The following is a 55,184-nucleotide window of genomic DNA, read 5'->3' as shown; positions in this document are numbered from 1 at the left end:
ATTGTACATCCAATGGGATGGGATGCATTTGGACTTCCGGCAGAAAACTATGCAATCAAGATGGGTGTGCATCCATCGATTTCTACTGCTGAGAATGTAAAAAATATTAAGAGACAGATCAATGAGATCGCAGCTCTCTATGACTGGGATATGGAAGTCAATACAACTGATCCAGAATTTTATAAATGGACACAATGGATCTTTGTAAAAATGTTCAAAGAAGGACTGGCATACGAGAAGGAATTCCCGATCAACTGGTGCCCTTCCTGCAAGACAGGTCTTGCGAATGAAGAAGTAGTAAATGGTAAATGTGAGCGCTGCGGAACAGAAGTGACAAAGAAAAATCTTCGTCAGTGGATGCTTCGTATCACAAAATACGCAGAGAGGCTTCTTGCAGATCTCGATAAATTAGACTGGCCGGAGAAGGTAAAGAAGATGCAGGCAGACTGGATCGGAAAATCTTACGGTGCAGAAGTTGATTTCCAGGTGGAGGGAAGAGAAGATAAGATCACTGTCTATACGACAAGACCGGATACTCTTCACGGCGCGACATTTATGGTACTTGCACCGGAGCATGCGCTTGCTAAGAGTCTTGCGACAGACGAGACAAGAGAAGCGGTAGAACAGTATATCTATGATGCTTCTATGAAGTCGAATGTAGACAGACTTCAGGATAAGGAAAAGACAGGAGTGTTTACAGGATCTTATGCGATCAACCCATTAAATGGAGCAAAGACACCAATCTGGCTCTCTGATTATGTTCTCGCAGACTATGGTACCGGAGCAATCATGTGTGTGCCGGCTCACGATGATCGTGACTTTGCATTTGCAAAGAAATTCGATCTTCCAATCGTACAGGTAATCGCAAAAGATGGAAAAGAAATTGAAAATATGACAGAGGCCTATACAGAGGCAGCAGGAACGATGATCAATTCTGGTGAGTGGAACGGAATGGAATCAGCTGTTCTGAAAAAAGAAGCGCCGCATATCATCGAAGAACGTGGATTTGGAAAGGCAACTGTCAACTATAAACTGCGTGACTGGGTATTCTCGCGTCAGCGTTACTGGGGAGAACCAATTCCGATCGTACACTGCCCGGATTGTGGAGCAGTTCCAGTACCGGAAGATCAGCTTCCTCTGACACTTCCGGAAGTAGATTCTTATGAGCCGACCGGAACAGGAGAATCTCCGCTTGCAGGAATTGAAAGCTGGGTAAATACAACTTGTCCAGTTTGTGGAAAACCTGCAAAACGTGAGACAAACACAATGCCGCAGTGGGCTGGATCTTCCTGGTATTTCCTCCGCTATGTGGACAGCCATAATTCCGAAGCACTTGTATCAAGAGAAAAAGCAGATGAGATGCTTCCGGTAGATATGTATATTGGAGGAGTAGAACACGCGGTACTTCATTTATTGTACTCTCGTTTCTATACAAAATTCCTCTGTGATATCGGGGCGATTGATTTTGATGAGCCATTCAAGAAATTATTCAATCAGGGAATGATCACTGGTAAAAACGGAATTAAGATGAGTAAATCAAAAGGAAACGTCGTATCTCCGGATGATCTTGTAAGAGATTACGGCTGCGACTCTCTGAGAATGTATGAATTATTCGTAGGTCCACCGGAATTAGATGCAGAGTGGGATGACAGAGGAATCGATGGTGTTTACCGTTTCTTAAATAAAGTATGGAATCTCGTTATGGACAGCAAAGACAAAGATGTCAGCGCAACAAAAGAGATGATCAAGATCCGCAATAAAATGGTATATGATATTACAACACGTTTGGAAAGCTTTAGCTTAAACACAGTTATTTCAGGATTTATGGAGTACAACAATAAGCTGAATGAGATTGCAAAAAAAGCAGGCGGCGTGGATAAAGAAACATTAAGCACACTGGCAGTACTGCTTGCTCCGTTTGCTCCGCATATGGCAGAAGAGTTATGGCAGCAGCTCGGACACGAAGGAACCGTATTCAATGCGGGATGGCCGACTTATGATGAAGAGGCGATGAAAGACGACGAGGTTGAAATCGCTGTACAGATCAACGGAAAAACAAGAGCTGTCGTGACACTTGCGGCAGATGTATCTAAAGAAGATGCAATTGCAAAAGGAAAAGAAGCAGTGGCAGATAAACTGACAGGAACGATTGTAAAAGAGATTTACGTTCCGGGAAGAATTATTAATATTGTGCAGAAATAGAAATCGCAAATAGAGAAAGAGATGGGCTTATCCTGTTTATAGGAATAAGGCCATCTTTTTTGGTATCTATAGGTCGTATGCCTGTCAAGCGAACGAGCTAGTCTCGTGGCTTGTATAGCACTGTTGTAGAATACTGCAAAATAGCGTAACAGGTTTGTGAAATGGATGTTACCAAAATGGAAACAAGGGAAATACATACTGGCACTTTCATTTTAGATTTTATCGTTATATGATGAGAATGAAAGAGAGGTATGGAGTATGGCGTTAAATGATAACATCAAAAAATTCAGAGAAGAAAAAAATCTTACTCAGCAACAACTTGCAGATAAGTTATATGTTTCAAGGCAGACAGTTTGTCGCTGGGAAAAAGGTTCAAGATGTCCGGATTTGATTACAGCAAAAAAACTGGCATTAGAACTAGACGTAAGTGTGGACGAACTTATATCCGATGAAGATGTAAAGGATTTTCAAGTAAATTATGGAATATGGAAATCTGAAAGAATAAAAGATAAAAAGCATTTGCAGGCATTTCAAAAAAGGATATTAGACTTTATACAAATTGTGGGAGCTGTATTTTTAGCAATCACTATTTTGCTACGAGTACAATTAGATATGAGAGTGCCTGTATGGTGTACAATCATTTGCTTTATTATTGTAGCAGGAGCATTTCTTTGTAGTTTCATAGTTTCTAAAAAGTTGAGAGAGATGTAGTGTGCATTCTTGACTTCAAACATAAAAAGTGGTATATTTATAACATAAAGTGTTAAATATACCACATATAAGGAGGTCTATTATGAAATGTAGGTATGGATTTTTAGGTTTTTTCTCTCTCATTGGCTTGCTGGGATTTTGGACAGATAATCCTATCTTTTTCCCGTTTTTATGTTTTGCCTTATTTTTTGAATATTTCTTTGTGGAAACAGATGAAATGTTTGTTCAAAATATGAGAAAAGCTGCTGCGTGGGCGTTTTTCTCTGAATTAGTAATAACGGCCATTGTCACGTTCTATTATGCAATTATAGAGCATAATTCTAATGTCGCGCTTGTAAAAGGGATTGGTTTGGGATTTGGGTTTTCCATAATTGTCTTCTGTTTTGTTACTGCTTATTTTGATTGGAAAGATAGGTGTGGTGTGTCCGATGATTAAAAACAGAATTAAAGAGTATAGAGCAAGATTTGATATGAAACAGGAAGACTTGGCTGCAAAAGTAGGTGTACGCCGAGAAACTATAGGAAACCTTGAAAAGGGAAAATACAATCCATCATTGGTTTTGGCATGGAATATCGCAAAGACATTCCATGTTACGATTGAAGAAATTTTTACAGTAGAAGAATAATTTTCTAAAATCTTTACCTACATTTAACTTGTAACAGTGATCTAAAATGGTAAAATTATCGTAATAGAAGCAGAAATCGGAGGATGGTAATATGTTCTTGATAATGATAATTAGTATGATCATTGGATTGTCCCTTTCTTTTTTTCTTGCAAGAAGATATGATATGAGCGAAAAAGTAGACAAAGGGATTGAAGTTTGTTATTGGAAATTAAGTTATAGACGAAAATTAATCAGAACATTATGGATGATACCTGTATGGATAATGATAAACATCGTAATTTATAAAGAGTTTCCGGCATATTCCTATGCAAGGATTATTGGCGTGATTCTTTTTCTGCCGGTTTTTATTCAGGCTGCGTATAATTATAAGAAGTGGAAAAACGAAACAGCGCAAGAAGAGGATGTGAAGTATTAAAAAATATGATATGCTAAAGCTGGCAAAAAGAAAAGTTTAGCAAGGGGAAAAGAGATGGCAAGACAAAAAATTTTGCTGATAAAAGCTGGTAAGAAAAATTGCAGAAACTGTGACTAACTCACAGAGTTTCTGTCAATCATGAGTATAATAAGAGATAACAAAGGAAATGGAAAAAGACCTGATGAATGTCAGGCAGACCATAAATCATTGCAGGAATAGAAAGGATGGAAGAAAAATGGCAGCAATTCAATTAACAAGCGAAACATTTCAAAAAGAAGTATTAGAGGCAAAGGAACCAGTTTTAGTAGATTTCTGGGCACCATGGTGTGGACCTTGCCAGATGGTACTGCCAATCATTGAGGAACTGGCAGAGGAAGTGACAGATGTAAAGATCTGTAAAGTCAATGTAGATGAGCAGATGAAAATTGCAAAGGAATACCGCGTAATGTCCATTCCGACATTGATTTTATTCAAAGATGGTAAGATTGCAAAACAAGAGCTCGGGGCAAAGACAAAAGAAGAGTTACTGGAAATGATCCATGCATAAGTGCTAGGAGAACGAAAGCAGAAACGATGCAAAAAATATGAGAAAGCAAGGAAATGTCTAAATAGCTGTAAAAAGCAGGACATTTCCTTTTTGTATTTTGGGAATAGTTTTATAAGTGTATGAAACACTTGATCTAGAAAAATGGTGTTTACAGGGTAAGGGAAGTCAGACCGGCGCGGTTGGTGATGTGTACATTTCCGCGAGAAAGTTCGACATATCCTTCAGAGGAGAAATATTTGAGCATCCGGGTGACAACTTCTCTGGCGCTGCCGACGAAGCGTGCAATCTGCTCGTGAGTCATGTGGATCGTATCGGATTGTTCGTTGGCGGATTCCTCCAAAAGAAAGAGGGCAAGCCGTTTATCAAAACTCATGAAAAGCACCTGCTGCATTGCCCACATGACGTCGGAGAAACTTTCGGATGCCAGCTTGTAGGCGAAGGCTTCTACATAAATATTTTCCTGCATGATCTGTGAAAAGGCACAGGAATTCGTCTGAAGAAATTCACAGTCGGAAACGGCATCAATATGGACGTCGAATGTGATTGACTGAAGAACGCAGGAAGCTGATAGAATACAGATGTCTCCGTCATACAGCCGATAAAGAGTAATTTCCCGCCCATCTTCTGAGAGGATATATACCCGGACAGAGCCTTTTTTAATGAGAAGGACACCGACACAGTCTAAGTCAGCACTGTGGATAGAATCTCCTCTTTCATAGGAGACAGCAGTCGTTCCTCCAATTAGAATATCTTTTTGATGAGGGGATAGTTTGTCCCAGAAAGTAAAATGTGATTTTAAAAGTTGAATATCGTGTTCTGTCATTTGTGTCACGCTCCTTTGCATAGTGGTATTGTACTATGAGATCGAAAAAAGGGCAAATGATTTTGCGGGAAAACTAATAAACAGAAAAAATTCTCATATATTTGATAGTACGGACAGAGCGAAAGGTTCGCTTTGCATCGAAATTTGAAATATGGGAGGAGTTATGCTAGAGAAAATAGGACAAATCAACAGTGTGGTAAATGCGTTCGTATGGGGGCGGGGGATGCTGGTCATTTTCCTTGGTGTCGGAATGCTTTTTACACTGCGAACCGGTTTCTTTCAGTTTAAGGGTTGGAAAGTCTGGATGGGGGATACACTTGGTGCATTGTTTCATGACCGGAGAGTCAGAAAGGCGCAGGATCATCAGTCTATTTCACAATTTCAATCGTTTTGTACGGCGTTAGCAGCAACGCTTGGCACGGGGAATATTACCGGAGTTGCCACAGCAATTGTGACCGGAGGCCCAGGAGCGGTCTTCTGGATGTGGGTGTCTGCGTTCCTCGGGATGATGACAATCTATGCAGAAAATGTGCTCGGGATCAAATATCGTTACAAAAACTCCGAAGGTGCATGGGTTGGGGGCGCGATGGTCTATATGGAGCGGGGACTGGGGGCGAAGTGGCTTGCAGTTTTCTTTTCTATATTTTGTCTTTGCGCCTCTTTTGGAATGGGAAATATGACACAGGCCAATGCGATTGCAAAAGGGCTGAAAGCTACATTGAAAATTCCGGAGCAATTTACAGGAATGGCATTAATGGTACTTGTGGCTGTTGTGATTCTCGGCGGTGTTCAGAGAGTCGCGATGGTAGCAGAAAAAATCGTTCCGTTTATGGCGGCATTCTATATTCTGGGAGGTCTTCTTGTCATTGTGATACATTATGAGAGAATTCCGGAAACATTTTTATGGATTTTCGGAGAAGCATTTGGGCTGCGTGCAGTTGGAGGCGGAGTGGCTGGATATGGTGTGAAGATGGCGATGAAAATGGGTATTTCCCGCGGTGTTTTTTCCAATGAGGCCGGACTTGGATCTTCGGTGATGGCACATGCGGCTTCTGATGTAAGCTGTCCGCAGATTCAGGGTATGTGGGGAATGGCAGAAGTGTTCATAGATACGATTGTTGTCTGTACAATCACAGCACTTGTAATATTGACTTCAGGCGTATATGATCCACAGAGATGCATTTCAAACATTGCAGATGGAGTCGAAAACATTGACGGCACGACGTTGACGGGAAATGCCTTTGCAACAGTATTTCCAAATGGGGACAAATTTCTTGCCATCTCCATTGCGCTGTTTGCGTTTGCGACCATCATCGGCTGGGCATATTTTGGAGAGCGGACAGCAGCATATCTTTTTGGAGAACATGCAGTTTTTCCATATAAACTGATCTACATATTGCTTCTTCTGCCGGGATCTGTTCTTGCACCGAAGCTTGTTTGGGAACTGTCTGATACTTTTAACGGGTTGATGGCAATTCCGAACCTGGCAGCGTTGATCCTTCTGCATGGAGAGGTCATTCATATGGCAAAAGAGTATAAAAGAAATCGAAAATAGCTGTAAAGCAAACACAAGAGGATAGCCGTGCCAAGAAGATAAATTTCATAAAATCTTAATAAATCATATCGCCTATCTTAAAGTTCTTTTTGTATAATAAAGTTAGTTCAAAAGAAAGTAATCAATAAGATAAATGGAAGGAATGATTTGTATGAGAAGACAAAGAAAAGGGTTTTTAACATGGATAGCTTCTTTGATCCCGGGAGCGGGAGAGCTTTATATGGGATTTGAGAAGCAGGGAGTCAGTCTAATGATTCTATTTTGGGGAAGCGTGGCACTGATTGCAATGCTTGGTATGGGCTGGCCGATTTTTTTACTGCCGGTTATATGGTTTTACAGTTTTTTTCATGTGCATAACTTAAAGACAATGAACCCGGAAGAATTTTACATGGTAGAAGACAGATATTTACTTCACATGGATGAACTGGCGAAAGAGTTTCGAAGCGATAAAAAAGGATTTTTCCAGTCTTACCGTTCCATCATTACGATTCTGATCATTCTGATCGGTGCAACTTTGCTGTGGGATGGAATTTCCTCTCTGATCTATGTCATTTTGCCGGGATTTATGTATGATGTTCTTTGGAATATTGGAAATGTATTGACAAAGGGAGTGGCAGGAGCAGCAATCATTGCAGTCGGAATTTACTTTTTCCGTTGCACAAGAAAAGAAGAAGATCAGTTCCGACAGGAGAAGATGACAAGAAATCAGGAAGAGGCACAGAATTCTGCGGCGAGAGAGTTTATGGCAGGTACTTTTGGAGCAGCCATGAATGAAACAGAAAAAGGGGAAATGTCTTTTTCGGGGAATCCGATGACCGGAGAGCAGGATTTTATGAAAAATGAGGTGCCAGTGTCACAGCCTCTTTTAGGAAACCTGCCGATAGAGGAGAAGGAAGCAGAGGAGAAGGAAGAAGCTCCGAAAGATTGTGCATCTGAGCAAGTGGAAAAGTAAATACGATAAAAAACAAACAAAAACTTCAGCAAAGAACCAGTTTGAATCTGTCGAATCTTAGAAGAAAGACAGAGCAAAAGAGTTCTTGCTGAAGTTTTTTGTTGCATCAGAAATATTTTTGAAATGAAATTAAATAATCTTCGTTGTCCATTTTGTGCAGTCCCAAACTTCATTTACCACATCCTGATAGAAGTCAGGCTCATGGCAGATCAGAAGAATGCTGCCGTTGTATTCTTGCAGAGCTCGTTTCAACTCTGCCTTGGCATCCACGTCAAGGTGATTGGTCGGCTCGTCCAAAAGTAAAATATTTGTCTCTCGGTTGATCAGTTTGCACAGACGTACTTTTGCCTGTTCTCCACCGCTTAACACACGAACCTGACTTTCAATGTGTTTTGTCGTCAAACCACATTTGGCTAGTGCGGAACGGACCTCATACTGGGTGAAAGACGGAAATTCACTCCAGATTTCTTCAATACAGGTCGTTTTATTGTCTGGTGCAGATTCCTGCTCAAAATAACCGATCATAAGATTTTCCCCAAGTTCCACAGAACCTTTCAGAGGATGGATCAGGCCAAGAATGCTTTTTAACAGAGTGGTCTTTCCAATTCCATTGGCGCCGACGAGCGCAATTTTGTGACCGCGCTCCATAGAAAGGGAGAGTGGTTTGGAAAGAGGTTCGTCATATCCGATCACGAGATCTTTCGTTTCGAAAATGTATTTTCCAGGAGTGCGTCCGACTTTGAAGCGAAATTCCGGTTTCGGTTTTTCGGCAGCAAGCTCAATGATATCCATCTTATCCAGTTTTTTCTGGCGGGACATCGCCATGTTTCTTGTGGAAACTCTTGCTTTGTTGCGGGCAACAAAGTCTTTTAGTTCACTGATTTCTTGCTGCTGACGGCGGTAGGCAGCTTCCAGCTGAGATTTTTTGACTGCGTAGACTTCCTGAAAATGATTATAGTCACCGACGTAACGATTTAACTCCTGATTTTCCATATGGTAAATGATGTTGACTACTTCGTTTAAAAATGGAATATCATGGGAAATTAAGATAAAGGCATTTTCATAGTCAAGTAAGTAGCGCTTAAGCCACACAATGTGTTCCTCGTCCAGATAGTTTGTTGGCTCGTCGAGAAGCAGGATATCAGGTTTCTCTAAAAGCAGCTTGGCAAGGAGTACTTTTGTGCGCTGTCCTCCGCTTAAATCTGTGACATCTCGCTCCAGACCGATATCAAGTAATCCGAGTGCGCGTGCAACTTCTTCTACTTTAGAGTCAATGATATAAAAGTCCTGAAGTGTCAGGGTATCCTGGATTGTCCCAAGCTCCTCCATCAGCGCTTCCATTTCTTCTGGATCTGCATCGCCGAGAGAGTCGCAGATTTGATTCATTTTCTCCTCCAGTGCAAAGAGATACTGGAATGCCGACTTTAAGACATCACGGATCGTCTGGCCCTTTTCCAGAACCGTATGTTGATCCAGATATCCAGTACGTACATTTTTCGCCCACTCAATCTTTCCTTCATCTGGCTGTAATTTTCCGGTTACAATATTCATAAAAGTGGATTTTCCTTCTCCGTTTGCACCGACAAGTCCGATATGCTCACCTTTTAACAGTCGGAAAGAAACATCTTCAAAAATCGCACGGTCCCCGAAGCCGTGAGATAAATGTTCTACATTTAAAATACTCATAAAATAGCTCCTTAATTCTTTTGTTCTTTTGTCAGTTAGATATCATTGTACAGGATAAAATATTTTTTGTCATTAAGAAAGTAAAGAATTCTTAGGATTATAAGAAAAGTTGGAGATTTTAGAAAAGAACCGTATGTATGTCCGTATCGGAGAGGTTTTCAGACACAGAAAGCCGCCTCTCCGGCTTCGGTACAGTGATGCAGCAGGGGAGGCGGCTGAAAAAATTAGTGCATTGTCGGTTGAGTCAGAATGGATTTGACATGGTTTACTTCCTGCTCCGTTGCCTTTGCGGCAGGAACATAGTAACTTTTCTGGCGTGCGACTTCATACAGTTTCTCCTGTGACATTTCACAAGAATTTCGGATCTGTTTCAGACATTGTTTTAATTCTTTATTCTCTGTCTGTGGAATCATTTCTCCAAACATTTTTAATTCTCCGTTGATACCTACCAGTGCATCTGCGACCATTGTTTTTTCGTTCATTTTGATGTCCTCCTTATAAAAATCTCATCAGTTCCTGTTTGTTTTTCATTGCACTGTCTGCAGCATCCTGGAACAATTTTTTGATTTCGGGATCGGTTGTCTGAGAAGCATAATCTGTCATTTTGCAGTGTGTTGTGTCATATCCTCCGATCAAATGACGGAGATTTTGTAAATCTAAGATAGAAATATCAGCCATTGTTAAGCCCTCCTCAAATTTTTCGTATTACGTTTCCCTGTCTAGTATGGCAGAAAGACAGAAGATTATACATCTTGGAAAAGAAGTTAAAAATATCTGTCATTGTGTTTGCAAATTGAAAAAATGTGCTATAATGTATGGTAAATGGAAGTAGAAGATGTATTTTTTAACAGAAGTCTTTACTTTTTTGCTAGAAGATGATAGAATACAAAGGCATTTAAGTAAGACAGACAATCGCAGCTGCAATCACCGAAAGGTGGCAGGTGAGGAAAGTCCGGGCTTCACAGGGCAGGATGCCGGATAACGTCCGGTGGAGGTGACTCCAAGGCTAGTGCAACAGAAATATACCGCCGGTCATATGACCGGTAAGGTTGGAAGGGCAGTGTAAGAGACTACCGCCTCTCTGGTAACAGCGAGGGCATATGTAAACCCCATCCGAAGCAAGACCGAACGAAAACAATGTGGCGGCCCGTCACGTTTTAGGTAGGTCGCTTGAGCCTTCCGGCAACGGCAGGCCTAGATAGATGATTGTCCAACGACATAACCCGGCTTATCGTCTTGCTTAATGCTTTTTGATTTTACAGGAGGGACCGACTATGGGAAAAGGTAGAATCAATTACAGAAGAATCAAAGAATCTGAGTTGTCTGTGTCACTGTTTGCTGACTTTGACCGCTATCAGGAAGTAAATCGCTGTTGGCGGAAGGAAGACGGTGAATGGGTATTGAAGGACATCGTATTTAACGAACAGTGGAGTGATAGTGACTATCGGTATCTGACGGAGTGTCTGATCCACACGATACAGACAGGAGGAGTTGTCTTCGGTGCGTTTGTGGAGGAACGCCTGAAGGGATTTGCATCGGTAGAACACGAGTTTTTCGGACAGGAGAAGCAGTATTTGGAACTGACCAGTATACATACTTCTTATGATTGCAGAAACAGAGGAATTGGACGACAGCTTTTTACAAGGTGCGTGGAAGCTGCAAGAAAGATGGGCGCAAAGAAATTATACATTTCTGCACATTCCTGTGAGGAGACACAGGCATTTTACAAAGAAATGGGATGTGTGGAGGCAGTCGAGTATAATCAGAAGAGCGTGGAGAAAGAACCGTGTGATTGCCAGTTGGAATTTGTATTATAATTGCAATTGTGAATAATAGAACAGAAAAAAGGTGCTCCTTTTCGAGCAGACAGGCAATAGATTTTTTGCCTGTCGTTCGAAGAGGAACACCTTTTTGTTACAAAGGAAATCCTTTTGCAATCCAATGCAATAAAAATATATTCAATTAGTGATTTTTTCTGTCGTATTTTTCTTCGCAGTATTTGCAGCGGTATACTTCTTTTTCCGGATCAGTCAGAACAAATACATGCTCCAATTCCTGCTCAATGGAAGTGATACAGCGAGGATTTTTACACTTGATCACATTTGTGATTTCTTTTGGGAGTTCCAGACGCTTTTTCTCAACAACTTTGTCATTCTGGATGATATTGATCGTGATATTGTGATCGATGAATCCGAGAATGTCAAGATCAATGATGTCGATCGGACACTCAATCTTCATAATATCTTTCTTTCCCATTTTGTTGCTTCTTGCATTTTTGATGATTGCGACACAGCAATCCAACTTGTCCAGGCGAAGGTAGTGATAGATATCCATGCTTTTTCCTGCCTGAATATGGTCTAATACAAATCCTTCTGAGATACTGCTGACATTTAATGTATTGTTTTCCATGATAAACTCCTTTCTGCCGTCTAAACTTCGATTTCTAAAAGTGTGAGGATCAGCGCCATGCGGACATAGACACCGTACTGTACCTGTTTGAAATAAGCGGCGCGAGGGTCTTTGTCCACTTCCACGGAAATCTCATTGACTCTAGGCAGTGGATGAAGTACAAGCATATCTTCTTTTGCCAGAGACATTTTGGCAGCATCTAAAATATAGAAATCTTTCATGCGGACATAGTCTTCCTCGTTGAAGAAACGTTCTTTCTGAACACGTGTCATGTAGAGGAGATCCAGTTCCGGCATTGCCTCTTCCAGATTGATGACTTCTTTGTAAGGGATGTTATTCTTATCTAATACATCTTTGCGGATATAGCTTGGAAGACGAAGCTCTTCCGGGGAAATCAGGACGAACCGTACATTTTCGTAGCGCACAAGGGCATGGATCAGAGAATGGACTGTTCTTCCGAATTTTAAATCACCGCAAAGTCCGATTGTAAGATTTCCAAGGCGTCCCTTTAACGAGCGGATTGTCAGAAGGTCTGTCAATGTCTGTGTTGGATGCTGGTGTCCGCCGTCCCCTGCGTTGATGACCGGGATGGAAGAGTGGCGGCATGCAACCATCGGAGCTCCTTCCTTTGGATGGCGCATTGCACAGATGTCCGCGTAGCAGGATACCATGCGGATCGTGTCGGATACACTTTCTCCCTTGGCAGCAGAGCTGGAGTCAGCGGAAGAAAATCCGAGGATGCTTCCACCGAGATTTAACATAGCTGCCTCGTGGCTTAGTCTTGTGCGGGTGCTTGGCTCATAAAAGAGTGTGGCAAGCTTCTTCCCGTCACATGCATGGGCATATTTGTCTGGATGTGCTTCAATATCATTGGCAAGATCTAATAATTTGTCTAATTCTTCTACGGTAAAGTCCAAAGGACTCATTAAGTGTCTCATAACTTCCTCCTATTTGTATGTTAATAATTCAGAAACAGTCTTTCTCTTCGGTGGTTCCGGGGAAATGTCCGGATATCCGACTGCAATCAGAGCTGCAAGCTCCTGCTCCTCAGGGATGTTGAGAAGGTTGCGGATGCCATCTTCGTCAAAAATTCCCATGATGACTGTTCCAAGTCCGGCTTCATGCGCTGCAAGACAGAAACTCTGACAGGCAATTCCTGCGTCAAACATCTGCCAGCGGTCTCCTTTTTTCGTGGAATAGGAACCGTCGCGTTCAAACCCAGAGCGCCCCTTTACCATCGTTACCGCAACTAACATGGATAACTGACTGACAATATTAGAATTGTAGGAAGGGGTATAATCATCAGCGATTTTTTTGAGAATGGAAGAGTCTTCAATCGCGATATAGCGAGTGATTTGTGTGTTCTTCCAAGATGGAGAATAAGATGCAGTTGAAATAATAGATTCTAACAAAGTGTGATCGATTGGATCGGATTTGTACTTTCGAATACTTCGTCGTGTCTGAATACATTGCGTTGTGTCCATAATAAGAGCCTCCTGCATATTGAATTATTTTATTTATCATATAATAAAATGACAAGATTTTCAAGTACAAAAAGGGAGGCTTTATGGGAACCAATGTGATCACTCTGACTTGGAAAGGAGTCTTTCAAAGAAAAGTCCGGCTCCAAACCATAGTGGGGCATAGTCGAGGCGGATCAGACCGCAGATATTCCATCTGGCATTGCTATAATCCCATGGACAGAGATCGTATTTTTTTAAAAGAGAGCCGGAACAGAACTCGCCTAGAAAAATCAGGCATGCATAAATACTGCCGCGGAGCATCACACTTTTTCCTCGCAACATCTCAAAGAGAGGTGTCAGTATGCTTGCCATTCCGTAGATTGGGAACATCCAGACGGAAGTTTTCCCTGATAATTTGTAGTCTCTGTGAAAAAGAGAATGCAGGCTTGTAAAAAGGATTTCCATGCACCAGCCTGCTGTGCCGCATAAGATAAATTTATTTTTCATAGTAACAGTATTTTCCAAAATCTAGATTTTATCCAGAAATTGTAATATAATAGGAAAAATACAAAGTGCAGGACAAAGAAGCCGGAGAGCTTTCTGCGACAGCATAGTTTGGTAAAAAAGATAATGAGGTGAAAGACAGATGATACCATTAAGTGAAATCAGAGAACAACTGGATGAAATTGACAGCCAGATTGTGAGATTATATGAGAAGCGAATGGAATTGTGCGCAGAGGTAGGACTCACAAAGATCGCATCAGGTAAGAAAGTATATGACAAGGAGAGAGAGATGCAGAAGTTGGCGACACTCTCACAGATGGCATCCAATGAATTTAATCAGAGAGGAATCACCGAACTGTATGAACAGCTGATGGCAATGAGCAGAAAACTCCAGTATCAGATTCTGACAGAGCATGGAGTGATCGGGAAGACGGCATTTATTGGGATTGATTCCCTCGATAAGAAAGGTGCCAGACTTGTATTCCAGGGTGTGGAAGGAGCATACAGTCAGGCGGCGCTCCACAGCTATTTCGGGGAGGAATGTGACAGCTTTCATGTGCAGACGTTCCGTGACGCGATGGAAACATTGGAGGATGGACTCGCGGATTATGCAGTACTTCCTATTGAAAATTCATCTGCAGGGGCTGTGAGTCAGGTATATGATTTACTTGTTGAATTTGAGAACCACATTGTAGGGGAAATTGTACTTCCAATCCGACATATGCTTGCAGGGCTTCCGGGAACAAAAATAGAAGAAATTGAGTGTGTATATTCTCATCCGCAGGGGCTGATGCAAAGTGCCAGATTTTTAGATGAGCATCGGAACTGGCAGCAGATCAGTGTGGCAAATACAGCAATCGCAGCACAGAAAGTGCTAAAGGAGCAGAAGAAGACACAGGCAGCGGTATGCAGTGAGTATGCAGCAAAGATCCATCATCTGGAGATTCTGAAAGAGGGAATCAATGATAACAGTAATAATTCTACTCGCTTTATCATTGTCTCTAATCAGAAGGTATATTTGAAACAGGCGGGAAAGATCAGTATCTGCTTTGAGATACCACATGAGAGCGGGTCTTTGTATCACATCCTTTCCCATTTTATTTACAATAATCTGAATATGACAAAGATCGAATCAAGACCGATTGAAGGACGGACATGGGAATATAGGTTCTTTGTGGACTTTGAAGGAAATCTTAACGATGCCGCTGTAAAAAATGCCATCCGTGGTATTCGGGAAGAAGCGAGAAATCTCAAGATACTTGGAAACTATTAAAGGGAGAAGGGCTCAGAGGTGATATTTCCGGTGTTGATTTCTTTGTAAGATATCAAAAAGATATAAGTGCACAAAAAAATATAAAAATGCAGCGTAAAAATATGGAAAATGCACAGTAAAAATGATATAATACCGATAAATCAACACAACGGAGGAAAGCCTATGAGAAAATGGAAAAAAGCAGGTACGATAGGATTGATTGCAGTAATGCTCTGTGTATCTGGAGCTGGATGTAAGAAGAAAGCAACCCCGGAACGTCTTTTTAAAGATATGGCCAAGAATGGTGAGACGATTGAGTCTATCTCGGGAAAGATGACTGCGAATATGGAATTTGCGGTAGAAGGTCAAAGTGTGGGGATGAAAATGGATTTTGATCTCGCATCGGTAGAAAAGTCAGAAGGATTCCAGATGGAAGGAAAGCTCTTGATGGATATTGCGGGCACAGAGGTTTCGATGGATATGTCGAATTATCAGGTAAAAGAAGATGATGGGCTGATGAGCTATACTTATGTGAATAACATGTGGACGAAATCACCTGTGGAAAGTGGAGAGGAAGAAACCACATTGAATGCGGGTATGGTGGAAGAATTGACAAAGCAGGCAAAGGCATTTACCTTATCAGAAGAACTCGTGACCGTAAATGGAAAAGAATGCTTTGAGCTTAAGGGAGATATCGGTGGTGAATTTGCAACAGATGTGTTGGGAGAAGATATGCTGGATGCTTTTGGAATGGGAGGAGCAGTATCGGAGGAAGAATTGAAAGAACTGGAGATTCCGTGTACTATCACTGTATATAAGAAAGAGATTCTTCCTGCAAGCATTTTTATTGATATGAAAGATGTACTCATGACAGCAATGGAAGAAAGCGGAGAGATGGAGATCCAGGAACTGAATCTGGAAATGACTTTTGATGAGTATAATAAAGTGAAAGAAATCAAACTTCCAAAAGAAGCAAAAGAAGAAGCCATAGATGCAGATGGAAGCATCGATGGATTGCTGGGAGGAGAGATGGGAGAAGATCTCGAAGAGGATACAGAGGAAGAGGTTGAGAAGGAAGACACTGCAGATGTGGATGAGACAGAAAAGAAGGGAACCGTTTCCTGGGAATCCTTAGAGCTGAATGTGAGCGGAAAAACAGTGACACTTCCGTGTAAGGTTTCAGAATTAGAGGCAGCAGGCTTAAAGGTTGATGCCGAAGAGGTACCGGCAGATAAGATGGTGAAACCGGGGGAAACAGAATTTCCAATGTTGAAGGACAAAAATGGAAATCAGGTAGGCGTGTATTGTGAAAATACAGGAGATAAGGATGCAAAAGTGTCAGATTGCACTTTGACAGGGTTCTATATCACAAGCCGTGATGGAGAGGGCATTGTTGATATTGCACTTCCGGGAGATGTCCGCCTTGGCATGACAGAGGCTGAATTACTTGAAAAATACGGAGAGCCGAGAGAAAAATCAGAAGACACTAAGACTGGAATTCTCACCTACAGCTGGGACGATGAATTATTTACACGTTCTTTGGGAATTGAATTTGACAAAGATTCCAAGAAGATTATTAGTATTATGATCGATATCTGGGACTATTAATTAGAACAAGAAGGAAATGAAAAAACTGTCGCATCAGAGAAAACCGATGCGGCAGTTTTGTTTTTTAAGCTTTTGAACATATGTAATTTAATCAGTCTTCCAGTTGCTTGATCTGTGAAATATCTGAGTCGATCATCAGTGAGTAGTTGGTATAATATACGACAAATCCAGGTTTTCCTCCCTTTGGTTTTTTGACATGTTTTTTTTCGATGTAATCGATCTCAATCTTTTCACTTCCGCGGTTCTTCGAATAGTACGCGGCGAGTTTTCCGGCTTCCTCGAAGGTACGGTCCGGCAGTTCTTCTCCGTTTGTCTTTACAATGACGTGCGAGCCAGGGATTCCTTTGGCATGGAACCACCAGTCATTTCCAGAGGCAAAGTGGAAAGTAAGTTCTTCATTTTGAAGATTGTTTTTGCCGACATAAATATGATAGCCATCACTGGAGAGATAATGGAAAGGCTTGCTTGTAATCTTTACTTTCTTTTTCGTAAATTTCCGGCGGATGTAGCCGGATTCGATCAATTCTTCTTTGATCTGTGTCAGATCATCTTCGCTGAGTGCGATATCGAGCGCATTGCTGACAGACTCTAGATAGGAAATATCATCTCTTGTCTCCTCGATCAGAGAAGTCAGTGCCTCGAAGGTCCGTTTTTGCTTATTGTATTTCTCAAAATATTTCAGTGCATTTTCCTGTGGCGTCTTTGTGCTGTCCAACGGAATTGTGATCATTTCGTTTGTGTAATAATTCAGCGCTTCCAGCTTTTTCGCACCAGGCTCCAGATTGTAGCCATAGGTGTGGATCAGTTCCCCGTAGACCTTGAATTTTTCACGGTTTTCTGTATCTCGGAGTTGTTTTGCCTGTAAGTCATATTTTTTGCGGTTTCGCTCCAGGGCAGTCTGCACGACACGGCGAAGGTCGACAGATTTCTGGCGGATGCGGGTCAGTGTATTCTTTTCTGCATAATAGTCTTCCAGCAGGCGTGAAATGGAGTCATATTCTTTTCTGATGTACTGGGAGAAGTGAGTCAGTGGAAGTGCACTGAATTCCTTCGGCTCTGCACCATGATAATAGATTGCCGGAGAAAAATGTCCGGCAGTCACTTCCTCAAAGTACAATGTAAACTGACGGTAAAGGTGTGTCAGGAGATCTTCGGAGAGCTCTCTTGGAGTGAGTGCAGAGTCAATTCCGGAGAGATAACAGATCTCTTCGGCGACGACAGGGCTGATGCCGGTAAAACTTGTATAGACTGCTTTGGCAAGCGGCATCGGTTTTTCGGTCAGTACCCGTTGAAATTCTGCAAAAGAGACCGAGAGAGGATCGGACTTTTCCATCGTATCCGGGATAAAATATGTGCGTCCCGGTAAAACTTCCCGGACAGAACTTATCTGGGAAGATACATGTTTGATACTGTCAATGATCGTTCCGTCCTCATTACAGAAAATGATATTGCTGTGTTTCCCCATGATCTCCACGATCAATTCTTTTTTACAGAGATCTCCAAGCTCGTCGAGATGTTCGATTTCAAAATGGATGATCCGTTCCAGTTTTGGCTGCCAGATTTTCGTAATGCGCCCGTTGTTGATATGTTTGCGAAGCAGCATACAGAAATTCGGGGCAGTCATTGGACTTGGTTTGTTTCCCTCTGTCAGATAGATTAGCGGCAGCGAAGCGCTGGCAGAGATACTGAGCCTGCGCTGTCCGCCGGGTGTCTTGATTGTCAGCAGTAATTCATCTGTCTCAGGCTGAGCGATTTTGTTGATTCTTCCATCGAGCAGATTTCTATTTAATTCGTGTACAATATTTGCGATTGTAATTCCATCAAAAGCCATATGTAATTCCTCTTTTCTTAAATGTGATCAGGTGTATGAAAACGAAAGATTCCATGGACACCGGCAGGCAGAATGGCTGCCTGGACATTTCTGTAATAGTATACCATGACTTTTGGATGAGGTAAAGAATTGCGATTGACGATAAAGAGTAAATCCATTATAATAAAGTCTAGCAAAAAAGACCGAAAGAAAAAGTAAAGAGGGCAGAAATTATGATAAAAAGTATGACGGGTTTTGGACGGTGTGAGATCGCAGAGTCAGAACGTAAATTTATTGTTGAGATGAAGGGGGTGAACCACCGGTATCTTGATGTAAATATCCGTATGCCGAAAAAGTTGAATTTCTTCGAGTCGGCAATCCGTACGCTTTTAAAGAAATATGTGCAGCGTGGGAAAGTAGATATTTTCATTACTTATGAAGATATGTCAGAAGGGCAGATTTCATTAAAATATAATGAATCTCTGGCAGCAGAATATCTGAGATATTTCCGGGAGATGTCAGAGAAGTTTTCGCTGGAAAATGATATTCGTGTATCAACACTCTCAAGATATCCGGAAGTGTTTACGATGGAAGAGCAGACCGTAGATGAAGAAGAGATCTGGAATGGGTTGAGCAAAGCATTGGAAGGAGCATGCCGCCAGTTTGTGGAGACGAGAAGTATGGAAGGGGAACATCTGAAGAAAGATTTGATTCAGAAATTAGATGGAATGCTCGAAAAAGTGACTTATATCGAAGAACATTCTCCGCAAATCGTTGCAGATTACCGTGCGAAGCTGGAAGCAAAGATGAAGGAACTGCTTACCGATACACAGATTGACGAAGGAAGAATTGCAGCAGAAGTTGTAATCTTTGCAGATAAGATTTGTACCGATGAGGAAGTTGTGCGCCTGAGAAGCCATATTGAACATATGAAGCAGACACTGGAAGAAGCCGAAGGAATCGGAAGAAAGCTGGATTTCATCGCGCAGGAGATGAACCGGGAGGCAAATACTATTCTGTCTAAGGCGAACAATCTGGAGATTTCAAATCGGGCGATCGATCTGAAGACCGAGATTGAGAAAGTAAGAGAACAGATTCAGAACATAGAGTAAAAAACAGAAGAAACAGCTATCAAATAGCGAACAAAGAATTGTGAGGAAGAACAGATGGAACAGAAGGGAATCTTAATTGTAGTTTCCGGATTTTCGGGAGCGGGCAAAGGAACATTGATGAAGGGACTTTTGGAAAAGTATGATAATTATGCACTTTCGATTTCTGCCACAACAAGAAAACCGCGCGAGGGAGAAGAGGAAGGAAAGGCGTATTTTTTCAAAGAAACTGAAGAATTTGAAAAAATGATTGCACAAGATGAACTTATAGAGTATGCTAGATATGTAAATAATTATTATGGCACACCGCGCGCATATGTCGAAGAACAGTTGTCGAAAGGGAAGGATGTCATTCTGGAAATTGAAATCCAAGGGGCATTGAAAGTGAAAGAGAAGTTCCCGGAGACACTGTTATTGTTCGTGACTCCGCCGAGTGCTGCTGTATTAAAGGAGCGGCTGGTAGGGCGCGGAACGGAGACAATGGAAGTGATCGAATCCCGCATGCAGAGAGCCGCAGAAGAAGCTGAGGGTATGGAGGCATACGACTATCTGATCGTCAATGATGATCTGGACACCTGTATCGAGGAGATGCATCAGATCATTCAGGGAGAGCACAGAAGAAGTTTTCGTAACCGACAGTTCATGGCTCAGATCAAAGAAGAATTAGATGAAAATTTGAAAGGAGAATCATAGAATGTTACATCCATCTTATACAGACTTAATGAAAGTCGTAAACCAGGACGTAGAAGAAGGGGCTACAAAGATTGTCAACAGCCGTTATTCTATTGTACTTGCAACAGCAAAGAGAGCAAGACAGATCATCGGAGGAGAGATGCCGCTTGTCCGTGCAAAAGACGGAGAGAAGCCGCTTTCTATCGCAATTGATGAGTTGAACAAAGGGAAAATCAAGATCATCGCAGAGGATGATTCTAACGAATAGAACCGCAGAGGCAGATGCATAGGTATCTGCCTTAATAAATATGTAGGAGAAAATAGCAGATGAATATATTATTTGTATCACTGGGATGTGATAAGAATCTGGTAGATACCGAGGTGATGCTGGGCATGCTGGCATCGAGAGGTTATCAGATGGTAGAAGATGAGAGTGAGGCAGACATTATCGTCATCAACACCTGCTGCTTTATTCACGATGCAAAGGAAGAGAGTATCCAGACGATTTTAGAGATGTCAGAATTGAAAAAAGAAGGCAGACTGAAGGCACTCATTGTGACCGGCTGTCTTGCTCAGCGTTACCAGCAGGAGATTATTGATGAGATTCCAGAAGTGGATGCAGTCCTTGGAACAACTTCTTACGATAAGATTTTAGATGCCGTAGATGAAGCGCTGGAAGGACATCATTATCTGAAAATGACAGATATAGATGCACTTCCGACAGTAGATAGTAAAAGGCTTGTGACAACAGGAGGACATTTCGCTTATCTGAAGATTGCAGAAGGGTGTGACAAACACTGTACATACTGTATTATCCCGAAGATCCGCGGAAATTTCCGCAGTGTTCCGATGGAACAGCTGGTTCGTGAGGCGGAAGAACTTGCGGAGCAGGGGGTAAAGGAATTGATTCTTGTGGCGCAGGAGACAACGCTTTACGGAAAGGATCTTTACGGAGAAAAATCACTTCATAAACTGTTGAAGGAATTATGTAAAATTGCGGGAATCCGTTGGATTCGTGTTTTATATTGTTATCCGGAGGAGATCACAGACGAATTGATCCAGGTAATGAAAGAGGAGAGCAAAATCTGCCATTATCTAGACCTGCCGATCCAACATGCAAGCGATGGCATTTTAAAGAGAATGGGACGCCGGACTTCCAAAGCACAGTTGATCGAGATCATTGAAAAATTAAGAAGAGAGATTCCGGATATTACACTGCGTACAACATTGATTACCGGATTTCCGGGAGAGACCGAAGAGCAGCATGAAGAATTGATGGATTTTGTAGATCAGATGGAGTTTGACAGGCTTGGCGTATTTACTTATTCTCCGGAGGAGGATACTCCGGCAGCAACGATGCCGGATCAGATTGAGGAGAGCGTCAAAGAAGACCGTCAGGCGGAACTGATGGAGCTTCAGCAGGATATCGCGTTTGAGCAGGCAGAAGATATGATCGGAAGAGAAGTGCTCGTGATGATCGAAGGAAAGATTGCCGATGAAAATGCATATGTTGGAAGAACTTACAAAGATGCACCGAATGTTGATGGATTGATCTTTGTAAATACCGATGAAGAACTGATGTCCGGGGATTTTGCAAGAGTAAAAGTGACTGGGGCACTGGAATATGATTTGATAGGAGAGATAGTATAATGAATTTACCAAATAAGCTAACGGTTGTCCGTGTATTGATGATCCCGTTTTTTGTATGGTTCATGCTTCCGTCCCTCGGTGGAGAGATGGCGGCAAGTAAGTGGATCGCACTTGCGATTTTCTGTATTGCAAGTCTGACAGATCTTTTAGATGGAAAAATTGCGCGGAAATACAACCTTGTGACAAATTTCGGAAAATTTATGGATCCGCTGGCAGACAAACTGCTTGTCGGTGCGGCAATGATCTGTCTTGTAGAGATGGGAAGACTTCCGGCGTGGATCGTCATTGTGATTATCAGCCGTGAATTTATCATCAGTGGATTCCGCCTGATCGCTTCGGACAATGGAATTGTAATCGCGGCAAGTTACTGGGGCAAGTTTAAAACCGTGTTCCAGATGGCGATGATCATTGTATTGATCGCGGCATTTGAAGGAAGTGTATTCGCAGTAGTGGAACAGATTCTCATCTGGGTGTCATTGATCCTGACAATCGTATCTCTGGTAGATTATATTAGGAAGAATAAAGAAGTGCTGACACAGGGCGGCATGTAAGAAGATGGAAAGATTGTGCTGCCAAAAGGGCGGACAATCTTTCTTTTCGATTCAGGCAAAGAAAATCTAATATTAAGGAATGCTAAAATTCCGAAAGGGCAGAAAAGCATAGTTGTTTTCAGAGAGCTCTTTGTCAGTGCAAGGTTGATGAGGATGATTAGTTGTAGAGCAGAAAGAAGGAAAATAAAATGAGTCTGGAAGAAAGAATCGTAGAAAAACTGGAAAAGAGAGGTCTGTATCTGACCACCGCAGAGTCCTGCACGGCAGGGCTTTTGGCAGGGCGCATCATGAATGTGTCGGGGGCTTCGTCAGTCTATAAAGAGGGATATATCACTTATGCCAATGAATCGAAAGAAAAACTGCTGCATGTGCGGCATGAAACTTTGGAACAATATGGGGCGGTCAGCACACAGACGGCAGAGGAGATGGCAGAGGGCGCTGCAAAGGCAGCAGGAGCGGATGCGGCGCTCAGCGTGACCGGGATTGCAGGACCACTTGGCGGAACGAAAGAAAAGCCGGTAGGACTTGTCTATATCGGTTGTTATCTATGTGGAAGAACTGTCACAAAAGAGTGCAGATTTCATGGGACAAGGCAGGAAAACAGAAATGCATCGGTGGAGGAGGCGCTCAAACTTCTGGAAAAGCAGTTGGAAGAGGAGCCTTCGACAAAATAGTGGAAAAATTATTGTGAAAAGTGACAAGGAACGACAGTTTTTTTCATCTTTCCCACATGGGAGTGTCGAAATATGAAAAAAAGTGAAAAAGATATAGACGAAATCGGAAGTTTATGAGAAAATATAACATATATGTGATGTTAAAGTTATAACAATCATCATAAGTAAAATCATACATATTTGAAAGGAGTCTTAACATGATTTATTCACATGAAGTACAAACAATGTGCCCGGTAGCTCAGGGCGTTAATCACGGACCAGCTCCAATCCCAGAAGAAGCAAAATGGGTACAGGCAAAGGAAGTAAAAGATATTTCCGGATTAACACATGGTGTGGGCTGGTGTGCACCACAGCAGGGAGCCTGTAAGCTGACATTGAATGTAAAAGACGGTATTATTCAAGAAGCATTAGTAGAGACAATCGGATGTTCAGGAATGACTCACTCAGCAGCGATGGCTTCTGAGATCCTTCCGGGAAAGACAATTTTAGAAGCACTTAACACAGACTTAGTCTGTGATGCAATCAATACAGCTATGAGAGAACTTTTCTTACAGATCGTATACGGAAGAACTCAGAGCGCATTCTCAGAAGATGGACTTCCAGTAGGTGCTGGTCTTGAAGACTTAGGAAAAGGACTTCGTTCTCAGGTTGGTACAATGTACGGTACATTAGCAAAAGGTCCTCGTTATCTTGAAATGGCAGAAGGATATGTAACAGGTATCGCTTTAGATGCTGACAATGAAATCATTGGTTACCAGTTCGTAAGCCTCGGAAAATTAACAGACTTTATCAAAAAAGGTGATGACCCTAACACAGCATGGGAAAAAGCAAAAGGACAGTATGGACGTGTGGATGATGCAGTGAAGATCATCGACCCAAGAGCTGAATAGTCTGCTTCGTTAGTAAATAGAGAAAAATCAGGAGGACGTAGAAAATGGCTTTATTTGAATCATATGAAAGACGTATTGACAAGATCAATAGCGTATTGAACAGCTATGGTATCGCTTCTATCGAAGAAGCTGAAAAAATTACAAAAGACGCTGGATTAAATGTTTACGATCAGGTAAAAGGAATTCAGCCGATCTGTTTTGAAAATGCATGCTGGGCTTACATCGTAGGTGCTGCAATCGCAATCAAAAAAGACTGCAGAAAAGCTGCTGACGCTGCTGCTGCAATCGGAGAAGGTCTTCAGGCTTTCTGTATCCCAGGTTCTGTTGCTGACCAGCGTAAAGTAGGTTTAGGACATGGTAACTTAGGAAAGATGTTACTGGAAGAAGATACAGATTGTTTCGCATTTCTTGCAGGACACGAATCTTTCGCAGCTGCTGAAGGTGCAATCGGTATCGCTGAGAAAGCAAACAAAGTTCGTAAGAAACCATTAAGAGTTATCTTAAATGGTCTTGGAAAAGATGCAGCACAGATCATCTCAAGAATCAACGGATTTACATACGTTGAGACAGAGATGGATTACCATACAGGAGAAGTAAAAGAAGTATTCAGAAAATCTTACTCTGACGGACTTCGTTCCAAAGTAAACTGCTACGGAGCAAATGACGTAACAGAAGGTGTTGCAATCATGCACAAAGAAGGTGTTGACGTATCTATTACAGGTAACTCAACAAACCCGACACGTTTCCAGCACCCAGTAGCAGGTACATACAAAAAAGAATGTATCGAACAAGGTAAGAAATATTTCTCAGTAGCTTCTGGTGGTGGTACAGGACGTACACTTCACCCAGATAACATGGCTGCTGGTCCTGCTTCTTACGGTATGACAGATACTATGGGACGTATGCACTCTGATGCTCAGTTTGCCGGATCTTCATCTGTTCCTGCACACGTAGAAATGATGGGACTGATCGGAGCAGGTAACAACCCAATGGTTGGTATGACAGTTGCTGTTGCTGTAAGCATTCAGGAAGCAGCACAGGCTGGTAAATTCTAATATTCCAATAAAAATAAGGACTTGTTACGATATGAGTAGTCGTAGCAAGTCCTGTTTTTTTGACCGTAACCAACGAGTAGGTAACAAGTAGGTAACACCCGTAGGTAACAAATTCTCCGGAGAAACCCTGTAGTAGAAGCGTTTTACGGTATTTTTTCTAAATCTTCACGCATCCACTCAATGTCTCTGTCGGTATAAGTTCCCTCTGTTATGTCCTGAATTTTATGTCCGGCCATTCTCTTAATAGCGTATTCGTCCACACCGGCACGTTTTGCCATAGTAATAAAAGTGGTTCGTGGATCGTGAGGTCTATGGTCTGGATTCATTTTGAAATGCTCCAGGATAACTGCGTTAAAACGGTATGCGTATTTATCGTAAGTCATTTTCATGCCATTTCGTGAAGTAGGGTCATTAAACAGAAATTCGCTGCCAAGAGAAACAGCTTCATCATAGTTCTTCTGCACAAGTTCTTTTATACGGCTATGAATTGGAACTGTACGTTGCTTGCCAGCGGGAGTTTTCATGCCACTCTTTATATACCAGTTATCTAAGTTCACTTCTGTTAGACGTATCTTAATAAGCTCTTGTGGTCGCCATCCCATATACATTTGTATGATAATCCAGTCTACGAATTTTACAGAATTAACATTGGTCCATAAAATTTCACGTTCGTCCGGCTTGAAAATGATATGAGAGCGTTTTTGGGCTTCTTTTTCTTCGATGATCTCATCTGATATGTCGAAGGTTCTTGCATAGTTGGTTTTCACAACTTCGTACTCCAATGCATAGTCCAGCATAAGATTAAATAAAGATTTGATTCGTGCTTTGGTTCCGGGGCTTGCCATTATTTTCTCCCCTTTGTCTTTACCACGATCTTTGATAACATATGCCGTATCCATAAGGTCTTTGATGTGGTATGCACGAAGGTCACGAACTCGTATATTGTATAGTGGCTTACAGTATTTCCAGGCTGCCATAATAGTACGGGAAGAAGAATCACTTTTTAGCTTCTCAAAGTATTTTTGAGTCCACATACAGTATAGCTGCTCTACAGTCGTACACCATTTTTTGATATCGTATGGGTCTTGATGGTATTCATCAAGTGCATGAAGTGCCTCCTCACGCTTGGCAAAAGTTCCTATACTTGGACGAAGTTGCTTAAAAGTGTCAGTTTCTTCGTTGTATTCCCAGCCAGTTGTAATGCGGGCTATAAAAGGCTTACGGCGTTTCCCTGATAATTTTGTTACGCTTCCATAGCCGTTTGGTAATTTCATAACATCAGCTCCTTTTGCGTCCGATGGATTGTCCGTAGGACGGTCACGGTGACAGTCACACTTTTTTAGATAGATTGTCACATATTTTTCACATGGACGATTGTAAAATGATAATTGCGCTTCTCTCAGAAGCAAAAGAGTAAGTAATGGACAGATATCTGGAAAATTAGATAGAACCTTATTTTTCAAGGCTTATAAAGATGTGTATAAAACGTCCGGTGGAAAGTCCTCGGACAATCCTACGGACGGTCACTAGGAAAATCCGATGTAACCAGTATCAGTACCATTACCATATATTATATATATAAACATATATAGTCCGTCCGTGGACAATCCTACGGACAGTCCAATGGACGGAAACCAATTTAAACTGTTACCCAAAACGAGATGTAAAAATCAGAACAAATGTTTGAGGGGGGGGTAACACCTAAATCCAGATCTTCGATAGCATCACTTAGGGTTTCGTATGTAGCCTTTACTGGAGAAAGTGCTAAAAGAGAATTTAAAGTAATACTTTTTTGATTTTTGCAATGCTCATTCAGAATTGACGTAGGAAGAACATAGAATTCCCACTGTTCAAGCTGAAGCGGTGTTTCATTGCGGTCTTTGCTGGCGTATAGGCAAAACACATAGAGATCAGACCAGCGTTGTGAATTTTCGCTGAAGTCATTCTCAGCGTCCCAAGAGCGTGCCGGGCGGATACTGAACTGGATCCGGGATAGGCGCTCAGTATTCCAGCTTTGTAAATATGCGGAACATTTGACTTCAATTTTCCTTCCGGAATTAGAAAGTAAATCATATGGAGTCCAATCTTGGCGTGCAACGGTTGTGTCAATCCCTATTGCAGAGGCCACAAGAAATTCTGCGAGGGCTCCACGTAAAGTGTTGTTTAGCAAATCAGAGGAATTCCAAGCCCAGAAATCATTAAGCAAGATTCCGACTGGCATTCCGTCATAAGTGAAATGCTCATTTCCTGTGAGAGTCTTCATGATTTTTACACCTCCAATCTTTGAAAAAATAAAGGCGGCAAAGTTATCTGCCGCCCGTTCTTGCAATCCCAGAGAAAGAGTGTTGATACTGTCTGGGTTAATATGTCCGTAATAGATGTGACCAATTTCATGAAATACCTGATAAAGAATATCTGTCAATGGAAGTGTGCTGTTATATGCAATTACATAAGAGTTTAGCCGATTGCTGAAAAAAGAAAATGCATTAGGGCTGAAAATCTTTTGTAATTGTACAATGCTAAGTTCCATGCATGAAGAAACAGACTGGTATGTCATAATGTGCAGATCATGCTCTATTCGTCCTCGAAGTTTTTTACGGCTTCCTGTCGAGAGTGGGAATCTTTAGCGTCCCATTTATCCTGTCCGGAAGCAGCTATTTTGTAACCAGGATTCTGATACTTTTCCAATAAGGTCCAAATCACTTTACGATCGCTCTCAGAAGCACTGGAGTAACAGTAAATCAAATCTTCCAATTCTGGAGATAAAGATTGTTTAGTAGGCACAGGGGTAAGTCCAAGAAGGTAATCTGTGCTTACATTCAATGCTTCTGCAATGGAGATAATAAGATCAACTCTTGGCAACCGTTTAGGATCTGTTAAGTACCTGGATATAGTTGCTTCAGTAGTATGAGCCATTTCAGCAAGTATTCTCTGATTTATTCCTTTTTGTTTTAATAGACTATATAAAATATTTGAAAAAGTCTGCATTTTATCACCTCCACCGTATAATACCCTACAATTACCGAACAGTAAATATCACTTTCAAAAAATATAATTTTATTATTGACAATTACCGAAGGGTAAGCTAAGATGATGACATAATCAATAAAACAAAGGAGGTGCAAGAATGGATAGCACAAGACTCCGGGAACTCCGGGCTGGAAGAAGAGTCTCGCTTGAAAAACTGGCAGAAGTAATCGGAAAGTCGATTGTATCGTACAGTAAAAAAGAAAGCGGTGAGGTCAAATTCAGACCGGACGAAGTTATTGCATTATGTAAATTTTATGGGCTTTCATACGAAGAAATGAACGCCATTTTTTACGACAATAACTTACCGAATGGTAATTTTGAAGACCTGAATAAAATTCTTTCGGGTCTTGGTATTCTTTGATTTTAGTTTAGCAGATAAGGAGTGAAATGAACATGGATTTAAGATGCGAAAATACGGGCATAAGCATCTACTTCCAGTGCAGGATTTTAGCAGCAAAAAGCAATGAACATCTGAAAAGCAGAGAAAGTGCAGCGGAGTATTTTGGAATATCAGTTTCTTCTCTTGCAAATTATGAAAGAGGGATAACGGTTCCGCCATTAGACATGGTTATGATGATGGCAGATGCATATGATGCACCGCAGTTGAAAAATCTGTATTGTTTACAGCAATGTCCATTTGGGAAAGAACAGCCTATATCGGCAGACCTGAAAACGTTGGAAGCAGTAACGGTTGGGATAGTAGCAAAGTTAGATGGAAAATGTATTGAAGAAATGCGCAGAGAACTTCTCAATATTGCAGAAGACGGGGAAATAGCTCCGGATGAAGAGGAAGATTTCCTGGAAGTAACGAGAACGTTGGACAAACTTTCAGTTTCTATCAGTGAGTTGAGATTACTGAAAGAAAAAATTTTGAGAAGGAACGGTGGATTAGATGAATAGAAAAAGGACGCACAGAAGGAGAAGGGAAAAACATATTTTGTGGGGAGAAAAAATCATGTGTTTCGGGTTCATGTTGTTTCTTGTGATGGGAGCTGCTTTAGATGGACCGGCATGGTGGAAAGCTATCATAGGTGTGATTATTTCAGGTGTAATTATGGTGGTTGGAAGGATCATAGCAATTTTGGAAGGAGAAGAGTATGTGTAGCGTATGTTTGAAAATTCCTTGCGATAGCCGTTGCCCAAATGCACCAGAACAGCAACCTGTTATGATTTGTGCTGAGTGCGAAGAAGGAATTTATGAAGGCGATGAATATTTCGAAGGCTTTGAAGGCCCTGTTTGTAAAGAATGCATGGATGAAAAGGACTTGAAAGAAATCTTGGAAATGTTCGGAGAAGAAATGAAACGGGCGGAGGGAGAATAGATGAACTTGAATGAAAAAGAATTGCCGTTCTTTCCTGAATTAAAGTTTGATGGAATACGCCATATTTACACATTGAATGGACAGATACTTCCAAGTGTAACTACGGTAATGAAGCCTTTGGATCATGAGCTTTATAGCGGGATAGACGAAAGTATTATGCAGATGGCAGCAAGCAGAGGAACGGCGGTCCACAATGCGGCAGAAAATTATGTACTATACGGAATAGAGGACATAGAACCTAAATATGCAGGGTATTTTGAGGGCTTTTTAAAATTTTGGGAGGAGCAAAAACCTGTTCCGCTTGCGACAGAAAGCAGGGTTTATCACAAAATCCTGAGATATGCAGGAACAGCAGATTTGCCATGTGTTATTGATGGAAAAAAAGTTTTGATAGATTACAAAACTTCAGCCGCAGTAAATAAGATGCTGACAGGAGTACAGCTGGAAGCATACGAAAGAGCGTTCAGTAGTCATGGATTTAATTTTGATGAAAAAGCTATTGTTCATTTGAAAAATGATGGTTCCTACCAGATGGTTAGATATAAAGCGAATGACATGGAAAGCTGGCAAGTGTTTTCTTCGCTAATGGTAGTTTGGAATCATATACAAAAATACAAGTAGGAGGTTATAGCATGGAAGAGAAGACAAGATTGTTGATAGTCGAAGACGAAAATGGAGTCAAGGCAGAAGTAAATGGCAGTCCATCAGATGTTATGTGTTTGGTAAAAGAGGCACTTAAAGCAGGAAATAAGGCATTGCAGAAATGTCCTTGCATAGATGCAAAAGATGCACAGAACTTGATTGATGAAGTCATCGAAGATTATCAGACGGAAGTAAAGTATGGAGAAGAAGTTGCAATCGTTAGGAGAATATTACAGATTGCAAAGCATATTTAGGAGGATTTATATGAGCGGGAAAGTTACGGAAGCGGTAGTAGCAAAAATTGAAACACCGACAGAGTTGGTGAAGGAAGAAGAGATTCAGCAGAATGTCAGTATGGTTGAAGTACGGGCAAAGGCAATGACCATTACAAGCAATGAGGATTATGAAAAAGCTGCTGAATTTGGACAGCAGATTAAAGCTCAGGCGAAAGTGGTAACGGATTTTTTTAAGCCTATGAAAGACAATGCATACAAGGCGCATAAGGCGGTATGCGATAGAGAAAAGACGATGCTTAAGCCTTTGCAAGAAGCAGAAAAAATATTAAAGAAGAGCATAGCTGCCTACCAAAAAGAACAGGAACAGAAAAAGCGGGAATTGGAAGAAAAAATGAGACTGGCTGCTGAAGCAGAAAAAGAGAAGAAGTTGAATGAAGCGGCTGCACTTGAAGAGGAGGGTAACCAGGAAGCGGCAGAAACAGCGTTGATGGAAGCTCAGATGGTAGAAACGGTAGCGGCTAGTGCGGCAGTGGTTATGGATACACCAAAAGCGAAAGGTGTGAGCAGCTCAAAAGATTGGGAAATTGAAAGTATAGATCATCAAAAAGTTCCGGTAATGTTTTCAGGAATGGAAATACGTCCAGTAGATGAAAAGGCAGTTATGCGGCTTATCAGAGCATCAAAAGGCAGTATTCAGATTCCTGGGATTACATACAAAGAAACTATCAAAGTGAGTATCAGGAGGTAAATGAGATGTCAGAAAATATGTTTAGTGTTGTGAAATATGATGCAGGCGGTGTAGAAATTAAGTTGGAACCAGAAACAGTCAAAAATTATCTGGTAAGAGGAAATGGAAAGGTGACGGATCAGGAAGTTCTGTTTTTTATCCGGACATGCCAGGCACAGAAATTAAACCCGCTTGTATACGGAGAGGTGTATCTGATTAAGTTTGGAAATGAACCTGCTCAGCTGGTTATTGGAAAAGAAACGTACATGAAAAGAGCGTTTAAGAATCCGAACTACAACGGAATGAAATCAGGAATTGTTGTGCAGAGAGGGGAGGAAATTGTTCAGAAAGAAGGAACGTGCCTGTACCCTTCGGAAACGCTTCTGGGAGGTTGGTGCAGAGTATACCATGAGCTGAACGGAAAAGAAACAGAAACCTTTAAAGAGGTATCTCTTCAGGAATACCAGAAATTTAAGGATGGAAAACCTATGGCAAATTGGGGAAGTAAACCTTGTACTATGATTGAAAAGGTGGCGGTATCACAGGCAGTAAGAGCTGCATTCCCAGATGATTACCAGGGATTATATACAGCAGAAGAGTTCGGTTATACAGATAGAGATGCTGAAAAAGGACAGGTGATTGATACCGGTGCAACAGGAAATGCAACACCAGAAGTCTACGAAGAAGTGGAATATATTTCTCAGGAACAAAGACAAGAGTTTTTTGATCTTGCAACAGGATTCTACGGTAAAAAGAAAGGAAATGCGGTTGTAAAGTATATCTGCACAAATATGGGCTTGGAATCAACTACGAACATGACAGTAGCGCAGTTTGAAGAAGCTATGACAACTTTGAAAAATGGCATTGAAGCAGATAAGAAGAATACAGCTCAGGAAACAGAGGAGCAAAGCGCAGAAGCGGGAAATGAGTAATATGAAATGGCGGTTGGGAATACCTGACCGCCATAATAAAGGTGGTGACGGCGGTGGCATGGATTAGTGTACATGACCATGTAGTAGGAGGAAAACTCCGGGAATTGGCAAAAGATATTGAATGTTCACAAAAAGAAGCTCTCGGAATTCTTGTATCCTTGTGGTTATGGGGGCTGAACAATGCAGACCAAACCGGCAAACTTCGGAGTTGCGATAAGATTGATGTGGCAGAAGAAGTTTTTTCAAAAGGATTAAGTGAAGGGCTGGATAAGAGGAAAATTGTAGACAGCCTTATATCTCAACGGTGGATAGATGAATCAGAAGATGGGGATTTATATTTACATGATTGGGACACATGGCAGGAACAGTGGTATAAGTTCCTGAAAAACAAGGAATATGATGCAGAGAGAAAAAGAGCAGAAAGGGCTAGGAAAAGAGAAGAAATTTTGAAAAAAGTGAGCAATTCCAGCAGTTCTACGGATAGTCCGAAAGAAAATCCTATGGACAGTCCACCGGACAGTCCTACGGACGCTATACCGGCTGAGAAGAAAAAGCCGAAAAAGGCTGCAAAAAAGAAAGTTGAAAAGAAACAATATGCAGAGTATGTATCCTTAAAAGAAGAGGAGTATAACAAGCTGGTGTATGGATACGGACAAGTAGCAACAGAGAAATTTATTGAAGAATTGAATTTGTATAAAGGCTCTACCGGGAAAACATATAAGAGTGATTATATGACAATTCTTAACTGGGTTACTGAAAAGGTTGAGAAAAAATATCCGGGATTGATACAGCGGCCGGAGGCAATCAGAACAAAGGCTGAAAAGCAGAATGAAACTCCGAAGGACGAAAATCCATTCGGGCAGTGGAAGGAGTAGGTGTAAATGATTAGCGGTGTTGCAGAAACAGCATTATCAAACATTGCAGGAAATTCAAATATAATGCCGGAAGATTTTACTGGAGAAGATGGACTTTTGTACTGCGGGAAATGCCATACAAGGAAAGAAAGAGAAATTATATGGCTTGATGGCACAGTAAAGAGGGTTCCTGTGGTTTGTAAATGCCGGGCAGAAGCGGAACGGATTAAGAAGGAACAGTTCCAAAAGCAAGAAGAAATGAGAAACATACAAAGAGCGAAAATTAGCAGTATGATGGACGATACCTTTAAAACAGCCTGCTTTGAGAATTTTCAGATCAGAAATGGCAATGAACGCCATTTGAAAATTGCTCAGAATTATTGCAGAGAGTTCCAAAAGATGTACGAACGGAATCAAGGGCTTCTCTTCTTTGGAACGGTTGGAACCGGGAAAAGTTATACGGCGGCCTGTATAGCAAATTATCTTCTGGAAAAAAACATTTCTGTGGTTATGACATCTTTCGTCCGAATTTTGCAAGAAATGCAAGGTTTTGATAGGGAGAGAGAAGAGGCTTTTACATATAAGCTGAATAGTGTGAAGCTGCTAATCATTGATGATCTGGGGGCAGAGCGTAGTACGGATTATGCATTGGAAAAGGTTTACGGAATTATAGATAACAGGTATCGGGCGAAGAAGCCGCTTATCCTTACGACAAATTTGACATTGCGGCAGATGCAGGAAGCCACAGATATAAGATATACAAGAATTTATGACCGTATCTTTGAAATGTGTTATCCGTTAGAGTTCTCTGGAGTGTCATGGAGAAAAAGAGAGGCTGCGCAAAGATACGAAGAAACCAAGAAATTATTGGAGGGATAGCATGAATAACAATGACGTAGGAAAAAACATCAAAAATATTCGTGAACAAAGAAAATTATCACAAAAGCGATTGGCAGAATTAACCGGTAGGGGAGAAAGTGCCATAAGCAATTATGAGAATGGAGTTACAGAAATTCCGTGTTCCGCATTACTGGATATCGCAAAAGCGCTGGAATGTGGACCTGAAGAATTCTTTGGAGTACAGAGTGACAATTTCAATCCGGTTGCAGAGCTGAGAATCTATACGCTGGAAGATAGACAGGAAGTGGCAGGGATTCTTGTGAAGAATGGATATACGGTGCGGCAGATCAAAGTACCAAGAGAAAAAGGGAAAAGTAATTATTTTTGCATACAGGCAAAGCTGGAGGAATCCAGTTTAGAAAGTCAGTAGGGAGGATATGATGGTTAAGTTTACTGTATATGGAGAGCCGAAAGCAAAAGGAAGACCAAGAGTTTCAGTGAGAAAATCAGCGGACGGAGAGAAAACATTTGCCAGAGCATATACACCTAAGAATACAGTAATGTATGAGAATCAGGTGAAAGCGGAATATGGGATTCAGTGTAATAACTTCAGATTTCCAGATAATGCAATGTTGGACGTTCGGATTTTTGCATTTTACGGGATTCCGAAAAGTACATCCAAGAAAAAACGGAAGGAGATGATAGAGGGAAAAATCAGACCGGTGAAGAAACCGGACTTTGATAATATTGCAAAAGTAATCTGTGATAGCCTGAATGGCATTGCTTACAGAGATGATGCAATGATTGTAGATGGAATGTTCCGAAAATATTATTCGGAGCAGCCACGAGTAGAAGTGAAAATTTTACAGGTTGGAGGAAAGCATGACACCGAATGAAGAAATTTTGATTGAAGCACTTATGCGGCACTGTTTTTCATGCCCTATGAAAGATGATGCGAACATTGATTTTGAGAAAGAATGTGTAGGATATAGGAGTCCGGGGTGTAAGGAGTGCATACAGAAACATATGGAAGATTTGAGATAGGAGAGAGAAACACATGGAAGATTGCAAAGAATTAAGGATTGAAGCAGATACTTTTGAAAAACTGAGAAGAGATGCAGACATTGTATTGCAACGTGCGCTTGGAACTATGAAGGAAAAAGAAAGCATGGAAGGGAAGGTTACTATCACTATAGATATCAAACTGGTTCCAGATTTCATTCCAAACTATGATCCACAAGTAAAAGGGGAAACACGAAAGATTCTGAAGCCTAAATTTGACCATAAAGTAACATCTGCAATTAATATCAAGAATGAAGAAAAGGGCAGTGTTAATCCGGAAATGGCGATGGTATGGGACGAACAGAAACAGGAATACGTCTTAACCTATGTCAACAACACAGAACAGAGGAGCATTTTCGATACAGATTTCCAAGAAGCAATGAATGAGCCGAAAGAGAATGAACTTCCGTTATTGGAAGGGGAAGTGGTAGATGAAACTGCTCTTCCTGGACCAGTAGAGGGAGAAGTTAAAATTGAAGATTTCCGAGAAGATGACGAACCGGAAGATGATGGATACGGATATGAAGACATTGACTAAGGCGTAGAAAAATTAAGAGGAGTACAGATGTATGAGTACGCAGACATAAAAGCATACAAGCCGGATCAGGAAGGAACTCATTTGCAGATTTTTATTCCTGACCGGCATCTGGAAGAAGCGATTTTAAAGAAAAGAATCAAAGATTGCATGGTATGGTTGGACGATGGAAGACATATTAGCGCAGAACAGAGGAAGAAAGCATATGCAACGATACGCGATATTGCGGATTTCACAGGATATGCTCCTGAAGAAATGAAAGAACGCTTAAAGCTGGAACATATCATTCGGACTGGCTGCAAAGAGTTCTCTCTTTCTGACTGCACGATGGACACAGCCAGGGAATTTATCAATACGATGCTGGATCTGGCGTTGGAAATGGGAGTTCCGCTGATGGATTTTGGAAGCAACCGGACGGACGACATAGATCATTACCTATGGGCTTGCCTGAAGAATCGCAGATGCGCTATCTGTGGGAGATACGGAGAAGTTCATCATGTGGACAGCATTGGAATGGGAAATAACCGGAAGAAGGTAAATGATTCTGACTACCGGAAGATATGCTTATGCAGAGTCCACCATACAGAGGCTCATACAGTGGGAATGGCAGAATTTGAGCGCATGTATCGGGTATATGGAATAAAATTCAAGGAGGAAACGAAAAATGAAAGCGGCAATGACGGTATACGAACTGATTCAGGAACTGTCACAGTATCCGGCGGATATGATGGTAGAAACCAATGTATATGCTGATGGGCTTGGTGTGGAAGCGGAAGTTCAGGAAGAAGCTAAGGAAGGAGATTTTGTAAGTGCTAAAGTATGTATTGACGAAGACATTGAAGAAATGGAAGTGGAAGAGTACAGAAAGTATAACGGGAAAAGAGTTATACGGCTCAATGTGGATTTAGGCGTGTAGGAGGTGCCAACGATGTCAAGAACAGACAATCCATTCGGAACTTGTAGGAAATGTGGAAAAAGAATATTGTGGGTCCGGACAGAGAAAGGAAAGAATATGCCAGTAGATCCGGGTTTAATAAATTATCAGGCAGTTCCAGGAGGGAAAGAGAGGATTGTTACCCGGCAAGGAAAAGTAGTTGCGGGAGCAAGGTGCAGACCAGAAATGGCAGATGATATTGGATATATTTCTCATTTTGCTACCTGCGGAAAATAAAAAAGGATAGCCTGTCGGTAAAGCCACCCTTAATATGTCTCGCAAACATATTGTATCAAATGGATAGTTAAATGGCAACCAGTGAAAAGGAGGATTTACCGATGGGAAAAGGAAAAACATTCAGCATCACCCAGGAAGAAATGGAACGGCTTTTGGACAGGGCGGCGGATAGAGCAGTAAGTGCTTATCAGAAGGAAATAGCAGAAGAGAAGAAGAAATCGGTATCGGAAGAAAAGGCAAAGTTCGACAGGAGATACAGGAACACAAAAATGCTGTTGGAACATTACCGGGATTTTTCGGAGTACGATGAAAAAGCGATATACAGAATCAGCAATGAACTGGACGAAGACATCGTAGATATTATTGAACTGATGGAAGGAAGGAGGATTGATAGAGATGGAAAGATAGAGAGCATTGAGAGAGGAGTAATCAGAACCAGGGTAATTATGAATCATGTAGATAGAATGTTGGAGGTTTACAGAGAAAGCTGCGAAAGTTCCCCATACCAGGAGGAAAAACGTAGATGGCGTGTAATTGAAGGGCTTTATTTGAATAATAAGGCAAAAACAGTGCAAGAAATTGCAGAAGAAGAGGTCATAAATGAGCGTACTGTCTACAAGGACGTAAAAGCAGCCTGTAGGAGATTAACGGCACTTATCTTTGGTATAGATGGCTTTGAACGGTAGAATAGAGCCACGAGGCGATAACGAGGGCAAAAAGCGGGCATTGACTATTCAATTACCGTTTGGTAAGATGTAGCTCGTAAACAATTCAAATGTCACTCCATAAAAATAAGCGGAAAACAAACGCTTCTGTTTGACACCAGACGGTAACAAGTTAGAATGAAGATGTAGAAAACTTACCAAACGGTATCGAAACAGAGGTGATAGAAATGATTCGGAAGAGTGACATAGTAAGAAGTTTAGTAGCAGAACATCAGTACAAAAAAGCATTGAAGATCGCAAAAGACTTCCGGCTTGGAATAACACCAGAACAGTCATTGAAAATGAAGAAAGCATATGAATGTATGGTGCATGAAAGATTCTATTTATCCCTGGGTGAAGACACTAAGGCAAGAATTGCTGAAGGAATTGAAACGATAGTCAGCATCTACGGAAGGGAGAATGAGAATAATGCCGAAGTTGTATACTAGCAGATTTAGTAACAAAGAACTGAACACAGGGGAGTATACGGTAGTAGGAGTTGTCCGAAGTATGCCGAGATTCCCAACGAAGTATCGGATTTCAGGTGATATCAGACAGATAGCACCACCTGGGTATCTCTGGAATGAAAATGACAGAGCAAGATTCAGAGAACCGTACTTCAAGCATTTGGAAAAAACAGGATATCCAGTTATCGGAGCAATCATTCAGGAATATTTGAATGAAGGGAAAGACGTAGTGCTTTGCTGCTATGAAGATGTCAGAAAACCCGATGAATGGTGTCATAGATTAGTCTTTGCTGAATGGTGGTACGAAAAGACGGGACAGAAGATTGAAGAACTTCCAGACCCGTCACCGAATCCAGGAGAAAAGCAAAGAAAAAAAGAGGAGAAAAAACGGGAAGAACAAGATTCTGGATATGAGCAGTTATCGTTCATGAGTGATCTGTACCGAACAACTTATCCTCACTACAATACTTAACCGCTGATAGCTTAGTGTTAAAGCACCCGGCTCTTTACCGGGAGGACGCAGTGTTTGATTCCTGCTCGGCGGACCAAAAACAATGCCTCACTCATATAGGGTGGGGCTTTTCTTATGCTTGGAACGCTTTATAGCGGAATTCAGAGGCTTTATAGTTCCAGGCAATAAAACATACATAAAAGAAGGAGGGAAAGAAAATGGCGATGTTTCAGAATCCGGGGGCGTTCTTCTTGGGAACGCTGGTTCCATCGGAACAAAAGTTCTTGAAGGTGCTTCTAGAAAATGCCAGAAAGAACGGGTACACAAGATTTGTAGAGCCGTGCGCCGGTGCTTTTGCTATGTCACATTTGGCAATCCAGTCTGGATTTAAACCCGAAGAAGTAGAAGCCTCAGATGTATCTATGTTCACGTCTATCATGGGATATGCAGTCACCGGAAAACCGTTAGATGAATTGGAAATTCATGCAAAAGGATTCAGCGATGAAGAGTTACTAGATCCGGCAGTGGCAATGTATGCATGGAAATACCTCAGCACAGTAAAAAATGCTGGGAAAGAATACTTTTACAATTTCATGTTAGATTTAGCCACGAGAAAAGAGGAACACATTGCTGATATCAGAGAACAACTGGAACGGGCAAAGGGAATCTTGAACGGTATGAATTACAGAGCCTTGGATATGTGGAAGCATATGGACGAAGTTCTGAATGATGAACACTGTATTGTTATTGCGAATCCGCCGACATATGCCGCAGGATTTGAAAAGTATTATGATACCGGTGGAATGATGACATGGAAGGAGCCGGAGTATGGAATCTTTGACCCGAAGACAGGATTACAGGAGTTTATGGATTTATGCAAAGATGCAAAATGCCTTGTGCTTTGCTATGAAGAAAATGAACCAGGAAAGACAGCAGGAGAACCGGTATTTGCCAGATATGGAGTGCGAAGCGGGGTAAATGTATATTTGACTGCTAATCGACCAGAGGAAGCGACTGCATTGGCACACGGAAAGAAAATTGCAAGACCTGGGGAAAGCAAACTGAGCAGTCTGGAATGTAGTATGCTTCCGAGAGATTATGAAATTACAGAAAAGACAAAAGTACAGCTATGTCAGATCGAAAGAGCAGAGGCGCAGTATTATCGCCAGCTTTGGACGCACAATTTTGTGGGTTCTTCGGCACCGATCAATATTGCAGTTCTTATTGATGGGAAAATAGCAGGGGTATTTGGCGTGGATAAAGCAGCGCTTACAATGGGAGCATTTGGTACACAGGTATCAGATGCCGTTTTTCTTATGTATGGAATGACCGTTCCCCATAAGAAGTACAGGTTGGGAAGATTACTTACAATGCTGGCGCAGAACAAAGGCTTTATATTCAAAATCTGTACAGACTTGGAAAAAGAAAAAGTAGGACACTTGAAAACGGTTCAGATGACAAAATATCCGGAAGCAAAAGAAATGAGAGGGGTCATGAAACTGACCAAGAGAGTCCCTGATCCGAAGATGGGATTCAGACTAACTTACGAATCAGAACTGAAGGATAGAACAGAAAAAGAAACGCTTGCAGAATGGTTAAGGAGGGAAAATAAATGGCAGAAGGAAAGAGCGAAGGCCAAAGCAAAATCAGATACGAACAAATAGCTGATATGGGGTCTGGGCTGATTATTGCAAGAGTTCCTGCCGAGTGTATAAGGGAACAGGACATCAATGCCCGTATTATGAAGAATGAAATGCAAAGACAACTCACAGACAATATTAAGAAAAGAGGGCAGCTAGAGTCACTGCCTTTTTGTGCATTGACGGAGGATGGAAACAGAATTGAAATTATTTCAGGACATCACAGAATCCGTTCAGGAAAAGATGCTGGTATCAAAGAATTTTTTGTTATCTTAGATATCAGCGGTCTGAACCGGTCAAAAATCGTAGCAAAGCAGATTGCACATAATGCGATCAGCGGATTTGATGACCAATCTACGTTAAAAGAACTGGCAAAAATGCTGGAAGATGTAGATGATATGATAGAAAGTTATGCGGGAAAGGATATTCTGGAAGAACCAGAAGCAGAACTGGAAAAATATCTTTCACCGACAGTCAGTTTTGATTGGAAAAATTTGACGTTTACCTTCTTGCCACATCAGATAGCTGATTTGCAGAAGCTCATAGATGCATTGGAAAATACAAAACCGGACTTTCTTGGGGTTGCTGATATTGAGCAGTACAAGCCTTTCCTTGAAACGCTTACAAAATATCAGCAATTCGCAAACGTAAAGAATACCGGTGCAGCTATTCATGCAATGATTAAATGCACAGAGCAGATGTTTGAAGATATTGGATATACAGAGGACAGCGAATGGGTGCAGTTGACAAGTATCTTCGGAAGTAGTGCAGTTCCAGCAGAGGCGGCAGAGGTTATACAGGAGGCGGTTAAGAAAATGGCAGACGAAGGCGTAATTGGAACGAAAAATAAGTGGCAAGCCATTGAATACCTGGCTGCGGAATATCTGGCTGGCAAGTAGGCATAAAACATGGCAGCACCGTTGAAATATAACCAGGCATACCACGATGACTGGGCTTGGTCCTTAGCCATAAAAGGTGCTACCGATGTAGAAATAGCTGAAGCCTTCGGAATATCGGTCAGGACACTGAATAGATGGAAGAAGGACCATGATAGCTTTATGGTGGCATTGATGTCTGGCAAGGATCAGGCAGATGCCAAAGTGGAAAAAAAGCTGTATGAACGTGCTATTGGATACAAATACACAGAAAAAGAAACTGTAATGGAAATGGATTCTAATGGCAATAGGAAACCAGCAAAAGTACGGGTGGTTGAGAAAGAGTGCCCTCCTGACGTGTTGGCACAGATGTATTGGCTGAATAACAGAAAATCTGCACAGTATAAGCGAAATCCTGAGAACTTCATAGACAAATCTATTGTATATGAGATTGAAGACATGGACGAAGTGGAGGCGGAAATTTATGATAGTAAAGATTAAAAAATCCGACCTCAACAGGAAGAAAACAATTCTGTTTAATTTCGGTGAAGGACATAAGGAATATATTCGCAGATGCCGGGACTGTACATTCAATATTTTGGAAGGAGCTGTTCGTTCCGGAAAAACTGTAGATAATGTATTCGCCTTTGCTCAGGAACTGAAAACAACACCGGATAAAATTCATTTAGCAACTGGTTCCACGATGGGTAATGCAAAGTTGAATATTGGAGATGCGAATGGATTTGGTCTGGAATGGATATTCAGAGGACAGTGCAGATGGGGAAAATACAAAGACATGGAAGCTCTGTTGATTAGCGGACCATCTACGAATTTCAAGCAAAAAATTGTGATTTTTGCAGGAGCATCTTCATCTGACAGCTTTAAAAAGATTCGTGGTAACTCCTACGGTATGTGGATTGCTACGGAGATAAACTTACATCATGACAATACAATTAAAGAGGCGTTTAACCGACAGCTTGCAGCGAAGAATAGAAAAATCTTCTGGGATATGAACCCGGAACATCCGAAAGCACCGATTTATGAAAATTATCTTGATGTATATGAACGGAAGGCAAAAGAAGGAACTTTGAAGGGCGGATATAATTATGCGCACTTCACTATCTTTGATAATGCCAATATCACGAGGGAACGACTTGAGGAGATTGTAAGTCAGTATGATGAAAACAGCATTTGGTATGTCAGAGATATTCTTGGAAAGAGAAGTATTGCAGAAGGTCTTGTGTATACACAATTTGCTTCCTTGGCAGCGATGGAAAATAATCCGATGAAAATAAGCATTGCAGAAGCACAGGAAATGATGAAGAAGGGAGAACTTCTTGGCATAACGATAGGGGTTGACTTTGGAGGTAACGGATCCGGTCATTCTTTTGTAGCATCAGCACCTACGGTTGGATATGGGAAGCTGGTTGCTTTACTGTCGGAATTGCATAAAGAGGAGCTTGATCCGGATGCTTTGGCAAAAGTATTTATAGCCTTTGTGAAGAAGGTTATTTCTTTGTTCGGAAGTATCAGTAAGATTTATTGTGATTCTGCCGAACAGGTTCTCATTCGTGGATTAAGAAAAGCTATGGCAAAGGCTGAAATGGGAGATATAAAAGTCGGAAATGCAAAGAAAGATCGTATCAATGACCGTATTTTCTGCTTTACTTCTCTAGTAGCACAGGGCAGGTTTGCATATACAGAAATGTGTGAAACGCTTGAGGACGCTCTTAGTATGGCAGTGTGGAAACCAAACACTGTAGAACTGGAACGTTTGGACGATGGCACATCGGATATTGATACACTGGACGGGTTTGAATACAGCTATGAACGAGATATTAAGAAATATATCAAAACACAGGCAGGGTAGGTGAGAATGTGAGATTTGGCATCAAAAATTTTATACGAAAGTGGGTGAGAAAATTGCTGCCGAGAAACAGCATTGAAAAAGAATTAAAAGTGCAGATTGCTATATCCGGTGTTATGGATAATGCAATTCAGCTTTGGAAAGATATGTATGAAAATCATCCACCATGGGAAGGCAAGGATGGAACCCTCTGCACAAACCTTCCGGCTACAATCGCAGAAGAGATGTCCCGATTGGTATTAACAGAATTTGAATTGTCCACAACCGGAAGCCAGCTGGCAGACTTTATCAACACTCAGTTGGAAAGAGAGTTGACAGATTTGGATATTCATGTAGAACGCTATTGTGCAAAAGGCGGGATTGTGATGAAACCCTATGTATCGGTTGGACCAACAGGCTTGCCAGAAAAAATAGAAATAGATTTTGTAGAAGCAGATCATTTCTACCCGACAGCTTATAACAGCAAGGGTGAGATTATGTCTGCTGTTTTTTTACAGCATAAGCGCATGGGAGATTTCCTGTATACGAGATTGGAATACCATGAATTTACTGGGAACAGCATTACCATTGTGAATCGGGCATACCGTTCTGAGAAAATTTCTTCCTACAATGACAGCGAAGAACCGATTATAAATTATCCTTTTGATGAAGAAGTTCCTTTAGCAGAGGTTGAGGAATGGGCTGGACTTTCAGAAACACCAGTAACAATCAACAATGTGGAGAAGCCGCTTTTTGTCTATATTAAAACAGCAAAGAGCAATAACATTGATAATAGCTCTCCGCTTGGAGTATCTGTCTACTCTAAGGCTGTGGAACTTATCCATGAAGCGGATAGAATGATGGGGCAGATTGTATGGGAATACGATGCAAAAGAAGCAGCGGTTCATCTGTCAGAGGAATTCTTAAAAACAGACAAGAAAGGTAAACCAATTCTTCCGGAAGGGCATGAAAGACTGTACAGGTCGTTTGATGAAGCAAAGGATAAAACAGTATTTGATATTTATAATCCAGATATTCGAGATGATCCAATGTTCAATGGGCTAAATAAGTTCCTGAAAAGAATTGAATGGAATGTAGGGTTTGCGTATGGTACAATCTCTGATCCGAATGAACTGGAGAAAACAGCAGAGGAGATCCGCACATCAAAGCAACGCTCTTACCGGACGGTGAGCCGATTACAGAAAGCATGGGAGAAAGGATTCCGGCATCTCATTGATTCTATGGTAGTGTTGAACAGCCTGTATAATATGGCTCCTACTGGGGCTGTAGAGGTGAACTGCACCTGGGGCGATAGTGTATTGGAAGATACTGACAAAGAGTATCAGAGAAGATGGACTATGGTTGTAGCAGGTAAGTTGAAACCAGAAAAATTTATTGCCTGGTATTTTGGCTGCACGGAGGAAGAAGCAAAAGACTATATGCCAGAAGTTCTTCCAGATGAATTTCCAGAAGAAGAGTAGGAGGGAGGAACAGATATAATGCATAAAGTGGAAATTAATGAACTAGGTGTTTGCCTGGATGGGAAGCCGCTTGAAAGTGTAAAGTCCTACAGTCTTGCACAAAAGGAAACAGAAAATGTTGCGAACTTACTCCTAGAACTGGATGTTACTATTTTATCTAATGCAAGAAATACCGGTTTTAGTAATGGCGGAAAAGAGGATAAGGCTAAAATACAATGACAGAAACAATCAAGGAGGTGTAGCCATGCTGACACCTGAATATCTCACCGCATTCTCAAATGGGTATCTCGGCATGGTAGACAACCTCAATGAGCAGATTGTAAGGGATATTGCAAGAAGAATGGTAAAGGCAGGAAAAGTTACAGATACAGCCAAATGGCAGATTAAGCAAGCACAGGAATCCGGAAAGTTGCTAAATGATATTGTAAAAGAAGTTGGCAAGTTTTCTGGGTTCTCTGATAAAGAGATACTTGAAATGTTTAAGGATGCAGGGATTACCAGTATACGAAATGATGGGAAACCTTTGCTGGATGCAGGGGTCATCTCTGAAGTGAATTTATCACAGAGAATGCAGGAATTACTTCTTGCAAATGCCAAGAAAACATCAGGAGACGTGAACAATCTTACACTGACAACAGCAGCAAAAAGTCAAGAACTTTATATCCAGTCACTTAATGAAGCATTGCTCAAAGTACAGAGCGGTGCTTTTTCTTATCAGGAAGCATTGAAGCAGGCAATCAGAAGCGCTGCTATGATGGGAAGTAAAGTCCTATACAGTTCCGGCTCTCAGATGTCTTTAGAATCTGCCATGAGGATGGCACTACTTACAGGAATCAATCAGACAGCAGCTGTGCTTACAGAAATGTATGCCTCAGATATGGGAGCTGAATATTATGAAACCACGGCGCATCCTGGTGCAAGATTGGAACATACTGTTTGGCAAGGACAGGTATTCAAGATTGAAGGAGAAGGGAATGGATACAGGAACTTTTACGAAGCAACTGGATATGGGACAGTAACGGGGCTATGTGGAGCAAATTGCAGACATAGTTTTTTTCCATTCTGGCCGGGAATATCAAAACCAGCATATACGCAAGAAATGCTGAACGGATATACAGAAGCGAAGTATAAATTTAATGGAGATTGGCTGACGGAATATGAATGTAGCCAGATTATGCGCAGACAAGAAAGGCAGATCAGGGAAATTAAGAGAGTTCTTGCCGCCTATGATTCTGCAATGAAAAGTGCAACTGATGCAGAAACGGAGAATTTTTTGAAAGAAGAATTTCAGAAAGAATCCGTAAAGCTGAAAAATAAAGAGAAAAAATTAAAGGATTTCTGTTCTGAAACCGGACATCGGCTTGATACATCAAGAACACAGGTATATGCGGTAAAGGATCAGAATGGAAATATTGTCAATTATGGACGTTCTACCAGTATGAAAGCGGTATGGGCGAATAGAAAAGCGAAGAAGTAGGAGGAAAAATCTTATGAAGAAAACAGAACTTATGGAAAGATATGAAGATGCTAAAAAATGTGGAGAAGAGATTACAGGGATTGTCTTGATTATCCATATGCCGACTGGAGAGCAGGAAACAATTATAAATCCAAATATTGAGGAAAAGATGAACTACATTGACAGAACTTACAATGACGATTTGGTTCACTGCAACTGTAAAGATATTTACATCGAAGATGTTGCCTTTTGCGTTGGAGGAGAGCCAGGAATGATGTTTCCAGAAGCATATGAGTTAATGAAAGAAGGAGCAAAAGTAAAACTTCCTTCCTGGGGCGGCTACTGGTATTGGGATAATGACAAGAAAACTATCATGATGCATACGAAAGATGGAGAAGAACTGGATATCCGCCAGACAGATCGACCAGAATATACATTTGATAATATTTGCTCTGGAGATTGGGTTATTGCAGACGAAGAGAATTGTCCGGAACTTGGTGGCGAGGCTCTGTTTTCATTTGCAGAAGCAATCAAATATTTGAAGCGTGGAATGAAAGTTGCACGTAAAGGGTGGAATGGAAAGAAGCAGTACATTCAGCTTGCAACTGGAATTTCTTACACATTTGAAGGAAAAGTTGTAAATTGCAATCATGAGGCCATTGGAAACAAAGCAATCGCATTTGTCGGAACTTCCGGTGTTCAGATGGGATGGCTGGCATCTCAGGCAGATATGCTTGCAGAAGATTGGGTTTTTGCGGAGTAACTGCTATGAAATATCGTCAGAAGCCAATAGAAGTCGATGCTTTCCAGTTTACGAAAGATTCAGAAGTGTATGCACCGGAATGGTTCTCTGATGCAGTTAAAAGAGAAGATATATTTATCGACAGGTCTATCGTAGATGGCACTGTCAATGTATATGGGTGCAGCATAAAGAAAGTTGGAGGATGGAACAGGGCAAGAATTGGAGATTTTATCATTCAAGAACCAACAGGAGATATTGTATCGTGCAATTCAGATGTTTTTTGCAGAACATATCAGCACATAGACGGAAGGGAGGTGGAGAATGTGAGTTGTAAAGGTAATAGTAACAAGAAGGGCAGGAGAAAGTGAGAGGAGGTGATCCTGCATCTCCCACCCTGAGGGTTAGAAGGGAAGCTGATTTAAGGGATTTTATCCTTTAGGCAATAATTTCTACCTATAAACCTTTAAAATGGCACCCAGAGGCTATCAGAGGCTTATACGGTAGCAACAAAACAATGATTTATACGCAGGTGGTTCTTTCTGTTTTGGAAAAGACCACCTGTTGCATTTTGTCCTGAGTATGACGTTTAAACTATTCCTTCCCTAGCGTGCCGGGATATAAATGCACGATAGCAGAGCCGGAGTGAACCGGAGTATAAACGAAATCAGCGAAGAAAATAAAGGAGGTAGGCAAAATGGCTTACGAATTTTTAAAGAAATTATTTGGCAATCAGAAAGACGGAGAAGAACCAAAGGCTATGACATATGCAGAATTGGAAGCTGCGATTGATGCAGATAAGAAAATTCAGGTTGTAGATTTGAAAGCTGGCGGTTATGTGGCAAAAGAAAAGCTGGATGCCAAAATTACAGAATTGGACGGAGTGAAACAGCAGCTCACAGATGCGAATGATGAGATTCAGTCTTACAAAGATATGGATATTGATGGTATTAAACAGAAAGCAGCCGACTGGGAGCAGAAGTACAATTCAGAAACTCAGAAGCTCAATGATAAGCTGATAAAGCAGGAGAGAGAACACCAGATGGATCGTTATCTTGATACCGTAGGGCTTAAATCCGGTGCTATGTACAGGGATTATGTCAGAAGAGCTTTAGAGGAAAAAGAGTTAAAGCTGGAAGATGGAAAATTCTTAGGTGCAGACGATGTAATGAAAGAGTTGAGAGAAAACCCTGATTATAAAGATGCGTTTGTTGTAGAAGAACCAAATCCTACAGGGAATGAAGGCGGTACTGGTACAGAACCAAACGTTGGAGCACCATATTTTTCAGCTGGAACTAACTCACAGACACAGGAGCCAAAAAGCTCAACATTTAACTTCGGCTTTTCCGGAGTAAGAAAACACGAATAATTAGGAGGATATAGAAATGGCAGCATTAAACTATGCAAAAGAATATCAGAGAGAATTAGAGCAGAATTTCCCGTACGTGCTTTACTTTGGGGCATTGTACAACACACCAAACAACGGTAGATACAGATGGTTGAATGGGAAAACAATTGAAATCCCAACAATTTCCGTTACAGGACGAGTAGATGCAACAAGAGATACAATCGCAACTGCATCTAGAAACTACAACAACTCTTGGACTCCATTAACTCTTGAAAATGAGAGAAAGTGGTCTACATTGGTACACCCAAGAGATGTACAGGAGACAAACCAGGTAGCAACTATTGCTAATATCACAAGAGTATTCAATGAGGAACAGAAATTCCCTGAGATGGATGCTTATACAATCTCCAAGATCTACTCTGACTGGACAACAGCTGGCGAGTCCGCAGATACTACAGCTTTAACAGCTGAAAATATCCTGTCCATTTATGACAAGATGCTTGAAAAGATGGCCGAGGGAAGAGTTCCTAAAATGGGGCTTGTACTCTATGTAACACCAGCAACAAACACATTGATTAAAAATGCACAGGGCATTTACAGAACATTGGATGTAGGAAAACAGAACCAGCTTTCTAGAGCTATTACATCCCTTGATGAAGTGGAAATCGTAGAAGTACCATCTGAATTGATGAAAACAGTGTACGAGTTCACTTCTGGATGGAAAGCTGGCGGATCTGCTAAACAGATTCATATGTGCTTGATTAACCCACTTGCGGTAATCACACCTGTATCTTATGAGTTTGCGAAGCTGGACCCACCATCTGCGTTGTCAGAAGGTAAATATGTTTACTACGAGGAATCTCACGAAGATGTTTTCGTTTTGAAAAACAAAGTGAAAGCTATTCAGATGGCTGTACAGGCCTAAAAATAAAATCACTGCCCTGCTTTAAGTGCGGGGCAGAATTATGAAAGGAGAGATAAGAATGAGTTATTTCGCACAGAAAAAGAATAGAATTATTGCGATTGCTGAGGAAAAAGCACTCGAATATTCTGAAATGGGCTACACAGTAACCGACAAGAATGGAGATGTTATCTGTGAAGCGACAGTAACATCTGTACAGGATGCCAAAAAGAAAATCGAGGAGCTTAATAAGGAGTTGAAAGAAGCGAAGGAGTACGGCGAAAATGCCGATGCAAAGATCGCACAGCTCAAAGAAGAAAATGCTGAGTTGAAAGAGCAGCTTAAAAATGCTAAGAAATCAAGAGGGAAAACCACCGCAACAGCAACAGCTGATGCAGAATAGGAGGTAAACCATGTATATTGCTGAGAAAGATGGCATGACCTGTAGAATCCCGGAATCAAAGAAGCGTGATTATGAATTCATGGGATATACATGCAAAAAAATCGGTGGGAAGGAAGATTCTGAAAAGCCGGTAAGAGCGCAGAAAGCTTCTAAGAGCCTAAAGGCAGATAAAACGGAAGAGCCGTCTGCGGAATAATATAATTATCATAGTGGAGGTGGCAACGTGTTCATAGAAGACAAAAGAAGTCCGTATGTGGATTTCAATTACTATAAAAGCTCATATCACGGTGACAAGTTGACGGCTACAAACTTTGAAACTGCAGAACGACAGGCAGAAGCTTATCTTCATGCAATAACTTTTGGGCGAGTGAGAAAACTGGAAGAAATACCAGTATGCGTAAAAAATGCTATCTGCGATATGGCTGAGGTAGTTAATAGAAGAGAAGAGGAGAAGAGCAACACAGTATCTTCTGAATCTAATGACGGCTACAGCGTTACATACGTTGCTGCTACAAAGGAAGATGATTACAAGAAAGAGCTTTTAGCAAAAGCGAAAATGTGGTTAAGCGGTACAGGGCTCATGTACAAAGGTTGGTCTGAGAAATATGATTGATAACGCAGATATCACAATAATCAACAAAGTAGTTGGGGCCGACAGAAGAGAAAAGTTTGTTCCGACTATGATATCCGGAGCTTGCTGGTATGATGTGCGGTCTATGAGCCAGGCCGAGATGCAAAGAGAAGGTAGTGCTAGGGTAGTAATTAGAATTCCTTTTAATGCCACGATTGAAGGTGGAAAGATATATCTTCCGGAAGAAGAATTTAAAAGAGTTTCAGCCGATGATCTGGGAAAATACTGGACAATCCAAAAAAACGCTTATGTGTTAAGGCGACATATTGTACAAGCTGACAATTGGTTGTTCGACCCGTTCAGCTTCCGGTATGGAAAGATAACAGAACTACTCCCAGAAGAACTGAATCGGTTGAGGAGCGAGGATGAAGATTTCTTTACGATAGTAGAGTATGCAGATAACACACAAAGAGGATCTAATCGTTCCAAACATTGGAGAATAGGAGGTGCCTAAATGAGTAGGGCAAAAATCACCACACCGAGAGGTGCTGTTTTCCAAACGGATAATGGAAAAGCAAAGCTTGAATGGAATCCTAACTTTTCTAGAAGCAGAAACGAAAGTTTTGACCGGAAGCAAAAGTTTGTTGATTCCGAGGTCCTTAGAAGATGCAGCCCAAGAGTTCCGTTCCAAACCGGTATGCTCGATAAATCAGGAAAACTAGGGACCGAGATAGGAAGTGGAGAAGTAAAGTATATTGCTCCGTATTCAGCCTATCAATATTACGGTACTGCAGAATCGAGACCGTATGACGGAAATAGAGGGGCAAAATGGTTTGAACGTATGAAAACCGAAGAAAAGAAAGATATCCTAAATGGAGCAAAAAAGATTTAAGGAGTGAGAAATATGCAACCTGAATCTGTTATACAGGCGGTAACCGACTATTTTATGAAATGTCCATTGCTTAAAGATGGAGTATTCAGAGTAGATGCTCTCGGAACCAACGGTATTGAATATGTTATCGAAACCGGATCCTTTGACCCGATTATTCAAACTTATATAGACGGAAGTTCTATTCGACAATATCAATTCAGCTTTGGCTCTAGAGAATACTACGATATGGATAGGATTCAAAACATACAGAACAGTACGTTCTATGAGCAGTTTGCTGAGTGGATTGAAGAACAAAATAGAAATGGAAATCTGCCAAAACTTCCAGAAGGGATGCATGCTAATGAGTTGGAAGTGCTTTCCCCTGGATATATATTTGACATTACAACAAAGTACGCAAGGTATCAATTGCCATTGCGTCTTATTTATTTTAAGGAGGTATAACAAATGGCGACAAAAAAAGGTGCAATTCAAAGACATGAAATTGCTGATTATCTCAATGTAGCAACTACGAGTGAAGCGAAATGGGCGCTTATGGGATATGGATTCACCACATTAGACGAAGAGTTTGGCGCAGAGTCGGAATCTGCGAAGTACATCAACGAAGCGAGCGAGTCTTCTAGTGTTGTATCGTACAAATCAGTGTTCCCATTCACTACGCATTTGATTCCTGATGAAGAGGCTGTTAACGCACTCTACACAGTAGGGCGAGATCACCTCACAGGAGAGGATGCTGAGTTCGAATATGTTCGTGTAGAACTTTGGAACAAGAAGGAAGCTGACAAATATGCAGCTAGAAAGTTTACAGTATCGGCTGAGGTGTCATCCATGTCTGGTGAGAAAAAGCAGGAGTTGAGTGGAAATCTTAATGCTGTTGGCGACCCTGTGGATGGTACTTTCGACATCAAAGCCAAAAAATTTGAGGTAGCTGTTCAGTCACCGGTTTAAAAAAGAAAAATAACGAAAAATAGTGGAGGTAAAAAAGATGAGTAAAATGGAATTTAACGGAGTGGAACTTGAATTAGATCTTCTTGATGCAGATGTGATGGAAGAATATGATAAAAATATCAACAAAATTGTTGATGATGTGAAAGAGCCTACACAGTACGAAGGGAAAAGCGTAGCCGACCAAATGAGAATCCAGTGCGGACACGTAAAAAGATTTTTCGACACAACATTTGGTGAAGGCACAGCAGAAAAGCTGTTCGGTGAAAAGAACAACTTAGGAGATTGCTTAGAAGCTTTCGGAATCGCATCCGATTTAGCTAAGAAAGAGAATGAAAAAACAAGAGAAATCATGAACAAATATACTCCTGATAGAGTCCAGAATAGGGCTGAAAGAAGAGCGAAAAATAAAAAGAAGCATAACAAGGTTACCGCATACCATTGTTAATGAATATTTTACTTGATTTGCTTCCTGAAACAGTAGAAATCGGAGGTGTGGAATATCCAATAAATACGGATTTTCGCATCTCCGTTTTATTTGAGCTTATGATGCAGGACAATACCATATCTGACGAAGATAAAATACTGGAAGCAATAAACCTATACTATCCGCAGACACCGGATCCGGAATATTTAGACGAAGCTGTTGAGAAACTAATTTGGTTTTATAGGTGCGGTAACCAAGATAAAACAAAGAAAAGAAAGTCTGAAGCTGATGAAGATAACACAGAAGAAGAAAAGCTCGTGTATTCCTTTGAGCATGATGACCGGTATATATATGCTGCGTTCGTGTCGGAATACGGTATTGACCTACAAGACATAGAGGACTTGCACTGGTGGAAATTCAGAGCCTTGCTCACATCGTTAAGTGATGAGTGCGAATTTAAAAAGATAATGGGCTATCGGAGTGTAACCATAACGAGCACTATGTCTCCTGAACAACGTTCGTTCTACGAAAAAATGAAAAGAATACACGCCCTCCCTATGTCTGAGGCAGAACAAGATAAATACGACAGAATCACACAAGCGCTTATGGGCGATGGAGATTTGGAAGGATTGCTATAGCGGGAGTTTTATGAAAGAAGAGAAAAGAGTAACATGCCCTATTTGCGGATATCGGATGCCGATATCGTTCACGGAAGATGCCGAATGTAGTGGTGTATACGTTCTGTGTAAAGGGCGCAAATGTAAAAATGTTATTGAAATAAAAATAAAAAAAGGACAACAGATTAAGTAGAGCCATCATGTGCCGATAATCAATTTTTGCCCCGAAAAGAGGTGAAAAAATAATTGGGCTATGATGGAACATTAAAATTTGATACGTCCATTGTTACTGAAGGGTTCCAAAGTGGGATATCTAAAATCAGTAGCATAGCTGGAAAAGGATTGAAAGCAACAGGGGCGATTATAGCTGGTGCTGGTACAGCGATAGTCGGTCTTGGAACAGCAGCTATTAAAGTCGGAGCGGATTTCGAATCCGGCATGAGCAAAGTGAAAGCTATCTCCAATGCGTCCGGAGAAGAGATGGCGAAGCTCACAGAAAAAGCAAAAGAAATGGGCGCAAAAACAAAATTCTCTGCCGGCGAGAGTGCCGAAGCGTTCCAATACATGGCTATGGCCGGATGGAAGACGGCTGATATGCTAGACGGTATAGAAGGTATTATGAACCTTGCCGCAGCATCTGGGGAGAATTTGGCTACGACATCCGATATTGTAACAGATGCATTAACAGCGTTTGGAATGTCAGCTTCGGATTCCGGAAGGTTTGCCGATGTATTAGCCGCAGCTTCTAGTAATGCAAATACTAACGTTGCCATGATGGGAGAAACATTCAAATATGTTGCCCCTGTTGCTGGTGCGTTAGGATTTTCAGCTGAGGATTGCGCTACAGCTATTGGACTTATGGCCAATAGTGGTATTAAAGCAGGACAAGCTGGAACATCACTAAGGGCTATTATGACAAGGATGGCCAAGCCTACAAAAGAAGTTCAGGCGGCTATGGACGAACTTGGAATATCCATTACAAACAGTGATGGAAGCATGAAAGACTTGAACAGCATCATGCGAGATCTGAGAAAAGGCTTCAATGGTCTAACTCAGGAACAGAAAGCTCAAATGGCTGCAGCTATCGGTGGACAGGAAGCTATGTCTGGACTCCTAGCTATCGTTGGTGCATCTGATGAAGATTTTGAGAAGCTCACAGAATCTATCTACAATTCAGATGGAGCTGCACAGAGAATGGCTGAAACAATGATGGACAACCTTCCTGGTGCTATCGAACAAGCCGGGGGAGCGTTGGAAACATTAGGGCTTACCTTCTATGAGCACGTACAAGAGCCTGCGAAAGATGTGGTTAAGACAGTCACAGAAATGATTGACGAAATGAATACGTCTTTCACAGAAAATGGATTTGAGGGGTTAGTTCAGAGTTTTGGAGAGAACCTTGCTAAGCTGTCCCAAATGGCTATGGAGTCTGCACCAAAGCTAGTCGAATCAGCTACAAATCTAGTGACATCATTTATTGATGGAATTAGAGCGCATGCATCCGAATTTTCAGAAGCTGGTGTTGAACTTATAACATCACTCGCTATTGGTTTTTTGTCATGCACGGCAGAAATTTGGTCTGCTGCGATTACCATAGCAACACAAATCGTAGAAGGGCTCGCTCAAAACGCCCCTATGATTGTACAGGCCGGAATAGATTGCGTTTCAAAATTAGCAGAAGCAATCATATCTAGTGCACCAACATTACTAGAGTCCGGAGTTAAAATTGTGTTTGCCCTTGTACAAGGGATAGCACAGCAAGTGCCAGCTATATTCCAGGCCGGAATAGATTTGCTAGGAAATTTAGCGAATGGAATCAGAGAAAATCTTCCTAATTTGATACCTGTAGCAATGGAAGCTCTGATGAATTTTTCTGGTACTTTAAGAGAAAATGTCGGTCAGTTAGTAGATGCCGGGCTTGATCTTATTATGGCATTAGCTGACTCGTTGATTGATAATATACCGGTATTTATTGAAACAGTGCCGACCATTATCACAAACCTTGCCGGAATCATTAACGACAATGCACCTAAATTACTTGGATGCGGAATAGAGTTACTTGCAAAACTGGCAATGGGGCTGATTGAAGCAATCCCTACGTTGATTGCAAACATCCCGCAGATCATACAGGCTATTGTGTCTGCATTTTTCGCATTTAACTGGGTGAGTATCGGCTCTAAGATTATTACATTCATAAAAGATGGTATAACAAGCCTTGCATCTGCTATACCTGATGCGATAAAAAATATCGGTACAACCGCAAGAGATTTCCTTCATGGAATTGATTGGCATAACTTAGGTGCAAATATCATTAACTTTATCGTTAATGGAATTCAGTCGCTAGTTACATCCATTCCAACTCTTCTTCAAAGCATAGGAACAACCGCTGTAGAGTGGTTCAAGGGAATAGACTGGGTTGATCTTGGAATCAATCTCGTAGAGGGAATTATTGGCGGAATCACAGGAGCACTTGATGGACTGTGGACCACCGTAGGAAATCTTTGCACGGGTTTGCTGGATAAAATCAAGGGATTTTTCGGAATTCATTCGCCATCTACAGTCATGGAGGAACAAGGAAACTTCATGGTTGAAGGTGTAATACTTGGACTGCAAGACCTGCCTTCTAAGGCTGCCGAGTTGTTCGAACAAACATTACAAAGAGCTATTCAATGGGGAACTAACATGGTCTCCAATTGCAAAAAAGCTGCTAGTGATACACTTTCGAATGTATGTAGCTTTATTAGTCAGCTACCAGGAAAGATTGCTGGATTCCTTACAAATGCTTTGAATAATGCCAGAACGTGGGGAAGTAACCTAGTATAACGAATATTAAATAATTGCTATATCAAACGGATGCCGCTTCCTCTTCACTGATTTCATCCATTTTATATTTCCAGTGATAAATCACA

At 41.3% G+C, this 55,184-nt stretch carries 72 protein-coding genes, 1 tRNA gene and 1 other RNA gene (1 of these 74 running past the window's edge); 62 read left to right on the top strand and 12 right to left on the bottom strand.

Features of this window, described 5'->3' with window-relative positions:
- The 6 genes from leuS to trxA form a co-directional block, all read left to right on the top strand.
- Positions 1-2,202, top strand: partial view of a leucine--tRNA ligase gene (leuS, locus tag EDD74_RS10755; protein WP_116442467.1) — the 3' portion only. It extends 222 nt beyond the left edge of the window; only the last 2,202 of its 2,424 coding nucleotides appear in the window; its start codon lies beyond the left edge, outside the window; the stop codon is at positions 2,200-2,202.
- A 258-nt stretch (positions 2,203-2,460) separates the two neighbouring features.
- A complete protein-coding gene (locus EDD74_RS10750; protein ID WP_116442466.1) occupies positions 2,461-2,913 on the top strand; it encodes a helix-turn-helix domain-containing protein in 453 nt (150 codons plus the stop codon).
- Positions 2,914-2,995: 82 nt separating this feature from the next.
- Positions 2,996-3,349: a DUF3796 domain-containing protein gene (locus tag EDD74_RS10745; protein ID WP_116442465.1), complete on the top strand. Its 354-nt coding sequence runs from the start codon at positions 2,996-2,998 to the stop codon at positions 3,347-3,349.
- On the top strand, positions 3,342-3,539 hold the full coding sequence (locus EDD74_RS10740) for a helix-turn-helix transcriptional regulator (protein ID WP_116442464.1): 198 nt from the start codon (positions 3,342-3,344) through the stop codon (positions 3,537-3,539). The genes EDD74_RS10745 and EDD74_RS10740 overlap by 8 nt, the downstream gene beginning before the upstream one ends.
- A 163-nt stretch (positions 3,540-3,702) precedes the next feature.
- Entirely contained in the window at positions 3,703-3,954 is a 252-nt protein-coding gene (locus EDD74_RS10735; protein WP_242990200.1) for a hypothetical protein, read from the top strand.
- Positions 3,955-4,189: 235 nt separating this feature from the next.
- Positions 4,190-4,501, top strand: a complete 312-nt coding sequence (gene trxA, locus EDD74_RS10730; protein ID WP_008975111.1) for a thioredoxin — start codon at positions 4,190-4,192, stop codon at positions 4,499-4,501.
- A gap of 148 nt (positions 4,502-4,649) precedes the next feature.
- Here trxA and EDD74_RS10725 read toward each other — a convergent pair whose 3' ends face one another.
- Positions 4,650-5,324 (bottom strand): Crp/Fnr family transcriptional regulator, encoded by a 675-nt coding sequence (locus tag EDD74_RS10725; RefSeq protein ID WP_016438449.1) that lies wholly within the window; start codon positions 5,322-5,324, stop codon positions 4,650-4,652.
- A gap of 163 nt (positions 5,325-5,487) precedes the next feature.
- Here EDD74_RS10725 and EDD74_RS10720 point away from each other — a divergent pair, with 163 nt between their 5' ends.
- Positions 5,488-6,879, top strand: a complete 1,392-nt coding sequence (locus tag EDD74_RS10720) for an alanine/glycine:cation symporter family protein (RefSeq protein ID WP_116442462.1) — start codon at positions 5,488-5,490, stop codon at positions 6,877-6,879.
- 151 nt (positions 6,880-7,030) lie between these two features.
- The gene (locus EDD74_RS10715) at positions 7,031-7,831 is read left to right on the top strand and encodes a hypothetical protein (protein WP_116442461.1); all 801 of its coding nucleotides are present in this window, start codon (positions 7,031-7,033) and stop codon (positions 7,829-7,831) included.
- 129 nt (positions 7,832-7,960) lie between these two features.
- Here the strand turns inward: EDD74_RS10715 and EDD74_RS10710 are convergent, their stop codons facing one another.
- From EDD74_RS10710 to EDD74_RS10700, 3 genes are all read right to left on the bottom strand, one after another.
- The gene (locus tag EDD74_RS10710; protein ID WP_116442460.1) at positions 7,961-9,517 is read right to left on the bottom strand and encodes an ABC-F family ATP-binding cassette domain-containing protein; all 1,557 of its coding nucleotides are present in this window, start codon (positions 9,515-9,517) and stop codon (positions 7,961-7,963) included.
- Between the two features lie 224 nt (positions 9,518-9,741).
- Positions 9,742-9,999 (bottom strand): spore coat protein, encoded by a 258-nt coding sequence (locus EDD74_RS10705; protein ID WP_008975116.1) that lies wholly within the window; start codon positions 9,997-9,999, stop codon positions 9,742-9,744.
- Positions 10,000-10,012: 13 nt separating this feature from the next.
- Positions 10,013-10,195: a hypothetical protein gene (locus EDD74_RS10700; RefSeq protein WP_008975117.1), complete on the bottom strand. Its 183-nt coding sequence runs from the start codon at positions 10,193-10,195 to the stop codon at positions 10,013-10,015.
- Between the two features lie 218 nt (positions 10,196-10,413).
- On the opposite strand from EDD74_RS10700, the gene rnpB reads away from it, so the two are divergent.
- Together rnpB and EDD74_RS10690 are read left to right on the top strand one after the other, a co-directional pair.
- An RNA gene (gene rnpB, locus EDD74_RS10695) (RNase P RNA component class A) lies at positions 10,414-10,764 on the top strand.
- A gap of 27 nt (positions 10,765-10,791) precedes the next feature.
- Entirely contained in the window at positions 10,792-11,334 is a 543-nt protein-coding gene (locus tag EDD74_RS10690) for a GNAT family N-acetyltransferase (RefSeq protein ID WP_008975118.1), read from the top strand.
- Positions 11,335-11,479: 145 nt separating this feature from the next.
- Here the strand turns inward: EDD74_RS10690 and EDD74_RS10685 are convergent, their stop codons facing one another.
- The 4 genes from EDD74_RS10685 to EDD74_RS10670 form a co-directional block, all read right to left on the bottom strand.
- Positions 11,480-11,926 (bottom strand): aspartate carbamoyltransferase regulatory subunit, encoded by a 447-nt coding sequence (locus EDD74_RS10685; RefSeq protein WP_016440736.1) that lies wholly within the window; start codon positions 11,924-11,926, stop codon positions 11,480-11,482.
- Positions 11,927-11,946: 20 nt separating this feature from the next.
- Positions 11,947-12,864, bottom strand: a complete 918-nt coding sequence (pyrB, locus tag EDD74_RS10680) for an aspartate carbamoyltransferase (RefSeq protein WP_016440735.1) — start codon at positions 12,862-12,864, stop codon at positions 11,947-11,949.
- Positions 12,865-12,873: 9 nt separating this feature from the next.
- Positions 12,874-13,410 carry a nitroreductase family protein gene (locus EDD74_RS10675; protein ID WP_116442459.1) on the bottom strand — a complete coding sequence of 179 codons (537 nt, stop codon included), beginning with the start codon at positions 13,408-13,410 and terminating at the stop codon, positions 12,874-12,876.
- Positions 13,411-13,509: 99 nt separating this feature from the next.
- On the bottom strand, positions 13,510-13,896 hold the full coding sequence (locus EDD74_RS10670; RefSeq protein ID WP_081637471.1) for a putative ABC transporter permease: 387 nt from the start codon (positions 13,894-13,896) through the stop codon (positions 13,510-13,512).
- Between the two features lie 139 nt (positions 13,897-14,035).
- On the opposite strand from EDD74_RS10670, the gene pheA reads away from it, so the two are divergent.
- Together pheA and EDD74_RS10660 are read left to right on the top strand one after the other, a co-directional pair.
- Positions 14,036-15,166 (top strand): prephenate dehydratase, encoded by a 1,131-nt coding sequence (gene pheA / locus EDD74_RS10665; RefSeq protein ID WP_116442458.1) that lies wholly within the window; start codon positions 14,036-14,038, stop codon positions 15,164-15,166.
- A gap of 162 nt (positions 15,167-15,328) precedes the next feature.
- Positions 15,329-16,753: a DUF6612 family protein gene (locus EDD74_RS10660; protein ID WP_116442457.1), complete on the top strand. Its 1,425-nt coding sequence runs from the start codon at positions 15,329-15,331 to the stop codon at positions 16,751-16,753.
- Positions 16,754-16,844: 91 nt separating this feature from the next.
- On the opposite strand, the gene EDD74_RS10655 is transcribed toward EDD74_RS10660, so the two are convergent.
- Entirely contained in the window at positions 16,845-18,584 is a 1,740-nt protein-coding gene (locus tag EDD74_RS10655) for an Rqc2 family fibronectin-binding protein (protein ID WP_116442456.1), read from the bottom strand.
- Between the two features lie 212 nt (positions 18,585-18,796).
- Between EDD74_RS10655 and EDD74_RS10650 the strand changes: the two genes are divergently transcribed.
- From EDD74_RS10650 to EDD74_RS10615, 8 genes are all read left to right on the top strand, one after another.
- The gene (locus EDD74_RS10650; RefSeq protein ID WP_008975126.1) at positions 18,797-19,675 is read left to right on the top strand and encodes a YicC/YloC family endoribonuclease; all 879 of its coding nucleotides are present in this window, start codon (positions 18,797-18,799) and stop codon (positions 19,673-19,675) included.
- Between the two features lie 54 nt (positions 19,676-19,729).
- Positions 19,730-20,365 (top strand): guanylate kinase, encoded by a 636-nt coding sequence (gmk, locus tag EDD74_RS10645; protein ID WP_008975127.1) that lies wholly within the window; start codon positions 19,730-19,732, stop codon positions 20,363-20,365.
- A gap of 1 nt (position 20,366) precedes the next feature.
- Positions 20,367-20,612, top strand: a complete 246-nt coding sequence (gene rpoZ, locus EDD74_RS10640) for a DNA-directed RNA polymerase subunit omega (protein WP_008975128.1) — start codon at positions 20,367-20,369, stop codon at positions 20,610-20,612.
- Positions 20,613-20,671: 59 nt separating this feature from the next.
- Positions 20,672-21,994, top strand: a complete 1,323-nt coding sequence (gene rimO / locus EDD74_RS10635; protein WP_116442455.1) for a 30S ribosomal protein S12 methylthiotransferase RimO — start codon at positions 20,672-20,674, stop codon at positions 21,992-21,994.
- Entirely contained in the window at positions 21,994-22,545 is a 552-nt protein-coding gene (gene pgsA, locus EDD74_RS10630) for a CDP-diacylglycerol--glycerol-3-phosphate 3-phosphatidyltransferase (RefSeq protein WP_008975130.1), read from the top strand. Before rimO ends, pgsA begins: the two co-directional genes overlap by 1 nt.
- A 188-nt stretch (positions 22,546-22,733) precedes the next feature.
- Positions 22,734-23,219, top strand: a complete 486-nt coding sequence (locus EDD74_RS10625; RefSeq protein ID WP_116442454.1) for a CinA family protein — start codon at positions 22,734-22,736, stop codon at positions 23,217-23,219.
- Between the two features lie 197 nt (positions 23,220-23,416).
- A complete protein-coding gene (locus EDD74_RS10620) occupies positions 23,417-24,109 on the top strand; it encodes an iron-sulfur cluster assembly scaffold protein (protein ID WP_008975132.1) in 693 nt (230 codons plus the stop codon).
- A 44-nt stretch (positions 24,110-24,153) separates the two neighbouring features.
- Positions 24,154-25,164 carry a GGGtGRT protein gene (locus EDD74_RS10615; RefSeq protein ID WP_116442453.1) on the top strand — a complete coding sequence of 337 codons (1,011 nt, stop codon included), beginning with the start codon at positions 24,154-24,156 and terminating at the stop codon, positions 25,162-25,164.
- Between the two features lie 143 nt (positions 25,165-25,307).
- Here the strand turns inward: EDD74_RS10615 and EDD74_RS10610 are convergent, their stop codons facing one another.
- The 3 genes from EDD74_RS10610 to EDD74_RS10600 all read right to left on the bottom strand — a co-directional run bounded on the left by EDD74_RS10610 (position 25,308) and on the right by EDD74_RS10600 (position 28,152).
- Positions 25,308-26,438: a tyrosine-type recombinase/integrase gene (locus EDD74_RS10610; RefSeq protein ID WP_116442452.1), complete on the bottom strand. Its 1,131-nt coding sequence runs from the start codon at positions 26,436-26,438 to the stop codon at positions 25,308-25,310.
- 365 nt (positions 26,439-26,803) lie between these two features.
- Positions 26,804-27,721, bottom strand: coding sequence for an ImmA/IrrE family metallo-endopeptidase (locus tag EDD74_RS10605; protein WP_116442451.1), 918 nt, complete (start codon positions 27,719-27,721; stop codon positions 26,804-26,806).
- 17 nt (positions 27,722-27,738) lie between these two features.
- Positions 27,739-28,152, bottom strand: a complete 414-nt coding sequence (locus EDD74_RS10600; protein WP_116442450.1) for a helix-turn-helix domain-containing protein — start codon at positions 28,150-28,152, stop codon at positions 27,739-27,741.
- A 139-nt stretch (positions 28,153-28,291) separates the two neighbouring features.
- Here EDD74_RS10600 and EDD74_RS10595 point away from each other — a divergent pair, with 139 nt between their 5' ends.
- The 42 genes from EDD74_RS10595 (at position 28,292) to EDD74_RS10400 (ending at position 55,098) form a co-directional block, all read left to right on the top strand.
- On the top strand, positions 28,292-28,555 hold the full coding sequence (locus tag EDD74_RS10595; RefSeq protein ID WP_116442449.1) for a helix-turn-helix domain-containing protein: 264 nt from the start codon (positions 28,292-28,294) through the stop codon (positions 28,553-28,555).
- A 32-nt stretch (positions 28,556-28,587) separates the two neighbouring features.
- Entirely contained in the window at positions 28,588-29,094 is a 507-nt protein-coding gene (locus tag EDD74_RS10590; RefSeq protein ID WP_116442448.1) for a helix-turn-helix domain-containing protein, read from the top strand.
- Positions 29,087-29,299: a hypothetical protein gene (locus EDD74_RS10585; protein WP_116442447.1), complete on the top strand. Its 213-nt coding sequence runs from the start codon at positions 29,087-29,089 to the stop codon at positions 29,297-29,299. The genes EDD74_RS10590 and EDD74_RS10585 overlap by 8 nt, the downstream gene beginning before the upstream one ends.
- Complete coding sequence (locus EDD74_RS10580) at positions 29,292-29,516, top strand: hypothetical protein (RefSeq protein WP_116442446.1); 225 nt, start codon at positions 29,292-29,294, stop codon at positions 29,514-29,516. Before EDD74_RS10585 ends, EDD74_RS10580 begins: the two co-directional genes overlap by 8 nt.
- A 6-nt stretch (positions 29,517-29,522) precedes the next feature.
- On the top strand, positions 29,523-30,137 hold the full coding sequence (locus EDD74_RS10575; RefSeq protein ID WP_165919066.1) for a hypothetical protein: 615 nt from the start codon (positions 29,523-29,525) through the stop codon (positions 30,135-30,137).
- Positions 30,138-30,148: 11 nt separating this feature from the next.
- Positions 30,149-30,412, top strand: coding sequence for a hypothetical protein (locus EDD74_RS10570; RefSeq protein WP_116442444.1), 264 nt, complete (start codon positions 30,149-30,151; stop codon positions 30,410-30,412).
- Between the two features lie 10 nt (positions 30,413-30,422).
- A complete protein-coding gene (locus EDD74_RS10565; RefSeq protein ID WP_116442443.1) occupies positions 30,423-31,142 on the top strand; it encodes a hypothetical protein in 720 nt (239 codons plus the stop codon).
- 5 nt (positions 31,143-31,147) lie between these two features.
- Positions 31,148-32,053 (top strand): phage recombination protein Bet, encoded by a 906-nt coding sequence (bet, locus tag EDD74_RS10560; RefSeq protein WP_116442442.1) that lies wholly within the window; start codon positions 31,148-31,150, stop codon positions 32,051-32,053.
- 53 nt (positions 32,054-32,106) lie between these two features.
- Positions 32,107-32,928, top strand: coding sequence for a hypothetical protein (locus tag EDD74_RS10555; RefSeq protein ID WP_116442441.1), 822 nt, complete (start codon positions 32,107-32,109; stop codon positions 32,926-32,928).
- Between the two features lie 6 nt (positions 32,929-32,934).
- On the top strand, positions 32,935-33,786 hold the full coding sequence (locus EDD74_RS10550; RefSeq protein WP_116442440.1) for an ATP-binding protein: 852 nt from the start codon (positions 32,935-32,937) through the stop codon (positions 33,784-33,786).
- Between the two features lies 1 nt (position 33,787).
- Positions 33,788-34,177 (top strand): helix-turn-helix domain-containing protein, encoded by a 390-nt coding sequence (locus EDD74_RS10545; protein WP_116442439.1) that lies wholly within the window; start codon positions 33,788-33,790, stop codon positions 34,175-34,177.
- A gap of 10 nt (positions 34,178-34,187) precedes the next feature.
- Positions 34,188-34,643, top strand: coding sequence for a RusA family crossover junction endodeoxyribonuclease (locus EDD74_RS10540; protein WP_116442438.1), 456 nt, complete (start codon positions 34,188-34,190; stop codon positions 34,641-34,643).
- Positions 34,630-34,791 carry a hypothetical protein gene (locus tag EDD74_RS15135; protein WP_165851631.1) on the top strand — a complete coding sequence of 54 codons (162 nt, stop codon included), beginning with the start codon at positions 34,630-34,632 and terminating at the stop codon, positions 34,789-34,791. The genes EDD74_RS10540 and EDD74_RS15135 overlap by 14 nt, the downstream gene beginning before the upstream one ends.
- A gap of 13 nt (positions 34,792-34,804) precedes the next feature.
- Positions 34,805-35,347 carry a hypothetical protein gene (locus tag EDD74_RS10535; protein WP_116442437.1) on the top strand — a complete coding sequence of 181 codons (543 nt, stop codon included), beginning with the start codon at positions 34,805-34,807 and terminating at the stop codon, positions 35,345-35,347.
- Positions 35,348-35,374: 27 nt separating this feature from the next.
- The gene (locus EDD74_RS10530; protein ID WP_116442436.1) at positions 35,375-36,097 is read left to right on the top strand and encodes a putative HNHc nuclease; all 723 of its coding nucleotides are present in this window, start codon (positions 35,375-35,377) and stop codon (positions 36,095-36,097) included.
- Positions 36,009-36,260, top strand: coding sequence for a hypothetical protein (locus EDD74_RS10525; protein ID WP_132038454.1), 252 nt, complete (start codon positions 36,009-36,011; stop codon positions 36,258-36,260). The genes EDD74_RS10530 and EDD74_RS10525 overlap by 89 nt, the downstream gene beginning before the upstream one ends.
- A gap of 12 nt (positions 36,261-36,272) precedes the next feature.
- Entirely contained in the window at positions 36,273-36,515 is a 243-nt protein-coding gene (locus tag EDD74_RS10520) for a DUF6083 domain-containing protein (RefSeq protein WP_116442434.1), read from the top strand.
- Between the two features lie 101 nt (positions 36,516-36,616).
- Positions 36,617-37,201, top strand: coding sequence for a hypothetical protein (locus EDD74_RS10515; protein ID WP_116442433.1), 585 nt, complete (start codon positions 36,617-36,619; stop codon positions 37,199-37,201).
- Positions 37,202-37,407: 206 nt separating this feature from the next.
- Positions 37,408-37,668 (top strand): hypothetical protein, encoded by a 261-nt coding sequence (locus EDD74_RS10510; protein ID WP_116442432.1) that lies wholly within the window; start codon positions 37,408-37,410, stop codon positions 37,666-37,668.
- Complete coding sequence (locus EDD74_RS10505; protein WP_116442431.1) at positions 37,649-38,158, top strand: hypothetical protein; 510 nt, start codon at positions 37,649-37,651, stop codon at positions 38,156-38,158. Before EDD74_RS10510 ends, EDD74_RS10505 begins: the two co-directional genes overlap by 20 nt.
- Positions 38,159-38,234: transfer RNA gene (locus tag EDD74_RS10500), tRNA-Lys, on the top strand. It abuts the gene before it with no gap.
- 121 nt (positions 38,235-38,355) lie between these two features.
- Entirely contained in the window at positions 38,356-39,801 is a 1,446-nt protein-coding gene (locus EDD74_RS10495; RefSeq protein WP_116442430.1) for a putative antirestriction adenine methyltransferase, read from the top strand.
- Positions 39,750-40,676, top strand: a complete 927-nt coding sequence (locus EDD74_RS10490; RefSeq protein WP_116442429.1) for a ParB N-terminal domain-containing protein — start codon at positions 39,750-39,752, stop codon at positions 40,674-40,676. The genes EDD74_RS10495 and EDD74_RS10490 overlap by 52 nt, the downstream gene beginning before the upstream one ends.
- A 9-nt stretch (positions 40,677-40,685) precedes the next feature.
- Entirely contained in the window at positions 40,686-41,153 is a 468-nt protein-coding gene (locus tag EDD74_RS10485) for a helix-turn-helix domain-containing protein (protein WP_116442428.1), read from the top strand.
- Positions 41,137-42,522, top strand: a complete 1,386-nt coding sequence (locus tag EDD74_RS10480) for a PBSX family phage terminase large subunit (protein WP_116442427.1) — start codon at positions 41,137-41,139, stop codon at positions 42,520-42,522. The genes EDD74_RS10485 and EDD74_RS10480 overlap by 17 nt, the downstream gene beginning before the upstream one ends.
- Positions 42,523-42,530: 8 nt before the next feature.
- Entirely contained in the window at positions 42,531-43,979 is a 1,449-nt protein-coding gene (locus EDD74_RS10475; RefSeq protein WP_116442426.1) for a phage portal protein, read from the top strand.
- 18 nt (positions 43,980-43,997) lie between these two features.
- Positions 43,998-44,198 (top strand): hypothetical protein, encoded by a 201-nt coding sequence (locus EDD74_RS15130; RefSeq protein ID WP_165851630.1) that lies wholly within the window; start codon positions 43,998-44,000, stop codon positions 44,196-44,198.
- Positions 44,199-44,223: 25 nt separating this feature from the next.
- Positions 44,224-45,456: a phage minor capsid protein gene (locus tag EDD74_RS10470; protein WP_165851629.1), complete on the top strand. Its 1,233-nt coding sequence runs from the start codon at positions 44,224-44,226 to the stop codon at positions 45,454-45,456.
- A 13-nt stretch (positions 45,457-45,469) separates the two neighbouring features.
- On the top strand, positions 45,470-46,198 hold the full coding sequence (locus EDD74_RS10465) for a DUF2829 domain-containing protein (protein ID WP_242990199.1): 729 nt from the start codon (positions 45,470-45,472) through the stop codon (positions 46,196-46,198).
- 5 nt (positions 46,199-46,203) lie between these two features.
- Positions 46,204-46,545 carry a hypothetical protein gene (locus EDD74_RS10460; protein ID WP_116442424.1) on the top strand — a complete coding sequence of 114 codons (342 nt, stop codon included), beginning with the start codon at positions 46,204-46,206 and terminating at the stop codon, positions 46,543-46,545.
- Between the two features lie 326 nt (positions 46,546-46,871).
- Entirely contained in the window at positions 46,872-47,543 is a 672-nt protein-coding gene (locus EDD74_RS10455) for a phage scaffolding protein (protein WP_116442423.1), read from the top strand.
- Between the two features lie 16 nt (positions 47,544-47,559).
- Positions 47,560-48,447 carry a capsid protein gene (locus EDD74_RS10450; protein WP_116442422.1) on the top strand — a complete coding sequence of 296 codons (888 nt, stop codon included), beginning with the start codon at positions 47,560-47,562 and terminating at the stop codon, positions 48,445-48,447.
- 40 nt (positions 48,448-48,487) lie between these two features.
- Positions 48,488-48,826 carry a hypothetical protein gene (locus EDD74_RS10445; protein ID WP_132038453.1) on the top strand — a complete coding sequence of 113 codons (339 nt, stop codon included), beginning with the start codon at positions 48,488-48,490 and terminating at the stop codon, positions 48,824-48,826.
- 10 nt (positions 48,827-48,836) lie between these two features.
- The gene (locus EDD74_RS10440) at positions 48,837-49,022 is read left to right on the top strand and encodes a hypothetical protein (RefSeq protein ID WP_116442420.1); all 186 of its coding nucleotides are present in this window, start codon (positions 48,837-48,839) and stop codon (positions 49,020-49,022) included.
- Positions 49,023-49,049: 27 nt separating this feature from the next.
- A complete protein-coding gene (locus EDD74_RS10435) occupies positions 49,050-49,439 on the top strand; it encodes a head-tail connector protein (protein WP_116442419.1) in 390 nt (129 codons plus the stop codon).
- The gene (locus EDD74_RS10430) at positions 49,432-49,911 is read left to right on the top strand and encodes a hypothetical protein (RefSeq protein ID WP_116442418.1); all 480 of its coding nucleotides are present in this window, start codon (positions 49,432-49,434) and stop codon (positions 49,909-49,911) included. Before EDD74_RS10435 ends, EDD74_RS10430 begins: the two co-directional genes overlap by 8 nt.
- Positions 49,912-50,289: a minor capsid protein gene (locus EDD74_RS10425; protein WP_116442417.1), complete on the top strand. Its 378-nt coding sequence runs from the start codon at positions 49,912-49,914 to the stop codon at positions 50,287-50,289.
- Between the two features lie 12 nt (positions 50,290-50,301).
- A complete protein-coding gene (locus tag EDD74_RS10420; protein ID WP_116442416.1) occupies positions 50,302-50,730 on the top strand; it encodes a hypothetical protein in 429 nt (142 codons plus the stop codon).
- A gap of 3 nt (positions 50,731-50,733) precedes the next feature.
- Complete coding sequence (locus EDD74_RS10415) at positions 50,734-51,234, top strand: hypothetical protein (protein WP_116442415.1); 501 nt, start codon at positions 50,734-50,736, stop codon at positions 51,232-51,234.
- 37 nt (positions 51,235-51,271) lie between these two features.
- A complete protein-coding gene (locus tag EDD74_RS10410) occupies positions 51,272-51,679 on the top strand; it encodes a DUF6673 family protein (RefSeq protein WP_116442414.1) in 408 nt (135 codons plus the stop codon).
- On the top strand, positions 51,679-52,296 hold the full coding sequence (locus EDD74_RS10405) for a bacteriophage Gp15 family protein (RefSeq protein ID WP_116442413.1): 618 nt from the start codon (positions 51,679-51,681) through the stop codon (positions 52,294-52,296). Before EDD74_RS10410 ends, EDD74_RS10405 begins: the two co-directional genes overlap by 1 nt.
- A 225-nt stretch (positions 52,297-52,521) precedes the next feature.
- Positions 52,522-55,098: a phage tail tape measure protein gene (locus EDD74_RS10400; RefSeq protein ID WP_116442412.1), complete on the top strand. Its 2,577-nt coding sequence runs from the start codon at positions 52,522-52,524 to the stop codon at positions 55,096-55,098.
- Positions 55,099-55,184: the final 86 nt, after the last annotated feature.

The organism is Faecalimonas umbilicata, assembly GCF_004346095.1.
GTDB classification, from domain to species: domain Bacteria; phylum Bacillota; class Clostridia; order Lachnospirales; family Lachnospiraceae; genus Faecalimonas; species Faecalimonas umbilicata.
This window is presented reverse-complemented; position numbering and strand designations above follow the sequence as displayed.

Coding starts and splice junctions, on each gene's coding strand:
- EDD74_RS10745 (WP_116442465.1), top strand. CDS start 2,996: ATGAAATGTAGGTATGGATTTTTAGGTTTTTTCTCTCTCATTGGCTTG.
- EDD74_RS10605 (WP_116442451.1), bottom strand. CDS start 27,721: ATGACATACCAGTCTGTTTCTTCATGCATGGAACTTAGCATTGTACAA.
- EDD74_RS10585 (WP_116442447.1), top strand. CDS start 29,087: ATGAATAGAAAAAGGACGCACAGAAGGAGAAGGGAAAAACATATTTTG.
- EDD74_RS10445 (WP_132038453.1), top strand. CDS start 48,488: ATGAAAGGAGAGATAAGAATGAGTTATTTCGCACAGAAAAAGAATAGA.
- EDD74_RS10450 (WP_116442422.1), top strand. CDS start 47,560: ATGGCAGCATTAAACTATGCAAAAGAATATCAGAGAGAATTAGAGCAG.
- EDD74_RS10600 (WP_116442450.1), bottom strand. CDS start 28,152: ATGCAGACTTTTTCAAATATTTTATATAGTCTATTAAAACAAAAAGGA.
- EDD74_RS10550 (WP_116442440.1), top strand. CDS start 32,935: ATGATTAGCGGTGTTGCAGAAACAGCATTATCAAACATTGCAGGAAAT.
- EDD74_RS10465 (WP_242990199.1), top strand. CDS start 45,470: ATGAAGAAAACAGAACTTATGGAAAGATATGAAGATGCTAAAAAATGT.
- EDD74_RS10610 (WP_116442452.1), bottom strand. CDS start 26,438: ATGAAATTACCAAACGGCTATGGAAGCGTAACAAAATTATCAGGGAAA.
- EDD74_RS10480 (WP_116442427.1), top strand. CDS start 41,137: ATGATAGTAAAGATTAAAAAATCCGACCTCAACAGGAAGAAAACAATT.
- EDD74_RS10690 (WP_008975118.1), top strand. CDS start 10,792: ATGGGAAAAGGTAGAATCAATTACAGAAGAATCAAAGAATCTGAGTTG.
- EDD74_RS10545 (WP_116442439.1), top strand. CDS start 33,788: ATGAATAACAATGACGTAGGAAAAAACATCAAAAATATTCGTGAACAA.
- EDD74_RS10430 (WP_116442418.1), top strand. CDS start 49,432: ATGATTGATAACGCAGATATCACAATAATCAACAAAGTAGTTGGGGCC.
- EDD74_RS10405 (WP_116442413.1), top strand. CDS start 51,679: ATGAATATTTTACTTGATTTGCTTCCTGAAACAGTAGAAATCGGAGGT.
- EDD74_RS10455 (WP_116442423.1), top strand. CDS start 46,872: ATGGCTTACGAATTTTTAAAGAAATTATTTGGCAATCAGAAAGACGGA.
- EDD74_RS10510 (WP_116442432.1), top strand. CDS start 37,408: ATGATTCGGAAGAGTGACATAGTAAGAAGTTTAGTAGCAGAACATCAG.
- EDD74_RS10540 (WP_116442438.1), top strand. CDS start 34,188: ATGGTTAAGTTTACTGTATATGGAGAGCCGAAAGCAAAAGGAAGACCA.
- EDD74_RS10620 (WP_008975132.1), top strand. CDS start 23,417: ATGATTTATTCACATGAAGTACAAACAATGTGCCCGGTAGCTCAGGGC.
- EDD74_RS10495 (WP_116442430.1), top strand. CDS start 38,356: ATGGCGATGTTTCAGAATCCGGGGGCGTTCTTCTTGGGAACGCTGGTT.
- EDD74_RS10490 (WP_116442429.1), top strand. CDS start 39,750: ATGGCAGAAGGAAAGAGCGAAGGCCAAAGCAAAATCAGATACGAACAA.
- EDD74_RS15130 (WP_165851630.1), top strand. CDS start 43,998: ATGCATAAAGTGGAAATTAATGAACTAGGTGTTTGCCTGGATGGGAAG.
- EDD74_RS10625 (WP_116442454.1), top strand. CDS start 22,734: ATGAGTCTGGAAGAAAGAATCGTAGAAAAACTGGAAAAGAGAGGTCTG.
- trxA (WP_008975111.1), top strand. CDS start 4,190: ATGGCAGCAATTCAATTAACAAGCGAAACATTTCAAAAAGAAGTATTA.
- EDD74_RS10595 (WP_116442449.1), top strand. CDS start 28,292: ATGGATAGCACAAGACTCCGGGAACTCCGGGCTGGAAGAAGAGTCTCG.
- EDD74_RS10590 (WP_116442448.1), top strand. CDS start 28,588: ATGGATTTAAGATGCGAAAATACGGGCATAAGCATCTACTTCCAGTGC.
- EDD74_RS10470 (WP_165851629.1), top strand. CDS start 44,224: ATGCTGACACCTGAATATCTCACCGCATTCTCAAATGGGTATCTCGGC.
- EDD74_RS10440 (WP_116442420.1), top strand. CDS start 48,837: ATGTATATTGCTGAGAAAGATGGCATGACCTGTAGAATCCCGGAATCA.
- EDD74_RS10715 (WP_116442461.1), top strand. CDS start 7,031: ATGAGAAGACAAAGAAAAGGGTTTTTAACATGGATAGCTTCTTTGATC.
- EDD74_RS10520 (WP_116442434.1), top strand. CDS start 36,273: ATGTCAAGAACAGACAATCCATTCGGAACTTGTAGGAAATGTGGAAAA.
- EDD74_RS10420 (WP_116442416.1), top strand. CDS start 50,302: ATGCAACCTGAATCTGTTATACAGGCGGTAACCGACTATTTTATGAAA.
- EDD74_RS10685 (WP_016440736.1), bottom strand. CDS start 11,926: ATGGAAAACAATACATTAAATGTCAGCAGTATCTCAGAAGGATTTGTA.
- EDD74_RS10705 (WP_008975116.1), bottom strand. CDS start 9,999: ATGAACGAAAAAACAATGGTCGCAGATGCACTGGTAGGTATCAACGGA.
- EDD74_RS10415 (WP_116442415.1), top strand. CDS start 50,734: ATGGCGACAAAAAAAGGTGCAATTCAAAGACATGAAATTGCTGATTAT.
- EDD74_RS10725 (WP_016438449.1), bottom strand. CDS start 5,324: ATGACAGAACACGATATTCAACTTTTAAAATCACATTTTACTTTCTGG.
- EDD74_RS10655 (WP_116442456.1), bottom strand. CDS start 18,584: ATGGCTTTTGATGGAATTACAATCGCAAATATTGTACACGAATTAAAT.
- pgsA (WP_008975130.1), top strand. CDS start 21,994: ATGAATTTACCAAATAAGCTAACGGTTGTCCGTGTATTGATGATCCCG.
- EDD74_RS10460 (WP_116442424.1), top strand. CDS start 46,204: ATGAAATATCGTCAGAAGCCAATAGAAGTCGATGCTTTCCAGTTTACG.
- EDD74_RS10425 (WP_116442417.1), top strand. CDS start 49,912: ATGAGTAGGGCAAAAATCACCACACCGAGAGGTGCTGTTTTCCAAACG.
- EDD74_RS10505 (WP_116442431.1), top strand. CDS start 37,649: ATGCCGAAGTTGTATACTAGCAGATTTAGTAACAAAGAACTGAACACA.
- gmk (WP_008975127.1), top strand. CDS start 19,730: ATGGAACAGAAGGGAATCTTAATTGTAGTTTCCGGATTTTCGGGAGCG.
- EDD74_RS10700 (WP_008975117.1), bottom strand. CDS start 10,195: ATGGCTGATATTTCTATCTTAGATTTACAAAATCTCCGTCATTTGATC.
- EDD74_RS10485 (WP_116442428.1), top strand. CDS start 40,686: ATGGCAGCACCGTTGAAATATAACCAGGCATACCACGATGACTGGGCT.
- EDD74_RS10525 (WP_132038454.1), top strand. CDS start 36,009: ATGAAAGCGGCAATGACGGTATACGAACTGATTCAGGAACTGTCACAG.
- bet (WP_116442442.1), top strand. CDS start 31,148: ATGTCAGAAAATATGTTTAGTGTTGTGAAATATGATGCAGGCGGTGTA.
- EDD74_RS10735 (WP_242990200.1), top strand. CDS start 3,703: ATGAGCGAAAAAGTAGACAAAGGGATTGAAGTTTGTTATTGGAAATTA.
- EDD74_RS10580 (WP_116442446.1), top strand. CDS start 29,292: ATGTGTAGCGTATGTTTGAAAATTCCTTGCGATAGCCGTTGCCCAAAT.
- EDD74_RS10530 (WP_116442436.1), top strand. CDS start 35,375: ATGTATGAGTACGCAGACATAAAAGCATACAAGCCGGATCAGGAAGGA.
- EDD74_RS10750 (WP_116442466.1), top strand. CDS start 2,461: ATGGCGTTAAATGATAACATCAAAAAATTCAGAGAAGAAAAAAATCTT.
- EDD74_RS15135 (WP_165851631.1), top strand. CDS start 34,630: ATGACACCGAATGAAGAAATTTTGATTGAAGCACTTATGCGGCACTGT.
- EDD74_RS10740 (WP_116442464.1), top strand. CDS start 3,342: ATGATTAAAAACAGAATTAAAGAGTATAGAGCAAGATTTGATATGAAA.
- EDD74_RS10660 (WP_116442457.1), top strand. CDS start 15,329: ATGAGAAAATGGAAAAAAGCAGGTACGATAGGATTGATTGCAGTAATG.
- EDD74_RS10670 (WP_081637471.1), bottom strand. CDS start 13,896: ATGAAAAATAAATTTATCTTATGCGGCACAGCAGGCTGGTGCATGGAA.
- EDD74_RS10710 (WP_116442460.1), bottom strand. CDS start 9,517: ATGAGTATTTTAAATGTAGAACATTTATCTCACGGCTTCGGGGACCGT.
- EDD74_RS10565 (WP_116442443.1), top strand. CDS start 30,423: ATGAGCGGGAAAGTTACGGAAGCGGTAGTAGCAAAAATTGAAACACCG.
- EDD74_RS10570 (WP_116442444.1), top strand. CDS start 30,149: ATGGAAGAGAAGACAAGATTGTTGATAGTCGAAGACGAAAATGGAGTC.
- EDD74_RS10515 (WP_116442433.1), top strand. CDS start 36,617: ATGGGAAAAGGAAAAACATTCAGCATCACCCAGGAAGAAATGGAACGG.
- EDD74_RS10615 (WP_116442453.1), top strand. CDS start 24,154: ATGGCTTTATTTGAATCATATGAAAGACGTATTGACAAGATCAATAGC.
- pheA (WP_116442458.1), top strand. CDS start 14,036: ATGATACCATTAAGTGAAATCAGAGAACAACTGGATGAAATTGACAGC.
- EDD74_RS10535 (WP_116442437.1), top strand. CDS start 34,805: ATGGAAGATTGCAAAGAATTAAGGATTGAAGCAGATACTTTTGAAAAA.
- EDD74_RS10650 (WP_008975126.1), top strand. CDS start 18,797: ATGATAAAAAGTATGACGGGTTTTGGACGGTGTGAGATCGCAGAGTCA.
- EDD74_RS10720 (WP_116442462.1), top strand. CDS start 5,488: ATGCTAGAGAAAATAGGACAAATCAACAGTGTGGTAAATGCGTTCGTA.
- rimO (WP_116442455.1), top strand. CDS start 20,672: ATGAATATATTATTTGTATCACTGGGATGTGATAAGAATCTGGTAGAT.
- EDD74_RS10410 (WP_116442414.1), top strand. CDS start 51,272: ATGAGTAAAATGGAATTTAACGGAGTGGAACTTGAATTAGATCTTCTT.
- pyrB (WP_016440735.1), bottom strand. CDS start 12,864: ATGAGACACTTAATGAGTCCTTTGGACTTTACCGTAGAAGAATTAGAC.
- rpoZ (WP_008975128.1), top strand. CDS start 20,367: ATGTTACATCCATCTTATACAGACTTAATGAAAGTCGTAAACCAGGAC.
- EDD74_RS10675 (WP_116442459.1), bottom strand. CDS start 13,410: ATGGACACAACGCAATGTATTCAGACACGACGAAGTATTCGAAAGTAC.